The following is a 47,358-nucleotide window of genomic DNA, read 5'->3' as shown; positions in this document are numbered from 1 at the left end:
TGTTCTTGTTGGAGGACTTGGCTATAAAGTCCTCGACAGCCATGCGAGCGGCGACGGCCGAGCCCTCGCCGCCGATGTCCGAATAGGCGCCCGAACGGTCCGTCAGGACACCGAGCTTGATGGAAATCTGTGCCTGCGCTGCACCAGCAGCAAGACCAGCCAAGACAATGGACAATAGTGCTGACTTAAATTTCATCCAGTTCCTCCCGAATGCCCTTATTGTTCGGCTTTGCGCCAAGAATAGATTGCTGCTTTTCAAGATTCTGTTCAAGTCCGCAGACGGACGCCGTTTCAGGTCGGCGGTAGTCAGTTCCGTCACACAGCCGGCAACCGGGTACTTGCCCGAAACAGCACCGGACCCGGACGAGAACAAGTTGCTTTCGAAAAGCGATCCGGTAAATTTCCTTCAGTGAGCCGGGCAGGCTTCGGAGGGGAGAGGCCCGCGACATCCATCGCCGCTTCATTTTTCGAGATGCCTGTGCTGCACAACAATTCTGCAGCCTTGTCCTGACAGATCCGCAGGGATCGCTTTCGAGAGGCTTATCGCGCGGCCGGCGAATGGCGGGACCAGATCATCGCCGCCATAGCGCTCCCGCAGCTTCCGGAGAATGCCGATCAGATCGCAATCTCAAACCCGGCGCAGGGACATCCCCGGGGTTCCTGCGCTCGATCTCGTCCTCAATCCGTTTGAGAATTCTTTGCGCTCCTCGCGCCATCCCCTGAAGAGCATTTGGCATTCACGAAAGTGCATCGGGATGAGTCCAGAAGTCCCGCTCGGGACTGGAGATAAGGCAGCTCGCATTCGGAAATCGCTCGGTACCGTCGAAGTCGTCGGTTACGCCCCATAGACGATCCGCGTGAGCGTGGGTAAACACCACCCTGGTAATCGCTTCGCGATCAATCCCCGCCTCTTCCATGTGATCCGCAAGCCTGCCTGCGGTTGCCTGAAACGTCGTGCCTGAACCGGCCTCGATGAGCATGGGCTCGCTTCGGGCCTTTACTAAGGAGACGTTCGTTGGCGGTGTCAGCTGGCGGGGCGGTTCCATGCCGCCTGCCCTGAACAGTTCGTCGATCTCCTCGTCCGGTGTTCGAGGGAGCTGGAAGGCGACAGGCATCTCGTGGTCCCCGCCGCCGATCACAGTGACGGCGATATCTCCAATCCGGAGCGGGTGAGGGGCTGTTGTGGCTCGTGCGGTGGGGGCCAATGTGAGAGCCGCCGCAGCAAGGCTGCCCGAGAGACCGGCGAGAACTGCGCGCAGGATCGACGCTACCGGTGAGGCGTCCTCCATCTGTGTGAACTTCCTTTTTCCATCATGCATGATTCTACTCGGCCTTGGGGCCCTTGCCGTCCGGGAAGTCACGTCGAGGGCACGGGCACGTCCAACCACCTTGGCTGGCTCGCTTGCACAGTTGGACATGCAAGGCTCCTGGTTCCAGAAGGCCTGTCCGCTTGTCTCGCGATCGCCGTCGAAGAAGTTTGGCTCGTTCGGCTGCTTCAGAGAGGGGTAGTTCTTCTCGTTCAGCTCGAAATCCTCTTCCGCGATGCTGTTATTGAGGTGGAGGACTTCGCGGCGCCAAGCCTCGTCTCCACGTGACCGGATGGAGAGATCCTTCCTTGAACCCGCCCCATGCCGTCCCCACCTTTCAGGTACCGGGGTCCGGGCCCCTCTGGCAGTTCCCCCAGGCTGCGATGTCGGACTCTCCCACCTGAGGAGCGCTTCGAGCGCTCTGCAACGTTGGCGTCGACTTCGCGATGAGTCCGAGCTCTCGATCGCGTGCACCCGCGAGAAGGATCGAAGGCATCGTGCACCGGCGGAGCAGATGACAACCCTGCGTGAAACGACAGTTGGGGCAAGGGACCTCTGAAGGACGATGCATTCGATTGTGACCCTTTTCGAGACGGCAAACATGCTGGTCACCTTACCGGCGGCCTTGTCTTTAGCCGCTGCCGCAATCTATCCGTAGGAGGCTGACACGGCTTCCCCCTGCAACCTGATCGACTGCGGCCTGATCCGGTCGGTCCCCTGGATCGAAGCGATGTCCCGCCCATGCCCCGGAATCGATGGAGATCCCGCCCCGGCGGCCGGGGCGCTCGCCCCTCCCGTCCTTATGACAGCGGACGGCCGCCCGCGTCGCGTTGGAGTCGAGATCGAATTCCTGGGTCTGAGTGCCCGCGCCGCCGCAGAGGCGCTTGCGCATGATCTTGGGGGATCGAGCCTGTCCGAAGATCCGCACGCGTTCAGGGTCCACGGCACACGGCTCGGCGATCTCCTGGTCGAGACCGATCTGCGCTACGTCCATCCCGCGCGTTACCCCAACCTCGGCCTGAAGCTGAACCCTCGGGTCGCCGCGTGGCTCGGAACCCTCGTTGAGCCCTTCATCCCGCGCGAGCTGATTACGGCACCGATGCCCATCACCCGGCTGAGGGAAACCGACGCGGTGCTCACGAGCCTGCGGGCGGCCGGGGCCCGCGGGCGCGGGGCGGTGCTGTGGGACTCGCTCGGATTGCATTTCAACATCGATCCGCCGTCCCTTGACGCGACGACGGTGACGGCCTTTCTGAAGGCCTTCCTTCTTCTCGACGACCGTCTCCGGCGCGACATAGCCTGCGGAAAGCCGCGGCTTGCCCGGGCCTTCCCCCCCGACTATCCGCAAGCCTACAAGCGACGCGTGCTCGATCCGGGCTACTGGCCCGACGTGACGGATCTAGCCGAGGATTACCTTGCGGCGAACCCCACCCGGAGGCGGGCCCTCGATCTGCTGCCTCTCCTTGCTCATTTCGACGGGGGGAGGGTGCTCTCGATGCTGCCCCACGAGAAGATCGGTCCCCGGCCGGTGTTCCACTACCGTCTGCCGCAGGCCCATCTGAGCGATCCCGCCTGGAGCATCCTGCCGGACTGGAACCGCTGGCTGACCGTGGAGCGCCTCGCGGCAGACCCGCAGAGGCTGGTCGCCATGGGGCGCGACGCCCTGAGCCGTTGAGCGGGGCGATCTCCCCGCCGCCACGTGGTCAGTGATTGACGCTGCAGCCCGTCCTCCCCGTCCGCTCCGGGCGAATATCTTCAAGACTACGACAGCGAGTGCGCCGTCTCCGGTCAGCGCAAGCCGAACGCTTCCATGACTTCGTTCGCCGAAAGCATGCCACGGGCCGTGTGACCCACGTCGGTCGCAATGACCATGCGCCAGCCGAAGCTCCAGCCTTTTGCCCGTGCGAGCGAGCTTGCGGAGTCAAATACATATCGGCCACGCTCCAGCCGGTTCTCTCCCTGGCGCATCGCGGCGGAGGACCGAGAAAGGTTCTTCTCGCCCGTATCGTCCCCGCCAAGATAAATCGTGATCGGAAGCCCCAGATAGGTACTCAGTTGTCGCTCACCCTCCCCATGTCCGAAAACTTTGCCCAGTCCGAAGGGAGCCGGCTCCGCCGTTGACGGGAGGACATAGGTGGACGGATTCGCGATCACGATTCGAGCGGCATCGCGCGGAGGAGCGAAGGCCGCAACGCGGGATAGAAATTGCCCGCCCGCTGAATGGCCGAACAGGTAGTAGGGTGCGCGCGGCATCCCCTTCTCCAGCTTTGCCCAGGCGACGAGCTCAGCCACGATCGAGACTGTCCATTGCTCCCGGCGAATCAACCTCTGATCCTGAACGATTCCGCCCCTCTGGTATCGCCAGGCTGGAAACCGCTTTCGGTCGAGAAGCGGAGCAAACACAATCATACATCGTCGATTCGCCAGCTTCTGCGCAGAGTCACGGTACGAGGACGCATTCCGCCCAAGGCCGTGGAACACAAACAGCAAAGCGGCGCCTTCGCACCCCATGGGATGGTAGGTGTAGACAGTGATCGGACCTTCACGAAGACGGACTGTGACCTTGGACTTGCCAGGTTCACGGGCGAAGCCATCGGCCGCTCCGAAAAGGAAGGTGAGCGAGAACAGCGCCGCCGTGCAGGCCAGACCCATGCGGCGACGGATGATCCCGATCGCTTTCATGAGCAGAGCCCTGGTCAGCACCAGGCGCGCTCTACGCCGTCCGCAGGTCCGCTTTCATTGTCCCTCCGAAGCAGGCACGGTCATCTTTGCTTCGACGCGAGGGCCGGAGGTCGCAGCGACGTGTGCCACGCTCCCCTTTTTGGATCTGCACGGAACACCTGTCTTTGCTGCATTCTTGCGCATTTCGCCTGAGATCTTTCTGTACAGTTATCCTTTGCGGTAGCCAGAGACGCTGCCAGCGGGCCTTATCGGCATTGTCTCCACTCTGACGAACGGGTCCATTTCGGCATAATCGTCGCCGTATCCAGCGATAACGCCATACTCTTCCCTGATCGTCCGCCTCTGACGGTCCGCACCCGATGGCGCCCGGTGGAACGGGTAGACGGTGCTGATATGGCTCAGGTCCAGGCGCATATTCAGCGCCTCCTGCTTCACCTCGGAACTCCAATTGGCGATCGCTTCCGATGAGGCTCGCAGCGTGCCTATACGTTCGAGCAGCTTTTCAAGATCGCGAGGCGTGGCATCCGACGCTGCGGCCCTGGCAACCAGAAGTGCCAGTTCTTGAGCCGGAATCTTGTCCTGGCGCAGGAAGAGCGGATGATAGCCACCTTTACGAACCTTCGGCACTTTCAGTTCAATCCGGCCCAAACCTGTTTCCCAATTCTGCAGCCGGTATCCGCTGCGACGGTTGGTCCGAGTCGAGCAACGCTTCCTCAGCCCGGCGCCGCAAACCTGTGATACCTCTGCAGCCATCACTTTGTCGGCTAGAATTTTCAGAAGTTCACGTATGCCGCCGTCAGAGCCGGATGCTATGGCGGTCAGAGCAGGGACCTGCCCGCCAGCGAGTATATTCATTTCGTTCGTATTCGAGATCGACGTACCGTGATCTGCCGTGATCTCGACGCGGCACTGATAGCCGTTGAGCCTATTGCCGGCATTCGCCGAGCTCATGATGAGGGGTGTGAGAGCGCCGTCCTGTATCTCCCAGGGAGTGTACACTGGCAATCCTGTCGATCGTGCAGTTTCCCTTATCATCAAGGGTGATTGGGTCAGGCGCCCACTGATCGCAAGCACGTTGTGCCCGGCGGCTCTCAAAGTATCGACGCCGCACTTCGCGCCCATCGAGTCGTACGCGGCGAATACGACGCCGACACAATCCTCCCACAGATCCTTCGCCTGAATGACATCCGCTGTTTCCAAATGCTGCAATCCATCGGCCACTTCAACGACCGCGACATCGCAGCCCGCCTTCGCGGCGCTGCGGATCAACCGCCTCGTCGCTGCAACGATCTCCTCGAGCGGAATCAGGTAAGTGCTCGCAAGCCCTCCATCCGTGAAATCGAGAACGACATCAGCCCCCGCGTCCCGCACGATCCAGAGGTCGTTTCCGGCGCCTGTTCCCGTGGCCTTGATCGCAGCGACTCGATGGCCCGCTGCTTTCAAGCCTCTCACCAGCGATGTCGACGTGAAGGTCTTGCCGGCATTCATCGACGTTCCAAGGGAGAGGACAATCGGTATGGGTGGAACGGGGCCGGATGCATCGACGGCAAAGTCTCTGAGATTCAGGCGTCGACCCTGCGCATCACCAACGAGACCGAGAGGAGTGATCCGGGTCGAGGGTATCATGCGCTCGTTTCGCGTGATCTCGCATGACGCAATCCCGCCAGCCGCAACGAGGTCGCAACTGCTCAGATCCTCTCCGATCACTCCCTCGAACTGGTCGGGCGCGTAACGGTTGCCGAAGCAGACGATCGCTTCATCACCCGGAAACAAATGCGCCCGGCGGCCATCGGTCAGTTCGATCCGTCGCTGCTTGCCGATTTCATCGACCTTGACCAAGACCAGATCGCCGGATGCAGGAGCAATTGCAGGTCCGGTGATGAGGCTCGCCATCGCGTCTGGGTTGACACGCCGGGTTGTGTACGCGCGCTTCGCACATGCCACACGTTTCGCGTCCAGTTTTTCTAGAGCCATTTCCTCATCCCCAGAGATCAAGCCAGCACAGCTTACCTTCTGACATTTGCGGATATGGAGCGTGTTCTTCAGGCCGATCTCTGTCAACGCAAATTGAGCATGTGACAGCACTCATCTCAAAGTACTCACTTTGGAAACGATCGCTTGGCTTAATCACAACGTAGTATACGGGTGCAATTCCGGCATGACCTCGGCATGCGGGATTGAGAATGCAACGAAAATCGTAGTATATCTGCTTGCGCTGGCACCGCATCAACTGAACCGAGCCATCCAGGAGATACGCTGGTACGAACGCCAAGAATGAAGGAGCGACCATGACCTACCGGATCGCATGGCAGCTGACGAGTTACAGCGGGCGACTGCTGGATAGCGGCGATATCGGTGAGGTTTATTCCGACTACAGACTTGCCGCAGCGGCCTTGAGAGAACTGCTGCGTCCCTACCCAGAGGTAGTACAGGGTGAACATGCCATGAGCTGGAAAGCTCGCAGATCCCGCGATGCGGATCTGGAACTATGGGTCCGGATCATCGACTTGGGTGCTGAGGATCATACCGGTGCAGAGAGCATGCTCATCGTCCGGCAGGCACAAACAAGTCCCGGAATCGAACGTGGAGGGCTGTAGACGCTAGGGCTAATGGACGAGCTGCTTTCGGTGGCGGTACGGCCCTCCGAGAAGCCAGGGATGCAGGTACGAACGTGGTGCGCACGTATCTCATGAAGGCGGGTTTCGCGGGCACTTCCGACTTCCCTTTGATCGAGATCGCTTCAGAGCTCCTGCCCATAGACCGCGATGTGCGGCTCGGCAGCGGAATTCTCCGTTCTCTCGCCGGCCGCGCAAAGAGACAGAAGAGGATCGAGGCAGGATGATACGTCCCAACCAGCGCGGGCTTCGAACATCTGCTCGCAGGGATATGCTCCGGAGGATTGCCCCATTGGTTGGAGACCGTCATCAGATTGAATGCTCTCTGGCTGATCAGAACAATCCGGCGATAATCCACTTGTCAGAGCTCAGCTGGTCATGCGCCCGGGACGCGGATCCCGCGTAAACCTTTCGGCCAACCAAACGTCATGAAGAATGCGGCATCGGTCGCCGTATACGGAGATGCAGGGCTCGAATGTCCAGATTCAGAAAGAAAGTTTCAGTCGAGAAGAACGACATCGTGCGTCAGGCTTGGCGCGCATCCTCCTGGGGAATTATCGCAATTATCGTGTTCAGTATATTCCTGAACCTGCTGAGATTCGTCACGCCGTTATACATCATCCACGTATTCGATCGAGTGCCGGCCAGCCGGAGCGTCGAGACGCTCATCCTTCTCACGATCATGGCTCTTCTCGCGATTGTTGCGGGCGTAGCCCTGGACGGGGTTCGGAAACGTATGTTCGGACAGTGGGGCAAGTGGATCGAGGAACAGTTTGGCCAATTCTTCGTCTATCGTGGTCTGAGCGAGAGATCGATCGGTCAGTCGCAATCGGTACAGGAATCGCTCGACGAGCTATCCAGGTTGCGCAACTTCGTCGCGAGATCCGCTGTGCGCTGGATCGATGTCGTCTGGGCCCCTCTCTTTCTCTGGGGAGTCTATTTGATCGATCCTTTGCTCGGAATGATAACGCTCGCTGCGATGTTCCTTGTGGTCGCTTTGGGATTACTCCAGGAATCCGCCACGAGGGAGCCTCGGCGCGCTTCCCGTAAAGCTGCGGCAGAGGCTGGTGAGATCGTGCTGAACGCGGAGAGGAAATACGAAACCGTCGGCGCATTCAGTATGGCATCCAACTTATCCGCTCGGTGGCGCCAAACAACAGCGGCTCACCTGGATGAGCGCGAGCGGGCGGATGCCCGCTACACCTTCTACAGGTTGGCCATAAGGGGCCTTGGCGAATGCTTGCGCATTGGGTTGATCGGCGTCGGCGTATGGCTTTTTCTCCAGGGCTCTCTCACGCTCGGCGCGGTCTTTGCCGCAAGAATATTGGGCGGCTACGGATACAGGTATGTCGAAAGAGCGGTGGGGAGCTGGCGGAGCTTAAGAGACGGTATGGCCGCATACCGGAGCCTCAAAGCTCAATTGAGAATGGACAACGACAACAACGTATCCATCCATAGCGCAACCCCCAGTTCCGCGCTCGTGATCGATCAATTGAGCTTTCGCTACCCGGGTCAGACAAACTATGTCTTGAGGAGGCTGAGTTTGACGCTCGAACCTGGTGAGCTGCTGGTTGTCACCGGCGGCGCCGGAAGTGGAAAGACGACGCTGTCACGTCTAACCGTAGGTCTCCTCGAGCCGCGCTACGGGCAAGTTCGCCTTGGCGATGTCGAAGTGAAGCGTCTCCCACCCGATGTGCAGATGCAATTGATCGGCTACTTGCCACAGCATACCGAGCTTTTTCGAGGAACCGTCCGAGAGAATATCGCATGCATGGGCGACGCGGATTTCGATGATATCGTCCGCGCGGCGAAACTGGCCTCTATTCACGAAGTTCTGGTGAGCCTTCCGCAGGGCTACGACACCCCCATCGGCGAAGAGATGGTTACCCTTTCGGGAAGCGAGCAAAAGCGCATCGCCTTGGCCCGGGCGATCTACAGGAGACCGCGCCTGCTCGTTCTGGACGAGCCCGCTGCGAACCTGGACAGGCGATCGCGAAACGCCATGGAGGCAGCGGTGTCGGAGTTGAAAGCGGCAGGATCTTCCATCATCGTGACGCAAGCCACGAAGTCGTCGCGGTGGAACGCGATAGCGGACAAGTTCCTGATTCTAGGCGGCAGGACGGCTGAACTCTCGGTTGCTCCCTCCAAAATCGACCCAAAGGTTTCTGAACTGAGGAGGGTCAAATGAGCGTGGATGTACCCGCTCGGGAAGGGCACAAACTCCCGATGCCTCTCCCCCTGAGTGGCGCCAAGGGTGCCGTATGGTCCTCCCCGCCGTTCAGCGCGAGGCTTATCCTACTGGGGCTGGGCGTTATTGCGGCGTTTGTCGGGATTCTCTCGACATGGGCCACCCTCGCTCCTCTGGAAAGCGCCGTCAGGGCATCGGGGGTCGTCGCCGTTGATACGAGCGTCAAAACCATTCAACATCTCGAAGGAGGAATTGTCGGAGAGATCCTGGTTCGCGAAGGGCAGCAGGTTAAAAGCGGGGACGTCCTCATCAGGCTGCAGCGACAGATTACGGCCGCTACGCTGAACCAGGTCGAGGCGGAGTACTATCTGGCGCGCGCCACGGAGGCTCGCCTGGTTGCGGAGCGCGACAACGCGCCGGCGATTCAGGTTCCGGAAGAGCTTGCCTCAAGGATGGAAAATGGCGTCATTCAGGATGCGGTCGCCGGACAGCGAAATATCTTCGAGAGCAGACGCAAGCTGAACGGCCAGCGCCGGACCATCATCGCGCAAACGATCGAAGCGCTTGAAATCGAGATAACCGGCTTGGAAGGCCAGGTCGCATCGTCAAAGAAGCAGCTCGAGCTCATCGACGAGGAGCTGCGTGACGCAAGTAAGCTTCTGGCCCAAGGATTGACAAACAAGCCGCGCGTGCTGGCCCTCTGGCGCACCAAGGCCGAGATCGAGGGTCAAATCGGCAGCTACATGGCCTCGATCGGCGTAGCACGGCAGCGTATGGGTGAAGCTCAGCTCAAGATCGCCGAGCTGGATGCATCCGTCTCCAAAGAGGTGGTCGAAAATCTCGAGCGCGTGAGATCGCAGGCCTACGAAGCCGCTCAGAAGCTCGCCGCAGCTAAGGACATCCTGCAACGCACCGAAATCCGTTCTCCGATCGATGGCGTCGTCGTCGGTCTGAAGGTTCATACAATCGGTGGTGTCATCACCGCGGGGCAGGCATTGCTTGATATCGTTCCCAGCAACGACAAGCTGGTGGTTTGGGCCTCCATAGATCCGGACGATATCGATCAAGTCAAATCTGGACTTCCCGCAACGATCTGGCTCTGGGCAATCAACCGCCGGCACCAAGCGCCGATCGATGGCCTGCTCCAGAACGTATCCGCTGATCGACTGGTCGATTCGAAGACCGGCCAGCCGTATTATCTGGCTCGCGTCGAGTTCGACAGCAATTCGGGGGATGCTCAACAGATTGTCATTCAACCGGGCATGAGCGCCGACGTCATGGTTCGAACCGGCGCGCGAACTTTCTGGCAGTACATCTCTGCCCCTATCACCCAAGCACTGCGAAATGCCTTTAGAGAAGGATAGAGGCTCTCAGAACCATCTCGCGCATGCTCCCACAGCGACCGGCGGGGCGGCAGACAGTTGGCGCTCCGATCAGGGCCGGCAGCTTCACGGAATGTGGGCATGCGAGTCTCGGTTGGATCATCCGTCCGCGACGCGTTTAAGGGTCTGACCGCGTGAGGTGCACGGCTCGAGGTTGCTCGTTGCAACCGTCGTCACAAGACTGGAATCGCAGCCCATGTTCGCCCTCCGCCGCCTGCGCCTGCCAACAATGCGTTCTTGCGCGTGATCGCCTGACGTCGGTTTCGGCGCGCGCGGCAGATCCGGCAGCCTGTTCTTCCGCAGGCAGAAACTGCGCACGACAACCGTTGATGCTCCTGCCGGTCCACGTTGTTCCAGCATCCTGACTGCAGAACGTCTCCTCAGGGCCTGGAGAGATGCCGTCTTCTCCTGCTGCCAGACACGGAGCCGAAGCAGTCGGCGATGCGGCGCATGTTGCTCGCTCATCCGGGGCACCTCATGGGCGTGCCATTTCCGGTCCGTCGCAGACGCGCAATTGCCCGTCTCCGGGCGTCAAACCATTCGAGAAACTTCGAGCTGGCCCTTGTCCGCTCCGGCATCAAAAAAATTCGTCGTCATGATTTCGCCTCATTGAGCTTGGAATAGCGTGGCTCAGATGTTGAGGCGTTGGCGTCGGCATCTGAAGTACTGCGAGCGGACCAGAATGGCCATCGGCAGTTATATTGCGCACCTTACGTAAAGTTATACTTGTTTTTATTGAGTTAAATTTCACCTATTAGCATTCTGTAGGACTATTTTGTAAACGTTGCGTAGCTTCGACTTGTAACAATTGCGTAAATTACACTCTTATTTCCACGTTTCAGCCAATCACTATTAAAGCTCACCTAAAAGCCTCGCATGAAGGGGCACGGTGACATTTGGGGCAAGACAATGGCAGTTTCCTATAAGCGCATCACCAGCAGCGGCGATGAGAACGTCGACGGGCTCTTTCACACGTACCAGTGGGATACCCAGAGCCTCACATTCAGCTTCCCGACCTCCCGCTCGCAGTTCGGCAGCAACTACAGCAACGCGAACGAACCCGCACACGGCTTCCAGGCTTTCAACTCAACGCAGCAGAACGCCATCCGCAAGATCGTCGCTCAGATCGAGAGCTTCACGAACATGGATTTCACGGAAGTCTCCGGCGGCGCCGGCGTGCTGCGCTGGGGCGAGACGACAACCGTCAAAGACTCGCAGACCACCTCCGCATGGGGCTACCGTCCGGGCACGAATCCCGGCGAAAACGGCGGCGATTCCTGGTACAATCTCTCCGGCAACGCCATGTATGACAGCCCGAAGCTGGGCAACCGCGCCTACGCGACCTTCATGCACGAACTCGGTCACCAGCTCGGCCTCAAGCATCCGCACCAGGACATGGCCGCGCACGCTCCGACGCCGGACGCCCAGGACAACCGCAACTACTCGGTGATGAGCTACGAGCGCGTCTCCGGCGGCGACGTGCAGTCCTACATGCAGCTCGACATCGCCGCCCTGCAGCACCTCTACGGCGCCGATTTCACCACCAACAGCGGCAACACGGTCTACCGCTGGAATCCCTCCACCGGCGAAATGTCCATCAACGGCGCCGGCCAGGGTGCACCCACCAGCAACAAGATCCTCTTGACCGTGTGGGACGGCGGCGGCGTCGACAGCTACGATCTGTCCAACTACACCACGGCCTTGAAGATCGACCTGAATCCCGGTGCGTTCTCGACATTCGGGACGCAGCAGATCACGGGCTCGAAAGGCAACCTCGCCAACGCGCTGCTCTATAAGGGCGATGTCCGCTCCCTGATTGAGAACGTCAAGGGAGGATCGGGTAACGACACCATCGTCGGCAACCAGGCCGCCAACCGCCTCGAGGGCGGCGCAGGAGCCGACACGCTCACCGGCGGGGCGGGCAACGACATCTTCGTGCTGCGCAAGGAAAGCACCCCCGACACCATCCGGGACGCGGCGTCGGGCGACAAGATCGACGTCACGGCCTGGGATGTGTCGGCCAGCCAGCTGAAGATCGTCCAGGACGGCAGCCGCTGGGTGGTCACGGGCGACAATGCCGATGAGAAGGCCTACTTCCTCACAAAGGTCGGCTCAAGCCAGTTCATCACCTCGGGCGGTTCAACGCCGACACCGACACCTGAACCGACTCCGACACCTGAACCGACTCCGACCCCCACCCCCACCCCCACCCCCACTCCAACCCCCGAGCCGGAGCCGACTGGCACGATCTACAAGTTCCAGTCGAGCCAGGCCGCCAACACTGCGTCCACGATCACGGACTACAACGACGGCAACAAGTTCGACCTTAGCGGCATCGATGCAGACGTTGTCGAGGCTGGTCACCAGGCGTTCACGTTCCTCGGCAAGGTTGGGTCGTCGGCCTTCAACAGCGACGGCGCGCAGATCCGCTACCGCCACGATCTGGATGCGGGTGAAACCCACATCTACGGGAATGTCGATCACGATCGCTATTACGAGTTCCGGATCGAGGTCAAAGGCCTGCACAACTTCACGGCCGACGATTTCATCTTCGGAGGCTCGACATCGGCACCGATGCCCGCGCCGACTCCCAAGCCGGAGCCGACCGTGAAGACCTACGACTTCCTGTCGAGCCAGGCCGCCCACACGGCGTCCACGATCACGGACTACAAGGACGGCGACAAGTTTGACTTCAGCGCCGTCGACGCAGACGTTGTCAGAACCGGCGACCAAGCGTTCACGTTCCTCGGCAAGGTTGGGTCGTCGGCCTTCAACAGCGACGGCGCGCAGATCCGCTACCGCCACGATCTGGATGCGGGTGAAACCCACATCTACGGGAATGTCGATCACGATCGCTATTACGAGTTCCGGGTCGAGGTCAAAGGCCTGCACAACTTCACGGCCAACGACTTCATTCTGTGACCCGGGCGAGCTTTCTCGCTGATGGCAAGGAGCCGCTCGAGGCGTTCGTTCGCACCGTGATGTAACCCGGCTCCTCCTGGAAGATGCGGCCTCGGTCTACCGACCGAGGCCGCATTTCGTTTGTTTGGCACTCAGTGGTTCGGCCAGCATGGGAAGGAGTGAACAGGTTTCATCTTCCTGGCCTGATGGGATGTGAACAGGGAGGCCACGAAACCGGCCGCAGGGGCATGATGGATCCACGGAATTTTCACGTGATCCGTCACAGCGCGCCGGGCATACGATTCGCAAAGCCGCGCATGCCGCCCCGCGAGCGGTTCCGCCTCGGTCGAGAATCGTGAAGTTTCGATTCGCAGGATGGCAAGGCCTCGGCAGTGACACCGGCCATGCAGGTGGCGCGCTCCAGCATCCCCAATGGGAATGTCGCGCATTGATATCGCAGCTTGGCTGAAAGCGCGCAGAAGGCATCTCTCGCAGCCGGTTGAGGTCGCGATCGTGTCACGTCCCCACAGGTCTCCATAGTCCATAAGGATTACACCACGGGTGCAATGGCAATCGCGGTCTCAGCCTAGGAAACTAACGTCCACATTGGCAGGCGAGGCGTTTGGCGACGCAGAGGTGATCCATGTCCGAATTGTTGCTCTGGACGCAAGGCGCTCTCAAGGGCGCCATGGAATTTATAGCTGCCATGCCCCTCTGGATGGCATTGATATTCGTTGCTTCCCCTTCGCTTGTTGCAGCGCTGACGCGAGATACCTTTATCATTGCATCAACTGCCGTCCTGAGCATCACGGCCATTCTCCTTGGGGCTCTGTACGGGACGGCGGCTGCACCGCCGCTGATCCTTGTGGCGCTTTGCGCGACCTTTCTCCTGGCCATTTTCGCTTTCCACCAGCAACGCCACGCAAGAACGCTCTCGGAGCTTCAGGCGCGGATGAGCCACATCGACGAGCAGATAGGCACTTTTCTCAACAATGCTCACGAGCGGTTCAGCATCCTGGATCAAGAATCGGAGGATGCGCGTGTCGCTTTCCGAGAGGCCCGATCCTCGTTCGAGCGAATGCGCAAAGCCTTCTCGCGCATGCACAGGTCCTTCAATGACAAGCAAGCCCCCGTGCCGCGCGCAAAGAACGTGATCTCTCCCTTTCCGTCCACTCCACCAGTCAGTGCGATCAGGGGCGATCGGGAAAGGACCGCTGAACCCGCTTCGGATCCGGCTTCTCCAAAACTGTCTCCGACGGTCAAGATATCGGCAGATTCAGAATAGCTGTCGCGCTTCAACGTCCTGGATTGTTGAAGATGTGATCGTCATGCGTTCGCACCTGGCCCGGCAGCCGATGTCGGGTCGTTGGATTGCCGAGGAATTCCGGGACGAAACGCCCGGCTCAGCCCGAGGGCAGACCCTGCAGCTGCGAGAACGCTCTCCTGTTCAGCGTAACCAGTCCAGGTTCGAATCGATTCGGTTTGCCTGGCCCCCTGCCGCGAAGCCGGCGATGCTGCGAAGCCTCCACGCACCACCAAGGGAGTAGACCCAATGCCATCTCACGGCGAAACGGAGACTCTTGTACATTGGACGTCGCGTTCGGCTACTGCAGCGAAGATCATCAATGGCTTCTAGAGCATTCTTCGGCGAAGTGGGTCCGGTTCGCCGACAGGAACTAGGGAACGCAGGGCATGCGGAGCATTCCAAGGGATCTATCCGACCTCAAAAAGATAGAGGTCAGCGATTACAAGAATTTCGCGGAAGCTGCCGCCCAACATCAAGCCCAATCCTGGCTATACTATTTCCCTTACTTGTACTTCGCCGGAGCGAGTACGAAAAGCCGTGCCTTGCTCTTTGAACAAATCGAGGGGTCGATTCTGCTCTACCTGCTGCAGGAGAGAGAGGAGCGCATTCGCCTGAGCCTCTTTCTGCCCCCATTTCCATTTGCTCCGGTTCCATTGCGGCGAGCCCTGGAACGCATTCGAGACTTCAACCAGGACCAGACAAGCCGGGTCATGCGCGTTCAGGAGGGCGATGCGCCGGTGCTCGCGCGGGAGGGGCTCCAAATCAAGCATCAATATGACGAGTATGTATACGATTGCGCGGCAGTCCTGGCGCTGAAGGGCAGTTCCTTCCAAACTCTCCGCAGAAAGATTTCACGCTACGCCAATGACGGGAATGTCGTCGTGCGGGAATTCCAGAAGGACGACCAGCAGACCTGCATGAATCTGCGCCAGAAGTGGTATGATGATCTGCTGAATTCCGGGGTGAAAATCGGACTTTACAACAAGTTCACCTCTGAGTGCCTGGCGCGGTCGGATATCTTCACGCGAGACATTCTCGCTGGCCAGGTCGTCGAGGTAGACGGAGCAATTCGCGCCTTCTCGTTCGGCGGGGCGATCAACCAGTCCTATGGCAGCATCTTCATCACCATTTCGGATCACGACTTTCCAGGGCTTGCGTATCTCCAGCGCTATCATCTGATGAAAGAGCATCCGCAGCTTGCCTACTTCAATGATTTTTCGGATAGCGGTCGATCCGGACTGGCTCAGATGAAGCGCACGTTCAGGCCGACGAAAATGCACAGCGTGTACTCGGCCAAGGCGTAGTAAAATCCGTGTTTGCACCGAGCGGTTCGCCGGTTCTGCCCTGTATCGCGTAGCGTTTCTGAGGCGCCTCCTTCCGCAGATCTCGTCCGCTTAAGAATGCCTCAGGACTCCAGGAGCAGAGAAACCGGCAAAGCCCGGGACGGGTTCTCGCCGGCCCAAGGGTCGATCGCCCGAGATCGCCGCAAGCATTGGGCCCCCCGGAATTTTGGATCAGACGCGTTGAAATCCGGCTGCATCATTGGCTCATCATGTCTTTCGACCCGCGTGACTGAGTACAGACGGGCATGGTCACCAAGCCGGCATCGATCACTCGGATTAGCCAACGGGATGAAGGCCTCTAACTCAGAATAGCTAGGGGGCAATCTGGCGTAAACAGCTCGCATCTGTATGCTTTCATCTGTATGCTAATTGCCAGAACGCAGGTGAATAAATGAAGCGCGCCCGTAATTCTCTGAATCCAGAAGCGGATGCAGAGAGCTTCATCCATGCTTGGTTTCCATCATACCGGCGAATTACCCAGAAAAAGGGGTTCAAACTCCTCAACTTTTTTCGTGATCACAACAAGTTTTACAATATCGGTCCAAAGTCGACGCGCCGCATCTTCCAGGACAAGTTCCTGCTCTCTGCCTACCTGGCCGGCATCGGCATCAGTACGCCTGTCACGCGGTGGATCGTCGTCCAGGACACGGCTTTCAGCCCCGAAGGCCGACGGATCCCCACCAGCGACCTCGTCCGTCTGCTGAGCAGTGGTCGCTGGTTCGTCAAGGCTCGTTCAGGGAGTGGTGGCGAGGGCGCCTTTCTGCTCGACCACGGCATGATCCGCAAAGCGGACGGCAGCGCGGAGGCCGTCGGCAAGACCAACCTTCTTAGGCTCCTCAAGGCCCACAAGAGCACCTTGGTGCAGGACGTGGTGGTTCAGTCCGAAGACTACGCTGTATTCTCGCCCTCCTCGCTCAATACGATCCGCTGCCTCACCTACCTCGGTCGAACCGGCAAGGTCGAGATAGTGGCCGCCACTCTGCGGATGGGTACCGGGAATTCCGTCGTCGACAATGTCTCGGTCGGCGGCCTCTACTGCGGCATTGATCTGGATAGCCACCGCCTGATCCATCCTGGGCTCATCGACGAGGGCAAGATTCTTGGCAGTAAAAGTTTCGAGAGGCACCCCACCAGCAATATCGTTCTCCCCGGCTACAAACTCGAGCGCCTCGAAGATATTTTCGCCATCTGCAAGTCGGCCCACGAGGCTCTAGGCGGGCCCATGACCGTGGGATGGGATGTCGCTATGACCGATGCAGGACCTTGCATCATTGAAGGCAATGCGGGCTGGACGGCGACATTGCATTCGCTGGCAGATCCCAAGGTGAAAAGTAGACTCTCGGCATTCTTTCTCCGCGACTACAAGATTTCAGGGGCTGGGTATCCCGCCGACCAACAGCCGATGGAGCGAAACAGCCTCGCAACCGTAGCCTTTCGGGTCAAAGGCAAGGTTCAGCGGGTAGGCTACAGAAAATGGGTCACCAAGCTCGCGACCGAAAAGGGTCTGCGCGGCCAGGCAACGAACCTCGACAGTGGAGATGTCGAGGTCAGCCTCACCGGCCCGTTACGGCTGCTCGAGTTCGCGGTCTTCGCCTGCATGAGCGGCCCACACAAGGCGAAGGTATCCGAGATCGAGATCCTCAGCCTCGCGCCATACAGGCAGGCGGATAGAAGCGCACGGGCGCCCGCCAGCAAGGCGAAGCCGGCACGCTCCGCGCCATCTGTGCCAATAAAGGTTCCATCGGCGCGGATCGACGACGGGGAGATCACGGCTTACATCCACGATACGCGGTACGAGGATATTCCAGCCGAGGTCATCCAGCGCGCCAAGGTTCTGTTGCTCGACAGCCTAGGCACGATCATCCTGGGCTCAGGTCATCCGGCTGCGGTTCCGATCACGAACATCGCTCGCGAAGTCGCTGGCGCGCAGGAGGCCGCTATATTCGGAACGGACTTGCGCCGTTCAAGCCAAATGGCTGCCTTCGCAAATGCCGCTTACGCGCAGATCCACGATTTCAACGATGGGCACAGGATCGCTGCCGCCACAGGAGCATCCGCGCATCCAGGGCGCATTGTCGTCCCGACGGCTCTCGCGGAGTGCGAGCGGCGGAAGGCCACCGGCAAGGAGCTCCTGACGGCCCTTGTCATAGGGTACGACGTGGCCTGCAAGATACGGGGCGGATCCGTCGGAACGAAAAGCTCCTTCTACGCCGCCGCCGCTGTTGCCGCGCGTCTGCGGGGCCAGTCCATCGCTCAAATATCGACTGCGATGGGGCTAGCAGGCTATGCCTCCCAATCTCGGTTCGGCAGCAGGATACCTGCCAATATGGATCCCTATTCAAGAGGTCTGTGCGCCCGCATCGGAATCGAAGCTGCCATCGCTGCCGGGGCTGGTCAGAAGGGGCCGAAACTGCGGGATGACCCTGCTGTTTCCTTGCGCTTCGCAGAGCGAGGTTTAGGCACCAGCTTCGAAATCATGAATGTCTATCTGAAGCCTTTTCCCACATGCCGAATGACTCATGGATCTCTTGAAGCGCTTCTGAAGATCAGGCGGGATATGAACTTCGGTCCGGACGATATCGACAAGATCCTGGTCCGGCAGTTGCCGAAGGGAATGTATGTCGCCCGCGCGCAGCCCGAAGCCGACATGTCTTACAAAAGAGCTCAGTTCAATCTGTATTATTGTCTTGCGCGTGCCGTTCTCGACGGAGAACTCACGGTGCGGCAGTTCGAGAGGGATTCCATTGATGACCCCCGCGTGAGGGACCTTGCAGCAAGGATCGAGATCGTTTCCGACAAGGCGCTGGGAAGATCCTATCCGGAGCAGACCCGTTCATCGAGCGTCACGGTGACTCTCAAGGACGGGAGAACCAATTCTCTGCAAGTGGATCTGCCGAAAGGCGATCCGACGAATTTCCTGACGACGGAAGAAGTCAAGTTGAAGTTCATGTCCAATGCTTCTCCCGTTCTCGGCCAAGCCGCGGCGGAGAAAATCGTCGAGCTCGTCCAGGAGATCGAGACTGCCGAAAGTCTTCAGGAACTCGTGAGCTGCCTTTGCATGAGCCCCGAGGCACCAGTGGACCTCCTTCGCAGAAACAGGCAAAGCTTCCTGAGCACCCTGGGAGAGTCACCCTCGCCCACGGCCATAAAAGATACGCGAAAGAGTTCCCAGCGGCGATTTTCCAAGGAGTTCCAGGACGAGGCGGTTCGGCTCGCCCTGACGAGCGGCCGCAACCACCACGAGATTGCTGCGGATCTCGGAGTCGGCCAATCGACCCTGCGGCATTGGATCCGCCGCCGCGGGCGTGAAATCGAGCATCCGCCCGAGGGACGGCAGGAGAAAGTCGCCGCCGAGCAGCACCTGATGCGCTAGAACCGGCAAATCCTGAACGAAGCCGCGACTGTCCGGCGTGGAGGGAGGTCGATGAAGTCCGATTCATGAATGTGGGAACAGGTCATCATACCGACGTTAAGGCACAGCTCACCAGAGGCAGCCTCAAGGCAGCCTCTGCCGTCAGAGCGATCTACCCATCGGGAGCGCTCACAGACGAAACCATCGTCCGACGCCAGAGGCGCCGCGGTGATGTCTTGCGCGAGCCCAGATCGGAAGTCATCCCGTACCATGCAGCATCGGTCATTACCGGAGCAGCGTCATGAACGGCCGCTCCGCCGTGGCTGATCGCGCAGCAGGATTCAATCCGGCGGCCGCTTCCGACTCGGAGAGGAGCGGTCACGCCATTTTCTGTCCAATTCAGCCTTACAGGCCAACGAGCCAGACCGGTTTAGCGCCGGCGAAGACAAGACCATGAGAGAGGGAACTATGAGCAAATTGGTCGCGGGCATCGTCAGGGGCGTGTGGTCACACAACGAGCGGCGGTATTACCAGGAAGCCTTGAATTACTATGACGAAGTGATCTACGTCGACCCCGCGCGCGTGACCTACCACCTGGATCGAAACTCACGCTCGATCCGCATCGAGCACAATGGCCACTCGCTCAATGAACTCTCGATGCTCTATACCTTTGGCTACGCCAGCGACACGCTGATGCTCGTGAGGTTCCTGCAGGCCGTCGGATGCCCCACTTCCGATCCTTACCATCTGATCAGCCGCAACGGGCTCGGCAAGGTGAACGATCTGACGGCTTTCCTGGGGGCGGGCGTAGGGACCACCGCCCACATCCTGACCTCGCAGGAAACTGCGACCGCATACTTGCAGCAGCTCGACGCCGAGTGCTTTCCGCTCATTCAAAAGCCTGTTGCGGGTAACAAGGGAAGAGGCATCAAGAGGCTTGGCAATCTCGAAGAGGCTCTGAAGTCATGTAAGACCCATTTCAGGCGAAGCAGCAATCCGCTCCTGCTCGAACAGTTCATGAGGTACACAAGAGAGTTCAGGGTCTATGTCATCGACGGCAGACCCGTCGAAGCGTATGAGAGGCAGAAGCGGGAGGGAAGCGTCGTCAGCAATCTGCACCAGGGCGGATCCGTTCTTACGGTGGAGGACGGGCTCAAGCAAGAGCTGTTCGGTCACGTCTCGGAAAGCCTGGCGGAGAGACTGAAGCACGGTATCTACGGCGTCGATCTTGCAATCACCGACCAAGGCGGCATTCACATCATCGAGGTCAACCGCACGCCAGGATTTGCCGGTCTCGACAAGCTTGGTTTGATGAACCTGCCACGCCTTGCACATGAAGTCATCGTAAAGCGAGCACGCAAGCCAGAGCCGGACCCGGATGCCAAGAAGGGACGCGAGTACGTCATCACCCTGCTCGGGGACACCAATCCCGGAGACAGTTACTGGAAGCGAGGAAAAGCTACGGAAACTCAGAATGAGCCGAAAGTCAGAAGTGCCGAAGCAAGCGCCCGCAAGCTTCGCGACATCCTGCAGTCGTCGGACTATACTGTCGCCAATCTCGAGGTCAGCCTCACGGGGAGGAGAAAATCGCAGCTGACGGGCATCAAGCCGTATCTCGACTATGCCTCGGCAAAAGGCACGACGCGGCTGCTCCGCAAGCTCGGAGTAAACGCCGTCTCGCTCGCAAACAACCACAGCATGGATTTCGGACCGGAGGGTCTCGCTGACACCATCCACGCTCTCACCTCCGAGGAACTGCTTTTCTTCGGCGCGGGTCGGACCGAGAAAGAGGCGGCCGAGGTCGTTCACCACTACGCCTTGGTTGACGGCCTGACAGCGCACTTCATCTTCGTGGGCGGGTTCGAGAACAGGCGAAACCACCAGCGGTGGGGCTATTATGCGGGGCCTGATTCTGCCGGCGTCAATATGTGGTCCAGACAGGCGGTACAGCAGCAATTGTCCGCTCTGCGGAAGAACTATCCGGATGCATATATCATCGCGTTCCCGCACTGGGGCAGCAACTATCAATACGCTTCAGCGCGTCAAAAGCGGTTAGGAAAGCTGCTGTTCGACGCAGGCGCCGATCTGGTGATCGGACACGGATCTCACATGATGCAGGAGTTCGCCCGCTACGGAAACAAGTGGGCGATATACGGCCTCGGAAATTTCATCTTCAACTCTCCCGGTCGGTTCGCAACCCACCGCGTATTGCCTTTCGGGCTCATCGCACGCCTGTGCTTGCGGCATGACGAAGGGCATTGGTCGGCCGATCTCAACCTGTACCCGATCCAAAGCGACAACACCGCCACGTCGTACCAGCCCGACTTCGTGACAGAGCAGGAATTCGATCGCATCGTGAGTTTCTTCATGCCGACGGGCAAAAGCAGTCAAGGGCTTGAGGCCATGATAAGGAGCGGAAAGGACCAGTGGGGCTATTACTTCTCCCTGGCGCTATCGCTGCCGAAGGGGCTTTGGCGATCGCAGCCGACTGAGATTCTGGACCACGAGCCTCCTCGAAGCGAGATCGGAAGGACGAGACAATGCGAAGAGGAATTATACTTGCGTCCGTAGCGATAGCTCTCACGCTGCTGCTTGGCGTTTTCTTCCGGATTTCGGAACCCCGCGCCCAGTTCGAAGCGTCAGGCCCAGGCTACCCGTTCGTCGACGTGGCTCATTTCAACCCGGACGTTGACTACCTGCCGGTCCCCCGCTGGGGACGTCTGCTGTCGCCTGACGCGGCCGGTTGGTCTCCGACGAAGCTCGACGCCGTGAAGGCTTATGCCGAGAGCGCCAGAACCGATGCGCTGCTCGTAATTCACAAGGGGCTCGTGATCCTCGATTACGGCCGGTATCAATCGAAATTCTCTCTGCACTCGGTGCGCAAGAGCCTCATGAGCCTGGCATACGGGACCTATTATGACGATGGCACGGTGGACCTCGCAAAGAGCCTGGAAGAGCTTGGAATAGACGATGTCGGCGGCCTGACGGAGCAGGAGAGGCAAGCGACGATTCAAGATCTCCTGACTTCGACTTCGGGCGTGTACCATCCGGCAGCATATGAAACGAAGGGAATGCGTGAGCGGCGCCCGGCTCGGGACAGCTACGAGCCGGGCAAGCACTGGTTCTATAACAACTGGGATTTCAATGCTCTCGTGACGATACTGAAGAGGCTCACGTCGGATGACTTCTTCGAGGGATTCGAGCAGCGTATCGCCAGACCCCTCGGGATGGAGCATTTCCATGTGGAGGACGGCCGCTATTACTATGAACGGGACAAGTCGGAGCATCCCGCTTACCTTTTCCGCATGAGCGCACTCGACTTGGCGCGAGTTGGCTTACTCTACTTGAGGAAGGGCGAGTTCGGCGGCAAGCGCATTGTTTCGAAGGAGTGGGTGGACCGCAGCACCTCGGTTCAATTTGCCTGGCGGCAGGAACAGTCGACGGCCGGTTACGGTTACATGTGGAAAGTGACCAAGGACGGGTTTTATGCCGCCGGCCGAGGCGGTCAGCGGCTCTACGTCGTACCCAAGCGCGACCTTGTCATTGTGCATCTTGTCGACACGACCGGCGGCAAGAGAGTAAAGAACAGCAGCGTCCGGAGGCTCTATCGGATGGTACTTGACGCCCAGCGGGCGCCAGCCATAGCGGAGTCAGACGAACAGGACGAGGACGATGAGGCCTCGGACTGAAGCGAAACGCAGACCACGGAGGCCGGTCGGGCAGGACCATGCCGAGCGGTGTTGTTGTGCCCGAAGGACCGGACAGGATCACCGTGGTTGACGCGATGCGGTGAATTCGCGTGGCGGACGATGACCGAGAGCCTCGTACGCACGAAGCTCGATCTGCCGATCTGCCATTTCTGGGCAAGAGGTTTTGGCGACGCCGCGGCGGCATGCGCTCGAGGCTGGGTGAAAACGCTTTGTAGTGGAGTGGGCTAAGGATTTCGTCATGGCGGCAGTCCTCCCGGCCCGGTAGACATAAGGCGCGCCATGGATCAACTTGCCGGGCGGCGCGCTCTCCAGCGGATGCGCAGGCTGCAGTACCTGATGAGAGCAGCAGCGTGTCCGTAGGGCTTTTCTCCGCCGCCGGTCACATCGTATTTGCGATGCCGCTGAATGGAAGAGCGGTAGATTAAGGAATTCCGGATCATGATGGCTCTTCTCGAAAGCCAAGAAGACTATCTGGCACCTGCGCCAGAATGGTCCCCGCAATCAACACGGTCGTTCACAAGAGGAAACTCGGTTCATGACGAAGTGATCAGATATGCTGCGTTCGTTCGGAATCTGAACGTGGAGAGCATCTCGGCTCGCGCATATCGCATCTCGGACGGATCCCGTGCCGTCAGCTTCTGGGGCCACATACCAGACACGACATCGCTCGTCGCGCGTCTAATTTCGAATTCCAAGGATATTACGAAAGGAATCCTTCGAGGTGCTGGGCTGAGCGTGCCGGACGGGTCTGTCTTCGAGCGGGATCAGGAAGACGAGGCGTGGGCCTTTGCAAGGACGATCGGACTCCCGGTCGTCGTAAAGCCTACTCATGGCTACGGCGGGCGTGGAGTGACGTCAAACATCGAGGAGCGGAGACACTTCGCGTTGGCGTGGAAGGTCGCACAGGATTTCGCGAGTACGCAGATCATCGTGGAGAGGCACATCCATGGTAGGGACTTTCGGCTGTTCGTCGTCGGAGATCAACTTCGGGCTGCGATCTGGCGTGTGCCCGCCTATATCGAAGGGGACGGTGAAACATCGATCGAAGGACTCATAGAAAGGAAGAACCAGTCGCGCAGGCCCAATCCCTATGTCGGTGCAAAGCCGATCAGGCTGACCCCGGTGATGTTGCGGCACCTCGAGGATCAGGGGCTGAGGCCGGATTCGATTCCGTCCTTGGGACGGCGGGTCAGTTTGCACCTGGTCGCAAATATCGGCGGCGGTGGCGAGAGCGTCGATGTCACGGAAGATGTCCATCCTGATTTCGCCGATATTGCGGTGCGTACTTGCAAGGCATTGCCGGGTGCCATTCATTGTGGGGTAGACCTGCTGGTCGAGGATATCGCGCATCCAGCAAGTCGGCAGACATGGGCGATTTGTGAGATCAACACAAACCCCGACATCGCTATGCATCACTTCCCGGTCGCCGGTAGGCCTCGGGATGCGGCTGGTGCGCTGATCGAGCATCTGTTTCCCGGGAGTCGACCGGTAGACATGCGTCTCTGGGAAAGGGTGCACATCGAGGTCGCCGGTCCCGTCGACGGCGTTGGGTTCGGGCGGTGGCTCCGTCGTGCAGCGCGCCTACGCGGGCTTACCGGATGGGTACGGAGCGGCGCGGAAGATCGGGTGGAGGCAGTGTTATGTGGTCCCTCACGAACGGTTGAGAACGTCGTCAGCCTGTGCCGCATCGGACCCGACCGTACCGAACCCAGGGAAGTCGCCGTCTCGGAATATCGCGGTAGAATCCCGCCGCGGTTCGCAATTCGGACTTGAGGCAGCGCCTTCCCACCGTCAAGCGCGATCCCGATCCCCGTCCTGCGCAGCTCGCTCGGGCTTATGAGGGGCCGGTCTCTCGAGCGATCCAGAGCGGCCGATTCCGTTACCTCCGGCTCGAATGGCTCGACGGATTCCGGCGCATTCCAGCGAGCCAGGTGGAATTCGGTCCCGTGAGAGAGAAGCCCGGATCGTAGCCGAAAGTGCCCATCCTGACCCTAAGCAATCTCAAGGTATTGACGCGACAAAGCGGATGCGAACTAGAATAGAACTACTTTAAACTGGAAGTTTTGCATTAAAATAATTCAAAACTATAGTATTTGACTCCCCGGCATCTGCTCTGTAGGCGGGACACCACTGCTAACAAAAGGTCAGTGCCGTGAAGATCCCGCTCCCGTTATTGGCGTCGTCCGCTCTTGTTTTCGTTTCAAGCCAAGCGCTCGCTCAGGCGACCGAGACGCGTCCCATCGAACTCGAAGAGATTACGGTGCAGGGGCGCGCCAACGACCAGAGCGGTCCGATCACGGCCAACGGCTATGTGGCAACGTCCTCCAGGAGCGCCACCAAGACCGACACGCCGATCCTCGAAACACCGCAATCGATTTCCACGGTGACCCAGAAGCAGATCGAGGATCGCAAGCCGCAAAGCCTGCTCGAGGCGGTGGCCTATACGCCGGGAACGCGGGTGGGAGGATACGGCTTCGACCCGCGCTACGACGCCTTCACGATCCGCGGCATCGACGTCACCTATACGGGCGTGTTCAGGGACGGGCTGCGCCAGGTCAACAGCCCGAACGGCCTGCTCAGGCTCGAACCCTACGGCCTGGAGGGCATTTCCATCCTGCGCGGCCCTGCGGCTTCGGTCTACGGCGCGAGCAGCACCGGCGGCATCGTCGATCTGATCTCCAAGCGACCGACCTTCCTCCCGTTCCGCGAGGTCGAGGTGCAGACCGGTTCCTACGGGCGCCTACAGGGGAGTTTCGATCTCTCTGGTCCGGTCACATCCGACAATACCCTGTTCTACCGGCTCACGGGTCTCGTTCGCGATGCCGGAACCGAAATCGACGCCGTCAAGGACGATCGCGTCTTCATGGCCCCGGCCTTCACCTGGAGGCCGACGGAGGCAACGTCCCTGACGATCCTCGGCGAGTATATGGATGCGACGACGGGCGGCACCGCCGCCTATCTCAACGACTACGCGACGGACGCCGCAGGCAATCCCACCAGCCTGTCGATCGGCGCGACCAGGATCTTCGCCGGGGATGCCCGCTACAACGATTTCCGTCAGCGGCAGGGCCGCATCGGCTACGAGTTTGAGCACCGCTTCAACGACATGTTAACCCTGCGCCAGCGCACCAGGTTTTCGGCGCTCGGCACCAACCAGGAATACTACTACGGCGGATCGGGACTCACGCGCGAGAGCAACTGGGGCATCGTCAGCGACACTCATCTCGAAAGCCGCGTGAATACCGGCCCAGTCGGGCACACGATTCTGAGCGGCCTCGACGTCAGCCGCCTCAGCTACGTCTCCAAGCAGGGCTTCGGCATCGTTCCGATCGGAACCGATCCCGCTCTCACCTATCGGGAGGAGCAGACCCAGACCCTGACCGGCCTCTATCTCCAGGATCAGATCAAGTGGCAGAACTGGCGCCTGACCCTGGGCGGCCGCCACGACTGGCTCTCGAGCGAGTACGACACCGCGGGCTTCGAGTTCGACCGGGACGACACCAAGTTCACCGGCCGCGCCGCCCTGGGCTACGTGACGGATCTCGGTCTTGCGCCCTATGTCAGCTACGGCACGTCGTTCACGCCGAATCCGGGCACGCTTCTCGACGGCAGCGTGGCCGAACCGACGACCGGCGAGCAGACGGAGATCGGCGTGAAGTACGATCTGCCCGGCGCGAACGCATCGCTCCGCGCGGCCGTCTTCGATCTCCGCCAGGACAACGCCACCGTCTATCAGGTGATCGACGCGACGAACCAGCAGGTTCAGCTCGACATCCGCTCCAGGGGATTCGAGATCGAAGGTGTCGCATCGCTCGCGGAAGGGCTCAACGTCCAGGCGTCATATTCATATACCGACGCCCGCATCCTTCGCCTCACGCCGGAGACGGAGGGCAACCGCCTGACCAGCGTGCCCTACCACATGGCGTCCCTCTGGCTCGACTACACGGTGCAGGAGGGGCCTGCGAAGGGCCTCGGGATCGCCGGCGGCGTGCGGTATGTCGGCTCGAGCCTCGGCGACAACCTCAACCGGCCGATCCTCGAGAACGAGCCGCGCACCTATCTCGACGCTGCGCTCCGGTACGATCTGGAGAACATCGATCCTAGTCTGAAGGGCATGCGCTTCCAGGTGAACGCCACCAATCTGCTCGATGAGAGGCCCCAGGTCTGCTCCTCCAACTACTGCTACTTCGACGAAGGCCGGAAGGTCATCGCCAGCCTGCGGTATCGCTGGTGAGAAACATGAGCGCCGTGCGGAACTTCGGTTCCCCCGCCGCCGTCGTCCTCGGCGTCGGCGGGCTCTATGTGGGACAGAGCATCATCTCGGGGATGACCTTCAGCGCCCTTCCAAGCGTGCTGCGCGACCGGGGCCTGCCGCTCGACAGGATCGGCCTCGTCTATCTCGCGGTCCTGCCCTGGGTGCTGAAGTTCCTCTGGGCTCCGGCGCTCGAACGGTATCGCCTGCCGGCAACGGGCCCGAGCCGCTCACGGTCGATCGTTCTCGCCGGAGGGATGATCTCGGCGGCGAGCCTCGTTCTCGTGGGGCTCATCGGCCCAAACAGCCTGGCGCCGCTCATGGCCGTGCTCGTCGTCATTGCCTTCGCGGCGTCGACGGTGGACATCGCCTGCGACGGGCATGCGGTCGAAAGCCTTTCCGAGCGCCACCACGGATGGGGCAACGCCGCCCAGGTCGGCGGAGCCTATATCGGCGCTGCGATCGGATCGGGACTTTTCCTCGTCCTCGTCGATCGCTTCGACTGGACAGGGGCGACGCTCGCCATGGCGGTGCTGATCGTGCTCCTCGGGCTACCGTTCCTGCTGTCGCCTGCGCGCGCTCCGGCCGCTCCGCGCACACATCAGCCGTCGCTGCGCGATGCGCTCAGACGCTCCGACATGCGCAAGGGCCTGGCGCTTGCCGCCGTCTACACCCTGACGCAGAAATGGGGATTGAGCATGATCGGTCCCTTTCTGGTCGACAGGGGCTTCGATCTGAGCTCCCTCGGCGTGATCAACGGAGTAGGCGGACTGGCGATCGGCTTCGCCTGCGCCCTTCTCGGAGGCGCAATGGTCCGAGCATGGGGAGCGCGCGCCGTCCTGGTCATCGCATTGGTGCTGCAGGCCGGCGCGTTGGTAGGTCTCGCCGTCGCCGCATGGTCGGACGGGATTCCCCGGGTTGTCCTGCTCGGGCTGGCGCTCGCCAGTTCCTCGGCCGTCATGGCTCTCGGATATGTCGCCCTCTATGCCCATTTCATGGCGCTCTCCGATCCACGCCAAGCCGGCATCGACTTCACGCTGCTGCAATGCATGGACGCCCTCGTCAGCATGGTGGGCGGCGTCGGCGCAGGCTGGATCGCCCAGCATTTCGGATATGGTGCGTTCTTCGGGATCGCCGGCGCTCTCGCCGCAGCGGCCGTGCCGGCGGGCGCGCTCCTGAGCCGCCGCTCGACCGACACCGGCGAGATGCGCGACGGCATGCTCCTTCGACAACGGGCGTCCTGACGGTCATGATCCATTCGCTCGCGCCATGCTTCACCGGCACCTTCGTCCGCTTCAAGGACGGGCTCGCGCTCCCGGGCGAGCATCCTTCATCGATCCCCTGCCGCGATCTGCTCGACGCAGGCGTCACCGAAGGCCTGATGGATCGCTTCGCCGAGGTGCATCCCGGCGGCGACCGGCGCGCGCTCGTGTCCATGTGGGCGCAGTGGCATTTCGGGGCTCTGATCATCCCGACGACCGCCGCCATCGTCTTTCTCGACCGTGACCTGCCGGTGGCGCTGGATCAGGTGAGCATCGCGCTGCACGAGGGCGGCCAGACGGCCGCCATCGTCCTGCCCGACGACGGAGCTTCGCAGCGTGCCGGGGGAACGAACAGGTTCGCGCGTCTGTTCTCGGGTCATGTGGAGCCGCTGATCCGCCATCTGGCCGACCGGTTCCGGGTGTCGCCCCGGATGCTGTGGAACAACGCCGCCGATATCTTCGAGTGGACGCTCCAGCAGGCGCGCGCGGACGACAGGGCCAACCCCGCGGCGCTCGACGAGGGGAGGGGGCTGCTGGAGAGCAGGGCATCCGCCGACGGGCAGGGCAGCCCCATGGGCGGCCTGATCAAATACCTGCCGCACGAAAACGAGCGCATCAGGCGGCGAAAGCTGTGCTGCCTGCGCTACCTTCTGCCGGGCGTGGAATGCTGCGGCGGCATCTGCCCGACGCCGCCGAAGGCGACCCGGTAACCAAGGCGGCGAAAGCTGCTGCTCCACGTTGTGAAAGCCCGTCCTTCGCGCAACCTTCGGATCGGCACGAAATTGTTCCTGGCCTTGCCGAGCATCGCGTGCGTGCCCTCCGAGCCGCCGTCGGATGTCACCTGCCGGCGGCGAGGCGCTTCTCGACGATGTCGGCGATGGCGTCGCCGATCTCGAGTCTCCCGAGATCCTTCGCGTCCACCTTGCCCTGCTTCTCCTGCACGTCGGCCACGGCATCCGCCAGGCGCCCGACGAAGCCGAGCTCATCGTAGGTCTTCGCCACTTCCCGCATTTCCGCCGCGCGGCGGATGCCGTGGCGGAGGGTGCGCTCGAACATGTATTCGACGTTCTTCGGCCAGCCAAGGCCGGGGAAGGTCTCCGCAAGCGAGCCCATCACGCGCTCGAGGCAACCCGAGGCGCGCGCCGCGAGCATGGTCTCCACTGTCAGGGCCTCAAGACCTTTCACGAAGAGGGAGCGGACCATCTTGATCGCCGTGGCGGCGCCCACGTCGTTGCCCACGGCTTCGAAGGAAAAACCATGTGCGGCGAGGGTGGGCGCGAGATCCGCGGCCGTCCTGCCCGCAATGAGCACGGGAGTGGCATGACCGCGCGGATGCACGGGAGCCATGACGGCCATGTCGAGGTAGGCCGCGCCGGTCGCCTCCACGAGTTCCGCCGTCTCTTTCTTGCGCCCAGGCGAGACGGAATTGATGTCGATGTAGAGCTGGCCCGGCTTCAGCGCCGAGAGCGCGGATTTAGCCGCCTCGAGAGACTGGTCCGCGGTTACGGCCGCAAAGACCCAATCCGCATCCTCGATGGCCGCTTTCACCGAGGCTTCGAACCGCAGGCCCCGCGACCGGGCTGCCTCGGCCATTGGCCCATCCTGCTTGATGTCATAAGCGGCGGTGAATTCAGCCTCGCCTCGGCCTTGGAGGGAGTCGGTGAAGGCCCGTGCGGCCTCGCCGAAGCCGATGAATGCGATTCTCATATGGGTTCTCCGGTTCTGGATGCAGGGCCGGTCTGCTTGAGGACCATCCTCGAGGCGCCACCCATCCGCAGGGCACGGGCCGCCCTCCTTCTATCGGGATTTGTGCATCCAAATCTGCGCGAAGGCTTCATCGAAAGTCGTCAATTCTTTATAAGAAAATGTGAAATAGCATTATCTTGGAGGAACAAACCCCTGAATTTCCTCGGAAAGAACCTCATAGAAATTCTCCAGGAAAAACAGCTGCGTCCTGCTGGGAAGCCAATCGCTCCTCATGGTGATGCCGATGGCACGTCCTGCAGGCACGTGAAAGCGCAAAGGCGTGAGGAGCCCCAGCCCGACCTCCAGTGCCACTTGCCGCACGGAAAGAACCGCCAAGGCGTCGCTGTCGAGAAGAATAGACCGCATCAGCAATGTCGACGGCGCCTCGATTCTCACGCGGGGTCCCTCGTCCCGTCCCTCGAAGAGGGCATTGAGCGCCTTGCGGACGGGAGTTCCATCCCGTTGAGCAACCCATTCGTACGCCGCCAGATCGTCGAGGGAGACGTCTTTTCCGTCGAGCGGATGTCCCTTGCGCGCAATGATCGAGTATGGATCGCCGAAAAGATAGGTCTCCGTCACGTCGTCGACGGGCGGCGGCTGGCGGATCGCTCCGATGAGCATGTCGGCTTCGCCTGAACGCAGGGCCTTCAGCATCGTGTCGTAAACCCCCTCCAGAACGACGAAATCCAGTCGCGGCGCTCGCGCCCGGGTACGATTGATGGCCTTGCCCAGGATCGAAGACCGGATCATGGGAAGCGAGGCGATGAGCACCCGCCCTTTCAGGGACCCGTCGGAGCCTTTCAGCTCCTCTTCCGCCGCCGCGATCTCGCGCAATGCGATCTGAAACTGTCGCGCAAGCTCCGCGCCGGCCCGGTTGACCGTGAGCCCTTGAGGCGTCTTGGCGTAGAGTTCGTATCCCAGATTGCGTTCGATGTCGCGCGCGGCCCGATGAAGGGCGGAGACCGAAAGTCCGTCCGCCTTCGCCGCCAGAAGCAGCGAGCCGTGTTGGCTCACGGAGATATGCGTGAAGATCTGCGCGGCCGTCAGGCGCGACAGGATGTTGCTGCTTTGCGTCAAGGTGGGCGCAGCCGCCCGTTCGGAAGCCAGCACGATTCCCCTCTGGAGGACGCGGAAGAAGCGCTCGCACCGTCGCCAGAGAATCCTGCCTTCCTCGGTAGGCTGGCTCCCGCCGCTTCGTCGCGTCAGAAGCGGCGCCGCGTAGACATCTTCCAGGCGGGAAATGGCCTGCGTGATGGCCGGCTGAGCGATGTTCAGGCCCCTCGCCGCCGCATTGAGCGATCCGAGCTCGCAGACGGACATGAACATCCTCAGGTGTCGCAGGTTGGGGAATTGTGCGAGCCGTTTCATTAAATCTTATATCATATTTCGTCGGTTCTATTATCCACGCGCGTCCATCCCGCAGCAAGATGGCGCAAGTTTTCCTCCTATGTGCCTGATTATCGGGCGAGCCGCGTCCGCGCCTGCGGTCGAGAGCCCATGATCCTAGAAATACAGATACGCATGGGAGGCGGCAGGGAGGGAGGAAATATTATGGGTGGGCTCCGGCCATTCGAAGGACCCGAGCAGATCGGTGTCCAGGACCATCGTTTCGCCGTCGAGCGACCTGCGGCCGGATCCGAGGCTTAAGCATGCAGGTCCTCGTTGATACTCTCGCCGTGCTGTTCTCGCTGTCCGGGCTTCTGTCGGTCATCGCCGGCGCGGCCATCGGCATCGTCGTGGGGGCTCTGCCCGGCCTGGGGCCGTCCATCGGCGTCAGCCTTCTGATCCCCTTCACGTATTCGATGTCGCCGGAAAACTCGATGCTGCTGCTGATCTCCCTCTACATGGCAGCGGAGTACGGCGGCTCGATCTCGGCCATCTTGCTCTCGACGCCGGGCACGGCTGCGGCGGCCGCCACGACGATCGACGGTTTCGCGATGACCCAGAAGGGTCTGGGCAACAAGGCGCTTGCCATCTCGCTTTCGGCATCGACCGTCGGCGGCCTCATCGGAGGCGTCGCCCTGCTCTTCCTGGCCATGCCGCTGTCCAAGCTCGCGTTGCAGTTCGGCCCGGCGAGCTACTTCGCGGTGGGCCTGTTCGGCCTGACCTCCGTTGCCGCATTGTCCGGCGGATCGCTCGTCAAAGGCCTCATCGGCGCCGCTTTGGGCCTGCTGCTCGCCTTCGTCGGCATCGACCCGATCGCGGGCATGCCGCGCTTCACCTTCGGCCGGATCGAGCTTTTCGAAGGCATTCCGATGCTGGCCGTTCTGATCGGCCTCTTCGCCGTCTCCGAGAGCTTCCTTCTGGCCGAGAGCGCGGGCAAGACGCGCGGCGGCGTCTCCAAGGGAGCCGTGCGCGCGGTCTATCTGACGCTTAAGGAATGGAAGGAACTCTTCCGCACGATGGTATCCGGTTCGGTCATCGGCACCTTCCTCGGGATTCTGCCGGGAGTGGGCGGCAACATCGCCTGCTGGGTCGCTCGCGACTATGCGATGCGGCGCAACCCCAAGCTCGCTTTCGGCGAAGGGGAGCCGCACGGCATCGCCGCCCCCGAGGCGTCGAACAACGCGACGGTGGGCGGCGCGATGGTTCCGCTGCTGGCGCTCGGAGTGCCCGGCTCGCCGACCACCGCCGTCATCGTCGGCGCGCTCGTCCTTCACGGCTTGCGCCCGGGCCCGCAGCTCTTCGCGGAGCAGCCCGTTCTCGTCTACACGATCCTTCTCGGCCTGCTGCTCGCCTGCGTGGTCATGTTTCTCATCGCGTCGGTCTCGCTGCCGTGGATGTCGCGCGTGATCAACCTGCCCGATTCCGTGCTCGCCGCCGGAATCCTGATCTTCGCGATCCTGGGTGCCTACTCCCTCCGCAACCTTGCATTCGACGTGTGGCTCACCGTCGGCTTCGGGGTCCTCGGGTACCTGATGAAGAAGCTCTCCTTCCCGGTCGCGCCGGTCGTGCTCGCGCTGGTGCTCGGCTATCTGGTGGAGACGAATTTCCGCACTGCTCTTGTGACCTCTCGCGGCTCCTACGGAATCTTCTTCACCGATCCTGTCTCGGCGGTCTTCCTGGCCCTCAGCCTGGCAAGCATCCTTTACCCCATGTGGCGGTCTCGGCGCGACAAGCGCATCAAAGCCGCCTGAGAAACAACAAGGAGGAAACCATCATGCCATTCAATCCGACCCGCCGCTCGCTGCTGACTGCTCTGGGCGCGGCCCCCCTGGTGCTCCGGATCAAAGGTGCTTTCGCAGCAGCGGGCTTTCCCGAGAAAACGGTCAATCTCGTCATCTGGTCCGGCGCGGGCGGAGCGCTCGACACCTATGGCCGGCAACTCGCGGAGCTGCTCACCAAGGAGGCCGGCTGGACCGTGGCGGTCCAGAACCGTCCCGGCGGATCGGGAGCCGTCGGCGTGTCGACGGTTCTGGCCCAGGCCCCGGACGGCTACAACCTTCTCGTGTGCACGGGGACGCTGACCTTCGGCATCGCGCAAGGTCTCATTCCCTTCAAGCTGGAAGATCTGCGTTACGTCCGCGCCATGCAGGCGGAGCCGTCGTCCGTGGCCGTCCGCGCCGACAGCCCGCTCAAAACCCTCGACGACTTCGTCACCTATATGCGCGACAATCCGAACAAGCTGCGGGTCGGCGGGCACGCCCCCGCAGGCTTCCATCAGTTCATCCTCTTTCAGCTCGGAAAGATGGGCAAGTTCGAGTCGGGCTGGATCCCGCACGACGCCTCCGGCAAGGTCCCGCTCTCCCTGCTCGGCGGCCACATGGATGTGGCCATCATGACGCCGTCGAGCGGCCTGTCCCAGGTGGAGAGCGGAGAAGTCCGCCTTCTCGGCATCACCACGGAGGAGCGCTCGCACTTCTTCCCGAAGGTGCCCACCTTCAAGGAGCAGGGATACGACATCGTCGATTCCATCTGGCGCGGCGTGGCCGTCCACGGCAAAACTCCCGACGACATCGTCGCCAGGATCCAGGAGGCCATCGACAAGGTCGAAGCCTCTCGCGATTGGCTCGACTTCCAGAATCGCGAGAAGCAGGAGAACATCAACCTCGGCGAGAAGGCCTTCACCCAGCTGGTCAACCGGCAGCTTGCCAACCAGACCGAGTTCCTGAAGTCGGTGGGGCTCGTCAAATGAGCTCGCTCGGGACGATTCGATCGGAGGGCGGTGGAAGCGCCGCCCTTCCGCTGGCGCAAAAGCTGATCGTCGTTGCAGCGGCTCTCGCCTTCTTTGCCGCGTTCTTCTGGATTGCGATGCAAATGCCGCCCGTGCGCGCGGCAGGCGATGTGGGCTCGGCCTTCCTGCCTCTCGCCGTCGCGGCGCTGGGTTTCGGCCTGAGCCTGATCTATCTGCTCCAGATCGTCGTGGGCCGCGACGGTACCAGGGGGCTCGCCCGTCCCGTGGCGCTGGCGCTCCTGGTGCTGACCCTCGTGGCCGTGGCTTCGTTTCACTGGATCGGGATGCCCGTCGCCCTCGGCTTGGGCGCGGGGCTGATGGTCATCGTTCTCGAGCGCGGGGACAAGCCCTTCTGGGCGATCGGGACGGGAATCGTATTCTGGGCGCTGACGCAGTTCGGCTTCGGCATGCTGCTGGGCGTGCCGCTGCTCTGAAATCCCGGAGCAGCTTTCGTGCAGCCGCGGACTCCTCGTCCCGTAAGCTCGCAAGACATTTGAGTGCACCTCGACGTCACATGAAACCGATCCGAAAGGCATTGCGATGATCATCGATTGTCACGGCCATTACACGACAGCTCCGAAAGCCCTGGAAGAATGGCGCAAGCGCCAGATCGCCGGCATTCATGACCCCTCGGCGAGGCCGTCGGCCTCCGACCTGAGGATCAGCGACGATGAACTGCGCGAGTCGATCGAGAGCAACCAGCTCCGGCTGATGCGGGAGCGTGGCTTGGATCTGACGGTCTTCAGTCCGCGTGCGAGCTTCATGGCTCACCATATCGGCAATTTCTCGGTTTCCTCGCAATGGGCGGCGATCTGCAACGAGCTCTGCTATCGGGTCACGCAGCTTTATCCCGACCACTTCGCCGGTGCGGCCATGCTGCCGCAGAGTCCGGGCGTCGATCCGGTGACCTGCATTCCCGAGATCGAGAAATGCGTGAAGGAGTTCGGTTTCGTCGGAATCAATCTGAACCCCGATCCGACCGGGGGCTTCTGGAGAAGTCCGCCTCTGACCGACCGGCACTGGTATCCGATCTATGAGAAGATGGTGGAATTCGACATTCCCGCCATGATCCACGTGTCCACGAGCTGCAATGCCTGCTTTCACACTACGGGAGCGCATTACATCAACGCCGACACCACCGCCGTGATGCAGCTCATCGAGGGCGACCTGTTCAGGGACTTCCCCACGCTGCGCTTCGTCATCCCGCATGGCGGCGGCGCGGCGCCCTATCACTGGGGCCGCTATCGCGGCCTCGCACAGGCCCTTCAGAAGCCCGAGCTGCGCGATCACCTTCTCAGGAACGTCTTCTTCGACACCTGCGTCTATCATCAGCCCGGGATCGATCTCCTGACGAGCGTCATTCCGGTCGAGAACATTCTGTTCGCCAGCGAGATGATCGGCGCGGTGCGCGGGGTCGATCCGGAGACCGGATACCCCTTCGACGACACGAAGCGCTACATCGAGGCGGCGAGGAATCTGAGCCCCGAAGACCGGTACAAGATCTACGAAGGCAACGCGCGCCGGGTTTACCCGCGCCTGGATGCGGCCCTGAAGGCACGCGGACGGTAAAGGATCATCTCATGACCGAACTTGGAATTGTCAGACGGAACATCGACCGCGCAGATCGCGCGGCGGTCGATCGGCTCGCTCAATACGGCGTCTCGACGGTGCACGAGGCCATGGGCCGTGTCGGCCTCATGAAGCCTTACATGCGCCCCATCTATCCCGGCGCCCAGGTGTCGGGGACGGCGGTCACGGTGCTGCTGCACCCGGGCGACAACTGGATGATGCATGTGGCGGCCGAGCAGATCCAGCCGGGCGACATCGTCGTGGCGGCGATCACGGCCGAATGCACCGACGGCTATTTCGGCGATCTCCTGGCGACGAGCTTCATGGCGCGCGGGGCGAGGGCGCTTGTCATCGACGCCGGCGTGCGCGACGTGAAGACGCTGGCCGGGATGGGCTTTCCGGTCTGGAGCAAGTGCATTTCGGCGAAGGGCACGGTCAAGGCGACCCTCGGCTCGGTGAACGTTCCGATCGTCTGCGCGGGCGCGGCGGTGCAGCCGGGCGATGCCATCGTGGCGGATGACGACGGCATCGTGGTCGTGCCCGCCGACCGGGTGCAGAAAACGGCGGAGGCGGCAGCTGCGCGCGAAGCGAACGAGGAGAGCAAGCGTGCCAAGCTGGCATCCGGCATTCTCGGGCTCGACCTGTACCAGATGCGTGAACCGCTGGCCAAGGCCGGGCTGACATACATCGATTGAGCCTGGCGCAGCGCGGCTTTCCGCGTTGGAGGGATGAATGACCGATCGGATCAATGGCGTTTCGTCCATGGCGACCCGGCAAATCCTCGCCGATCTCGCCGGGTCGTACGAGGAGCGGACCGGGATTCCGGTCGCGATCAGCTCCATGGGCGGCGTGGAAGCCGCCAGGCGCATCCGAGCAGGCGAGGTCACGGATGTCGTCGTCCTCGCATCGAACGTGATGGAGCAGCTGGAATCGGAGGGGCATGTGGTCCCCGGCTCCCGGGCGGCCTTCGCGCGCTCCGGCATCGCGGTCGCGGCTCCATCGGGTGCGCCACGAGCCGGGATCGACGACGAGGAGGCGGTCAGGAGCCTCATCCTGAGCGCGGGCAAGGTCTGCTACTCCACCGGTCCGAGCGGCGACCACCTCATGCGCTTGCTGAATCGCTGGGGTGTTGCAGGTTCCGTTTCGCAGCGCCTGCTCCAGGCCCCTCCGGGCGTGCCGGTCGGCATCATGATTGCACGAGGGGAGGCTGATCTGGGTTTGCAGCAGATGAGTGAACTGCTGCACATACCCGGCATCGAGATCCTCGGTCCGCTGCCTCCGGAGATCCAGGCCGTGACCGTGTTCGCCGCCGGCATCTCCGGCACGTCGTCCCGGCCGGAGGAGGCCTGGGCCCTGATCGATTTCTTGAACTCGGCCGAAGCGGAAGCGGCAAAATGCCGGCATGGAATGGAGCCTGCATGAGGCCCGGACGGAATGTGCGGAACGATCCTGCACGCTGATGGGCGGCCGAAGGATGACGCAGGCGCGGCCCTCCGGGTCCGCACGATGCCTCCAGCGTCGAGGATTGGCCGTGGAGAACGCCAACAGGGCCGGCGGCATGGATGCGCTCAGCCCGATGCGGTCAGGAGGGGCGTAAGTGCCGGGCAGGAGCTTCTCGAAATGGTAGCGGATCCTGCCGGAGCATTCGCATGCCGCCCGCTCGAGAGCCGGCAGGTCGTGACGACGATCCCGCCCCGCTGCCGGACGATGAGCCCCGAGGTCTGGAGGCTGCGCAGGACGGCGCTCAGGGTGGAGCGCTGGACGCCCAGCGTTTCGGACGGAAACTCGTGCGTGAGGGGCAGGGTATCCTGGTCCATCCGGTCACGGGTGCTGAGGAGCCAGCGGCAGCACCGGGCCTCGACCGGGTGAATGGCGTTGCAGGCCACGGTCTGAAAGGCCTGGACGAGCAGAGCGTCACTGTAGCTGAACACCTGCCGCCGCAGGGCTGGGCGCACCCGGATCGCCTCGTGCAGCCGCTCGATGTCGATCCGCGAGGCGGTGCCGGGAATCTGCACGACATAACGCCCGAAGGCCTCACGGTTGACGAGAGCCCCCAGATAGCCGCAGAACCCCTCGCGCCCGAACAGCGCCACCTCGACCATGCGGCCGTCCGCCATGGCTCCGACGAGAGACACGATGGCCTCATGGGGAAGTAGGCATTCCGGATGGCGTCGCCGGTGTCGTACACCACGCTGCCGCGTCGCAGGTCCACGATCTCGAGCTCCGGCTCGAGCCGGGCCAAGTCGTCAGGCTCCAGCGCAGCCAGGAACCGGTTGGCCCTATGGCCCCTCGGCGGCTCGGCCGGGATGGGGAGGCTGCGCCGTTCTCCGAGAAGCATGATCCTCTCGCGCTCGAGGGCAAGAGATAGGAGCCTCGATATACCGAACAGAGATAACGCGTCGAAAGCGAATTGGTTGTAGGAGCAGGTTCAACATGGCGACAGGTTCGCCTTTTTTCCCGCATGAGGCGAAGTGGCCATGGACGAACCCTTGTGTTCGCGCAGCCGCAGGCTAATTCAGGGGCACAAACCGATGCCCGCCTGCCCCCTCACCGGACCTCATGAGAATCCGCAAACCCCACAATGTCTCGCTTGCCTCGGAGTCCGAGGCGCCCGTCGGCGGCGAGGACGTGCGCGCCGCCCGCCGTCTCCTGGAGGGGCGTGAGCGGCGGATGTACCGGAAGCTGGCACCCGCTCGAGGGGCCGCCGATGCTCGATAAGCTGTCCGGCGGAGAGGCGCCCGCAAGACCCGATTTCCTCTCAGGCGGCGGAGAGATGGGCGCGCGGATGCGCGCGCACGACTGGTCCGCCTCGCCCCTGGGGGAGCCTGGGACCTGGCCGCGATCCCTGCGCACCCTCGTGCGCCTGATGCTCAACGCAAAGCAGGCCATGTTCATCGCTTGGGGGCCCGAGCTCGCCTTCCTCTACAACGACGACTACATCCCGATCTTCGGCGCCAAGCACCCCCATGCGCTGGGGTTGCCCTTCGCGGAGGTGTGGTCCGACATCTGGGAACAGATCGCCCCTCTGGTGGACAGCACCCTGTCCGGCAACGGGGTCTGGCAGGAGGACCTGCTCATTCCGATGGAGCGGAACGGCTATCCCGAGGACACCTGGTTCAGCTTCTCCTACAACCCCGTTTGGGATGACAGAGGCGCCATCGCCGGCGTGTTCTGCGCCTGCACGGAGACGACGGACAAGGTGCTCGCGGAGCGGCGGGTCGCCGGCGAGCGCGAGCGTCTGCGCGAGCTGTTCCGCCAGGCGCCAGGCTTCATGGCCATGCTCACCGGTCCCGAGCACACCTTCGAGATGGTGAATGCCTCCTATTACCAGCTCGTGGGCCATCGCGACATTCTCGGCAAGCCGGCGCTCGAGGCCCTGCCCGAGGTGGCCGAACAAGGCTTCAGGGAAATCCTCGACGCCGTTTACACATCGGGCGAGGCGTTCGTCGGCAACGGAATCCCGCTCACGCTCCAGCGGGAGCCGCACGGAAAGCCGGAGAGGCGCTTCGTCAACTTCGTCTACCAGCCGATCCGGGACACCCATGGGCGCATCTTCGGCATCTTCGCCGAAGGCAGCGACGTGACCGAAGCCAAGCTATCCGAGGAGAGGCTCAGGGCAAGCGAAGCCCGGATCAGGGGCATCCTGGAGGGAATGACAGAGGGCTTCCTCCTCCTCGACCCGGGCTTCCGGATTATCCAGATCAACAGCGAGGGGCTGAGGATCGACGGTCGCCCCGAGAGCGAGATCGTCGGCCGCTCCCATTGGGAGGTCTGGCCTGGCTTGCTCGGAACTCCCGCCGAGGAAGCCTATCGCAAGGCCATGACGGAGCGGGTGCCGGTTACCCTCGAGCACTGTTATGTCTTCGACGGGCGCAGCGTCTGGCTCGAGCTGCGCATCTTTCCGGTCGAGGGAAGCGGCGTCGCCGTATTCTTCCGCGACGTCACCGAACGCCGGCAGGCGGCCGAAGCCTTGAGCGCCAGCGAAGCCCGACTGAAGGCCGTGCTGGAGAACGTGCCGGTCGGAATCATCATCACCGAGGCCCCCTCGGGTCGCGTGGTGACGGGAAACCCGCATGCGGAGCGGATCTTCCGCCATCCGATTCACCCAACCCCCGACTTCGATGCCTACCCGCAATGGGGGCTCCATCATCCTGACGGAAGGCCAGTCCAGCCGCACGAGTATCCCGTCGCCCGGGCGCTCCTGACCGGCGAGATCACGGAGCCCGAAGAGTACCTGTACCGGCGCGGTGACGGAACGATGGCCTGGATGAGGCTTGCGGCGGCTCCCATCCGCAACGACGAGGGCAAGGTTGTCGCCAGCGTCGTGGCGGTGCTGGACATCGACATGGAGAAGAAGGGTGCGGCACACCAGAGGCTCCTGATCAACGAGCTGAACCATCGGGTGAAGAATACGTTGGCCACCGTCCAGTCGATCGCGTCCCAGACACTGCGCAACGCGGACACGACGGAGGATGCCCGGTCTGCTCTGGAGGCCCGTCTCTTCGCCCTGTCACGGGCTCATGACGTGCTGACCCAGGAGAACTGGGAGAGCGCCAATCTCCGGGATGTGGTTCGCGAAGCCATGGCCCCCTTCCGTCAGGAGCGTGGGAGGCGGCTGCATATGGAGGGGCCGGATGTCAGGGTCGCTCCCCGCATGGCCCTCGCCATCGCCATGGCCCTGCAGGAGCTGGCGACGAATGCAGTCAAGTACGGCGCTCTCTCCAACACCAGCGGAGAGGTGAACGTCCAATGGAGGCTCACCGGGAAGGAAGCCCCGCGCCTGCACCTGGTCTGGGCCGAGACGGGCGGGCCGCCCGTCGAGCAGCCGCGCCGGCGGGGGTTCGGCACCCGCCTCATCGAGCGCAGCCTGGCTCACGATCTGAATGGCCGCGCCGAGATCAGCTTCGCTCCGACCGGGGTGGTCTGCACAGTCGACGCTCCTCTCGCCGAAGTTTCGGCAGGGTAGGTGTCCGGTCCGGCCTGAGGGCGGCGGGACGACCCGCGGCCAAGGCTCGCCTCGGGGCTCCCAGTTAACGAAATAACGACAATTCCCAGCCAATGGTGCCGGAGATTGTCCGAAAAAGCCGAGCCGAACTCCATTGTGTCAGCCTATTTGATCTTTTCCCTCAGCATCGTTGCCGCGGCTGCCGCCGTTTTCGGCGCAGCCATCCTGTTCGCGCGCGGGTATGGCGGCGATCTCGCGAGAGCGGAGGGCGATCTGACCGGCCTCGCGCGTGCTCTTCAGGAGCAGACGGATGAGGCCCTTCAATCCGTCGAGACCGTTCTGCGCGACGTCGTCGGCAGGATTCCGCAAGCATGCCTCCAGGCGAGCGAGTTCGACGCCTTCGCCGCGTCTCAGACCACGAAGGCCACATTGGTCGGCGCGGCCCATTCCCTGTCCCAGATCATCCGCATTGATCTCGTCAACGCCCGGGGGCGGATCGTCGGCACATCGAATCCAAACCCCAAAGCCGAGCCCATCTATCTGAAGGACACATCCTATTATGGGGCTCTCTCGACGGATGAATCGCTGATCATGTCCCTCGGCGAACCCAGAAGGGTCCAGGGGACGGGCAGAACGATTTTCCCCCTCGCGCGGAAGATCAAGGACGCCGAGGGAAACTTCCTCGGCATCATCGTAGCCACCATCGACATCGGCCATTTCGAGCGGATCTATGGCGAGCACCTGAGGACGCGCTCGCTGGCGATCACGCTCTACAGGCGCGACGGCATCATTCTGGTCCGTCATCCGAATGCCGAGGGAGCGATCGGACGCAGAATCTGGAGACCCAACACCCCTCTGCAACGGATGATCGCCAGGAACAGCCAGACGCTGATCCGCGATGTCAGCTGGATCGACGGGAAAGAACGATTGATCGCCCTTCATCCTCTCGCCCATTACCCAGCCGGCGTCGCAGTCAGCAGGACCGTGGCGGAACTCATGGCAGGGCGGCGCCTCGAAGCCCGCCTGATCCGGTTCATGGCCTATTTCATGGATGTCGCGATCGAAACGACGAGCCTCCTGGGCTTGAGGCACGTCAAGACCGGCATTCTCCGCGCTGCCAGCGAGCGCTACCTGTCGCGCCACGACATTCTGACCAAGCTTCCCAACAGGCTGTACTTTACCGAGGAGCTGAAACGAACGTTCCTGACATCTCAGAGGTCCGGCACGGATTTTGCGCTGCACCTTCTCGACCTCGACCGGTTCAAGGACATCAACGACAATCACGGATACGCGGCGGGAGACGAGGTCATCCAAACCGTGGCGAGGCGTCTGCGGGAACGTCTCAGAAAGAGCGATTTCATCGCCCGCATCGGCGGCGACGAGTTTGCCATCATTCAGCGGCCGGTCGCCGGAGGCAGGCAGCAGATCATAGATCTCGTCGTGGCCCTTCAGGCCGCCATGAAGGTTCCATGCACGGTCAACAACAGGGAAGTGGAGGCTGGCCTTTCAATCGGTGTCGCGACAGCATCCTCCGACGGCAAGACCTCGACCGAGCTCATGAGGTCGGCCGATACCGCCCTGTATGCGGCAAAGTCCGATCCCGACAGCGGCTACCGCCTGTACGATCCGACCATCAAGGATGCTCGGGCAGAAAGCCGCGCACTCGAGGGAGCCTTGAGGAGCGCCCATGACAACAACGAATTCGAGTTGTTCTATCAGCCGATCCTCGATCTGGCGACAAACCGGATATGGGGCTGCGAGGCCCTGGTGCGATGGAAGCACCCGACGAAAGGAATGATCCCGCCACTTGAGTTCATTCCGACCGCGGAAGAATCCGGCCTGATCGGTCCGATCGGCGACTGGATCCTCAAGGAGGCCTGCTCGACGGCGATGACCTGGAGTTTCCCGTTGAAGGTTGCGGTCAATCTCTCTCCGATGCAGTTCAAGCGTCGGGACATTTTCACGAGCGTCAAGCAGGCCTTGGCGGCCTCCGGCCTGCCGGCTAGCCGTCTGGTGCTGGAAATCACGGAGACGGTCAAGCTCACGGAGGAGTCGACCGCGACGCTCAAACGGCTCAAAGCCCTTGGCGTCTCGATCGCACTCGACGACTTCGGTACCGGCTACGCATCCATGAGCTATCTGAGGAGCTTCCCCTTCGATAAGATCAAGATCGATCAGTCCTTCGTGCGTGGCATGACGGGGTCGCCGGACAGCCGCGCCATCGTCAAGGCGACGATCAGCCTCGCGAACGATCTCAGGATGAGCACGACGGCGGAAGGCGTGGAAACGGAAGAACAGCTCGACGCCCTTCGTCTGGCCGGCGCCTCCCAGGCCCAGGGCTACTTCATCGCGAAGCCGATGTCCCGCGAGGCCATCGCGGCTTTCATCGCGGACGATCGAAGAGCCCGGCAGAGCGAGCAGGACGACATGCCCCGGATGCGAGCCAGAGGCTAGCGCCTCATGCGGGAACGAAAACCCGGTTTTTCACTGACGCGGCCCTTCGGGGCGTGCCGAACGATGCGCTCCTCAAGAGCGGAGGATCGGAGTGGATCCCAAAAGCGGGTCCGCTCTTCACGTCCGATGCTCAAGCGCATTCTGCGCCTGTCTGTGGGTACAGCCCTCTTTCTGGTTTGCCGCACCGTCTGAGCGGCGAGCCGGATCCGCCTCGCCGAAGCATCCTCTCGGCAGGGCATGGGCGGCCGCGCCTCTGAATGTGCCGAGTGACCGTGACGGCTTCATGCGGCACGATGAACCCCCATGGCCCGGCCGAGAACGGAGATGATGCGCGGATCGCCCGACTGCGCCACGTTGAAGCGGAGAAAGGACCCGGCCGTCTGCGAGACGCTGAACACGTTGCCGGGGGCGAGGACTACGTTCTCCTCCACGGCCGCGCGGGCAAGCGCGGCGGAGTCCCGGCCCTCCGGCAGGCGGCACCACAGATAGAAGCCGCCGCGCGGCATGTGCCAGGGCTGGATGCCGAGGGGCTCCAGTCGGATCGCCACTTCATGTCTGGCCCGCGCGAGGCGCTGGCGCAGTTCCTCCATGTGCTTGCGGTAGCCGCCTCCGGCGAGAACGCCGGCGATCAGCTGGGTCGCGACGGGACTCGGTCCGCCGAAGCTCGTGGCCACCTGGAGATCGACGAGGCACTCGATCCAATCCGCCCGCGCGGCGATGTAGCCGCAGCGGATCGAGGCGGACAGGGTCTTCGAGAAGCTCCCGATCCGGATGACACGGTCGAGCCCGTCGAGCACGGCCAATCGCGGCGAGGGTTCCGGCTCGAAATCGGCGAAGATGTCGTCCTCGACGATCGTCAGGTCATGGGCCGAGGCTGCATTCAGGACCCTGTAGGCCGCCTGCGGCGACAGGGTGGCGCCGGTCGGGTTGTGGAGCGCGGAATTGGTGATGTAGAGACGCGGCCGCTCCTCGCTCAGGATCGTCTCGAAGGCGGCGACGTCCGGGCCGGACGGTGTGTACGGCACGCCGACGATCCTGACCTGGTGCGCCCGCAGCAGCGCCCGGAAGTTGAAATAGCACGGGTCGTCCACCAGCACCGTATCGCCGGGCCTCAGCAGGAAGCGGCAGATCAGGTCGATCGCCTGTGTCCCCGAGCCCGTGAGCATGATCCGGTCGGGGGCAATCTCAAGGCCCTCCGCGGCGAACCGGCCGAGCAGCAGCCGGCGCAGGGCGGGCGAGCCGCGCGTGCCGCCGTAATCGGCGAGCAGCGAATCCTCCGCCCGCGCCAGAATCCGCAAAGCCCGTCGAAGCGCGCCGTGCGGCATCCAATCCGCCGGGAGCCAGCCGCAGCCGGGCTTCGCCGCCGCGGGATCGGCATCGAGCGACTGCCGCGACACCCAGAAGGGATCGACGGCCCGGTCGCGCCGCGGCTCCGCCTCCGACAGCGCCAGCGGCGGCAATCCATGGCCGGCAACGTAGAAGCCGGAACCGCGCCGGGCGCGGATCAGCCCCTCGGCGGCGAGACGGTCGTAGGCCTCGACGATTGTGGACGGGGATACGCCCATGGTCGCGGCGAAACTCCGGATCGAGGGCAGCCTGTCGCCCGCGACGAGGGCGCGGGTCGACACCTTCGACCGGATCGCCGCCATGACCTCGCCGGTCCGTGTCCCGTGTCCGTCCTTCATGGGTGCTCCGCCGATTGTGTGGGTGATCATATCAATACAGTTTTGACGGATTGTATCGCATTGTCTCTGGCGGAACAGCCTCGTCATTCTAGGATCAGCCTCTGAAAGAGAGGGGCGTCATGGATCGAACCACCGACGGATGGGGCAGCGGCCTCCTGGGCGTCATCATCTTCAGCGGGTCGCTCCCGGCCACGCGGGTCGCCGTCGGCGACTTCTCGCCCCTGTTTCTGACCTCCGCGCGGGCGGCGATCGCCGCGCTTCTGGGAGCGGCCCTCCTCGTCGTGCTCCGGCAGGCGAGGCCCCGGCGCGGCGATCTCGGACCGCTCGCCGTCGTCGCGCTCGGCGTCGTCGTAGGCTTTCCGCTGCTGACGGCGCTCGCGCTCCAGCACATCACCTCGGCCCGCTCCATCGTCTTCATCGGGCTCCTGCCGCTCGCGACCGCTCTCTTCGGCGTCCTGCGGGGTGGAGAGCGGCCGAGGCCCGCCTTCTGGCTGTTCTCGTGCCTCGGCGCCGCGACGATGGCGGGCTTTGCCCTTGCCAACGGAGGCGCAGGCTCGCTCGCGGGCGACCTGCCGATGGTGGGCGCGATCCTGCTCTGCGGCCTCGGCTATGCCGAGGGAGCCACGCTCTCGCGAAAGCTGGGCGGCTGGCAGGTCATCTCATGGGCTCTGCTCCTGGCGCTGCCGGCGATGGCGGCGATCGCGCTGATCACGATGCCGGAATCCTGGAGCGGGATCGGCGGGCCGGCCTGGGTCGGGCTCGCCTATGTTTCGATCTTCAGCATGCTGATCGGCTTCGTCTTCTGGTACCGCGGCCTCGCGCTCGGGGGCATCGCGGCCGTCGGGCAGCTGCAACTGCTCCAGCCGTTCTTCGGCCTGGCCCTGGCGGGCCTGCTGCTTCGCGAGCCGGTCGCCTGGACGATGATTGCGGCGACGGCCCTCGTCGTCGCCTGCGTCGCCGGCGCCAAGCGTTTCGCCTAAGGCCGGGAGCGTTGCGACGGGGCAGAGCCTCGGCTGAAACCGTCGGTTAACCCTGAAAGGGTATTCTCTCATCCTGTGAATCAGGGACTGGGCGGGCCCCCTAACAGGAGACGATTGCCCATGACGGAGAAGACCCCCAACGAAGCCATCCAGGAGAAGCTGAACCTCATCGCTCCGATCCTGAAGGCGATTCAGGCCGGGGGAGAGGAGGCCTATCTCAGCGACCTCCAGACGCTCCTGCGAAAGAACCTGGCAAGTCTTCTTTCCCTGTTCGAACGCGATCCCGGTCTCGATGCCGCGACGGCCGATCTCTACGCCGCCGCTGCCGCCATCGTGCGAGACGTCACGGCAGCCTCCCAGCCCTATGCCCGCAAGCGCCGCCTGCTCAAGGAGGCGCATATACGCTTCGAGGAGCGGATCGCGCTGGCAAAGCCCAGGGAGCGCAGGTCGTCCACCTCTTGGCGCCAGCACGAACTCTTCCTTGCAGGCTGATGTCTGCTCGGATCGGGGCCGCTCTCGCGATCCGAGACGGCGGCAGGCCGGGAAAACAGGACCGGCGGCGCCTCGAAGCGCCGCCCGAGAACGCATCGGCGATCATGCTGCCCAGCCGCACGCCGCCTGAGCGGGGAGCCATGCAGCCCCTACAAGGGCCATGTAAATCCAACGGCCATGTAAATCGGTCCTTTACCTCGCCAGGGCGGACAGGCCCGTGCCGGGGGCGAGCATCACGAAGGCCCACACGAAGGCGGAGGCGACATTGGCCGTCTGGAAGAGCAGGACCGGCATCGCGAAGATCCCGGCGACCAGGGGCACCACGGCCCGCATCGGTCCGATGAAGCGTCCGAGGAAGACGCCCCAGGCACCCCACCGGGCGAAGAACCGCTCGCAGCGATCAGCCAGATGCGGATGGCGGGACAACGGCCAGACCCGCAGCGCGGCGTGCTTGAACCTGTATCCGATGGCATAGGAGACCCAGTCCCCGAGGATGGCTCCGACGGCTGCCCCCAACCAGATGGGCCAGAATTCCAGGCCGCTCGCCCCGATCAGGGCGCCAATGCCCAGGAGCAGAACGGTGGACGGGACCAGGATCGACAGGAATGCCAGGGATTCCGCGAAGGCCAGCGCGCCGACGATGAAGGGGGCCCAGGCGCGGTGCGCCCGGATGACGTCGAGGAGGGTTGCCGCAAGGGCATCGAGGTCGATCATAGTGTTCAGCCGGGCCTTGATCGGACGGGACGGTTCATGCGCCCGCAAGGGGCGCCTCAAGGATACGGAGCAGACCGGCCCTTTAATCCGCCCTGTGGCTCGTTGAGGATGCGCGGTTGCTCGGGAAACGGAAGCACACGCGGCCGGACCGCGTGTGCTTCGAGCAGACAGAGTTACGCCTGGGGCTGGGGCTCCATGCCGCCGTCGTTTTCGCGGGGGCGGCCGGGACGGGTGGTGGGCACCGCCGAGCCGCGCGCCGGGGTCACCGGATCTCCGCCCGCATCGCGCACCGGCGGCTG

34 protein-coding genes and 1 pseudogene are annotated in these 47,358 nt (G+C 62.3%); 26 read left to right on the top strand and 9 right to left on the bottom strand.

The window, feature by feature from the left end; all coding sequences use genetic code 11:
* Window positions 1–196, bottom strand: a pseudogene (locus tag GR328_RS22940) (ABC transporter substrate-binding protein); the annotation flags it as partial.
* A gap of 541 nt (window positions 197–737) precedes the next feature.
* Window positions 738–1,910 carry an MBL fold metallo-hydrolase gene (locus GR328_RS22935; protein WP_160887994.1) on the bottom strand — a complete coding sequence of 391 codons (1,173 nt, stop codon included), beginning with the start codon at window positions 1,908–1,910 and terminating at the stop codon, window positions 738–740.
* Window positions 1,911–2,037: 127 nt separating this feature from the next.
* On the opposite strand from GR328_RS22935, the gene GR328_RS22930 reads away from it, so the two are divergent.
* Window positions 2,038–2,982, top strand: a complete 945-nt coding sequence (locus GR328_RS22930) for an amidoligase family protein (protein ID WP_246216047.1) — start codon at window positions 2,038–2,040, stop codon at window positions 2,980–2,982.
* A gap of 113 nt (window positions 2,983–3,095) precedes the next feature.
* Here GR328_RS22930 and GR328_RS22925 read toward each other — a convergent pair whose 3' ends face one another.
* Both GR328_RS22925 and GR328_RS22920 read right to left on the bottom strand, forming a co-directional pair.
* Complete coding sequence (locus tag GR328_RS22925; protein ID WP_160887993.1) at window positions 3,096–3,989, bottom strand: alpha/beta hydrolase family protein; 894 nt, start codon at window positions 3,987–3,989, stop codon at window positions 3,096–3,098.
* Between the two features lie 207 nt (window positions 3,990–4,196).
* Window positions 4,197–5,963: a transposase gene (locus tag GR328_RS22920; protein ID WP_160887992.1), complete on the bottom strand. Its 1,767-nt coding sequence runs from the start codon at window positions 5,961–5,963 to the stop codon at window positions 4,197–4,199.
* Window positions 5,964–6,277: 314 nt separating this feature from the next.
* Between GR328_RS22920 and GR328_RS22915 the strand changes: the two genes are divergently transcribed.
* The 13 genes from GR328_RS22915 to fhuF all read left to right on the top strand — a co-directional run bounded on the left by GR328_RS22915 (window position 6,278) and on the right by fhuF (window position 29,010).
* Window positions 6,278–6,586, top strand: a complete 309-nt coding sequence (locus GR328_RS22915; RefSeq protein ID WP_160887991.1) for a hypothetical protein — start codon at window positions 6,278–6,280, stop codon at window positions 6,584–6,586.
* Window positions 6,587–7,079: 493 nt separating this feature from the next.
* Window positions 7,080–8,792, top strand: a complete 1,713-nt coding sequence (locus GR328_RS22910) for a type I secretion system permease/ATPase (RefSeq protein ID WP_160887990.1) — start codon at window positions 7,080–7,082, stop codon at window positions 8,790–8,792.
* Entirely contained in the window at window positions 8,789–10,156 is a 1,368-nt protein-coding gene (locus GR328_RS22905; protein ID WP_160887989.1) for an HlyD family type I secretion periplasmic adaptor subunit, read from the top strand. Before GR328_RS22910 ends, GR328_RS22905 begins: the two co-directional genes overlap by 4 nt.
* Before the next feature lie 927 nt (window positions 10,157–11,083).
* Complete coding sequence (locus GR328_RS22900; protein ID WP_160887988.1) at window positions 11,084–13,096, top strand: M10 family metallopeptidase; 2,013 nt, start codon at window positions 11,084–11,086, stop codon at window positions 13,094–13,096.
* Window positions 13,097–13,718: 622 nt separating this feature from the next.
* Entirely contained in the window at window positions 13,719–14,360 is a 642-nt protein-coding gene (locus tag GR328_RS22895) for a hypothetical protein (protein WP_160887987.1), read from the top strand.
* Window positions 14,361–14,767: 407 nt separating this feature from the next.
* Window positions 14,768–15,685 (top strand): phosphatidylglycerol lysyltransferase domain-containing protein, encoded by a 918-nt coding sequence (locus GR328_RS22890; RefSeq protein WP_160887986.1) that lies wholly within the window; start codon window positions 14,768–14,770, stop codon window positions 15,683–15,685.
* Between the two features lie 430 nt (window positions 15,686–16,115).
* Entirely contained in the window at window positions 16,116–19,097 is a 2,982-nt protein-coding gene (locus GR328_RS22885; RefSeq protein ID WP_160887985.1) for an MmgE/PrpD family protein, read from the top strand.
* A gap of 456 nt (window positions 19,098–19,553) precedes the next feature.
* Entirely contained in the window at window positions 19,554–21,647 is a 2,094-nt protein-coding gene (locus tag GR328_RS22880; RefSeq protein ID WP_160887984.1) for a CapA family protein, read from the top strand.
* Window positions 21,617–22,765 (top strand): serine hydrolase domain-containing protein, encoded by a 1,149-nt coding sequence (locus GR328_RS22875; protein ID WP_160887983.1) that lies wholly within the window; start codon window positions 21,617–21,619, stop codon window positions 22,763–22,765. The genes GR328_RS22880 and GR328_RS22875 overlap by 31 nt, the downstream gene beginning before the upstream one ends.
* A 459-nt stretch (window positions 22,766–23,224) precedes the next feature.
* A complete protein-coding gene (locus GR328_RS22870; protein WP_160887982.1) occupies window positions 23,225–24,559 on the top strand; it encodes an acylphosphatase in 1,335 nt (444 codons plus the stop codon).
* Between the two features lie 379 nt (window positions 24,560–24,938).
* A complete protein-coding gene (locus GR328_RS22865; protein ID WP_160887981.1) occupies window positions 24,939–27,020 on the top strand; it encodes a TonB-dependent siderophore receptor in 2,082 nt (693 codons plus the stop codon).
* Window positions 27,021–27,025: 5 nt separating this feature from the next.
* Window positions 27,026–28,282 carry an MFS transporter gene (locus GR328_RS22860; protein ID WP_160887980.1) on the top strand — a complete coding sequence of 419 codons (1,257 nt, stop codon included), beginning with the start codon at window positions 27,026–27,028 and terminating at the stop codon, window positions 28,280–28,282.
* A gap of 5 nt (window positions 28,283–28,287) precedes the next feature.
* Window positions 28,288–29,010 (top strand): siderophore-iron reductase FhuF, encoded by a 723-nt coding sequence (gene fhuF / locus GR328_RS22855; RefSeq protein WP_160887979.1) that lies wholly within the window; start codon window positions 28,288–28,290, stop codon window positions 29,008–29,010.
* Window positions 29,011–29,137: 127 nt separating this feature from the next.
* Here the strand turns inward: fhuF and GR328_RS22850 are convergent, their stop codons facing one another.
* Both GR328_RS22850 and GR328_RS22845 read right to left on the bottom strand, forming a co-directional pair.
* Entirely contained in the window at window positions 29,138–30,007 is an 870-nt protein-coding gene (locus GR328_RS22850; RefSeq protein ID WP_160887977.1) for an NAD(P)-dependent oxidoreductase, read from the bottom strand.
* A gap of 171 nt (window positions 30,008–30,178) precedes the next feature.
* Window positions 30,179–31,414: a LysR family transcriptional regulator gene (locus tag GR328_RS22845; protein ID WP_281352074.1), complete on the bottom strand. Its 1,236-nt coding sequence runs from the start codon at window positions 31,412–31,414 to the stop codon at window positions 30,179–30,181.
* A 281-nt stretch (window positions 31,415–31,695) separates the two neighbouring features.
* Between GR328_RS22845 and GR328_RS22840 the strand changes: the two genes are divergently transcribed.
* From GR328_RS22840 to GR328_RS22815, 6 genes are all read left to right on the top strand, one after another.
* The gene (locus GR328_RS22840; protein WP_160887973.1) at window positions 31,696–33,183 is read left to right on the top strand and encodes a tripartite tricarboxylate transporter permease; all 1,488 of its coding nucleotides are present in this window, start codon (window positions 31,696–31,698) and stop codon (window positions 33,181–33,183) included.
* A 23-nt stretch (window positions 33,184–33,206) separates the two neighbouring features.
* Window positions 33,207–34,181 carry a Bug family tripartite tricarboxylate transporter substrate binding protein gene (locus tag GR328_RS22835; protein WP_160887971.1) on the top strand — a complete coding sequence of 325 codons (975 nt, stop codon included), beginning with the start codon at window positions 33,207–33,209 and terminating at the stop codon, window positions 34,179–34,181.
* Window positions 34,178–34,654, top strand: coding sequence for a tripartite tricarboxylate transporter TctB family protein (locus GR328_RS22830; RefSeq protein ID WP_160887969.1), 477 nt, complete (start codon window positions 34,178–34,180; stop codon window positions 34,652–34,654). The genes GR328_RS22835 and GR328_RS22830 overlap by 4 nt, the downstream gene beginning before the upstream one ends.
* A 106-nt stretch (window positions 34,655–34,760) precedes the next feature.
* Window positions 34,761–35,789 carry an amidohydrolase family protein gene (locus tag GR328_RS22825; protein ID WP_160887967.1) on the top strand — a complete coding sequence of 343 codons (1,029 nt, stop codon included), beginning with the start codon at window positions 34,761–34,763 and terminating at the stop codon, window positions 35,787–35,789.
* Between the two features lie 11 nt (window positions 35,790–35,800).
* On the top strand, window positions 35,801–36,484 hold the full coding sequence (ligK, locus tag GR328_RS22820) for a 4-carboxy-4-hydroxy-2-oxoadipate aldolase/oxaloacetate decarboxylase (RefSeq protein ID WP_160887965.1): 684 nt from the start codon (window positions 35,801–35,803) through the stop codon (window positions 36,482–36,484).
* A 37-nt stretch (window positions 36,485–36,521) separates the two neighbouring features.
* Window positions 36,522–37,211, top strand: coding sequence for a substrate-binding domain-containing protein (locus GR328_RS22815; RefSeq protein ID WP_160887963.1), 690 nt, complete (start codon window positions 36,522–36,524; stop codon window positions 37,209–37,211).
* 146 nt (window positions 37,212–37,357) lie between these two features.
* Here the strand turns inward: GR328_RS22815 and GR328_RS28385 are convergent, their stop codons facing one another.
* Entirely contained in the window at window positions 37,358–37,924 is a 567-nt protein-coding gene (locus tag GR328_RS28385; protein ID WP_343039458.1) for a Crp/Fnr family transcriptional regulator, read from the bottom strand.
* Between the two features lie 424 nt (window positions 37,925–38,348).
* Between GR328_RS28385 and GR328_RS26955 the strand changes: the two genes are divergently transcribed.
* From GR328_RS26955 to GR328_RS22800, 3 genes are all read left to right on the top strand, one after another.
* On the top strand, window positions 38,349–38,507 hold the full coding sequence (locus GR328_RS26955; RefSeq protein ID WP_205790234.1) for a hypothetical protein: 159 nt from the start codon (window positions 38,349–38,351) through the stop codon (window positions 38,505–38,507).
* The gene (locus GR328_RS22805) at window positions 38,497–40,755 is read left to right on the top strand and encodes a PAS domain-containing sensor histidine kinase (protein ID WP_160887962.1); all 2,259 of its coding nucleotides are present in this window, start codon (window positions 38,497–38,499) and stop codon (window positions 40,753–40,755) included. The genes GR328_RS26955 and GR328_RS22805 overlap by 11 nt, the downstream gene beginning before the upstream one ends.
* A gap of 105 nt (window positions 40,756–40,860) precedes the next feature.
* Window positions 40,861–43,188 (top strand): bifunctional diguanylate cyclase/phosphodiesterase, encoded by a 2,328-nt coding sequence (locus GR328_RS22800; protein WP_160887960.1) that lies wholly within the window; start codon window positions 40,861–40,863, stop codon window positions 43,186–43,188.
* A gap of 281 nt (window positions 43,189–43,469) precedes the next feature.
* Here GR328_RS22800 and GR328_RS22795 read toward each other — a convergent pair whose 3' ends face one another.
* Window positions 43,470–44,873, bottom strand: a complete 1,404-nt coding sequence (locus GR328_RS22795) for an aminotransferase-like domain-containing protein (protein ID WP_246216046.1) — start codon at window positions 44,871–44,873, stop codon at window positions 43,470–43,472.
* A gap of 119 nt (window positions 44,874–44,992) precedes the next feature.
* Here GR328_RS22795 and GR328_RS22790 point away from each other — a divergent pair, with 119 nt between their 5' ends.
* Window positions 44,993–45,853, top strand: coding sequence for a DMT family transporter (locus GR328_RS22790; protein WP_160887958.1), 861 nt, complete (start codon window positions 44,993–44,995; stop codon window positions 45,851–45,853).
* 120 nt (window positions 45,854–45,973) lie between these two features.
* On the top strand, window positions 45,974–46,345 hold the full coding sequence (locus GR328_RS22785; protein ID WP_160887956.1) for a hypothetical protein: 372 nt from the start codon (window positions 45,974–45,976) through the stop codon (window positions 46,343–46,345).
* A 192-nt stretch (window positions 46,346–46,537) separates the two neighbouring features.
* Here GR328_RS22785 and GR328_RS22780 read toward each other — a convergent pair whose 3' ends face one another.
* Window positions 46,538–47,056, bottom strand: a complete 519-nt coding sequence (locus GR328_RS22780) for a VTT domain-containing protein (RefSeq protein ID WP_160887995.1) — start codon at window positions 47,054–47,056, stop codon at window positions 46,538–46,540.
* Window positions 47,057–47,175: 119 nt separating this feature from the next.
* Here GR328_RS22780 and GR328_RS26950 point away from each other — a divergent pair.
* A partial coding sequence (locus GR328_RS26950; protein WP_205790232.1) for a hypothetical protein occupies window positions 47,176–47,358 on the top strand: 183 nt, incomplete at its 3' end.

The organism is Microvirga makkahensis, from assembly GCF_009830105.1.
In the GTDB taxonomy this organism is placed as follows: Bacteria; Pseudomonadota; Alphaproteobacteria; order Rhizobiales; family Beijerinckiaceae; genus Microvirga; species Microvirga makkahensis.
The sequence above is the reverse complement of the archived record's forward strand: the minus strand, read 5'-3'. Positions and strand labels throughout refer to the sequence as shown.

Excerpts from the sequence above, each read along its gene's own strand:
- GR328_RS22920 (WP_160887992.1), bottom strand. The coding sequence starts at position 5,963 with ATGGCTCTAGAAAAACTGGACGCGAAACGTGTGGCATGTGCGAAGCGC.
- GR328_RS22825 (WP_160887967.1), top strand. The coding sequence starts at position 34,761 with ATGATCATCGATTGTCACGGCCATTACACGACAGCTCCGAAAGCCCTG.
- GR328_RS22925 (WP_160887993.1), bottom strand. The coding sequence starts at position 3,989 with ATGAAAGCGATCGGGATCATCCGTCGCCGCATGGGTCTGGCCTGCACG.
- GR328_RS26955 (WP_205790234.1), top strand. The coding sequence starts at position 38,349 with ATGAGAATCCGCAAACCCCACAATGTCTCGCTTGCCTCGGAGTCCGAG.
- fhuF (WP_160887979.1), top strand. The coding sequence starts at position 28,288 with ATGATCCATTCGCTCGCGCCATGCTTCACCGGCACCTTCGTCCGCTTC.
- GR328_RS22905 (WP_160887989.1), top strand. The coding sequence starts at position 8,789 with ATGAGCGTGGATGTACCCGCTCGGGAAGGGCACAAACTCCCGATGCCT.
- GR328_RS22910 (WP_160887990.1), top strand. The coding sequence starts at position 7,080 with ATGTCCAGATTCAGAAAGAAAGTTTCAGTCGAGAAGAACGACATCGTG.
- GR328_RS22795 (WP_246216046.1), bottom strand. The coding sequence starts at position 44,873 with ATGAAGGACGGACACGGGACACGGACCGGCGAGGTCATGGCGGCGATC.
- GR328_RS22875 (WP_160887983.1), top strand. The coding sequence starts at position 21,617 with ATGCGAAGAGGAATTATACTTGCGTCCGTAGCGATAGCTCTCACGCTG.
- GR328_RS22805 (WP_160887962.1), top strand. The coding sequence starts at position 38,497 with ATGCTCGATAAGCTGTCCGGCGGAGAGGCGCCCGCAAGACCCGATTTC.
- GR328_RS22885 (WP_160887985.1), top strand. The coding sequence starts at position 16,116 with ATGAAGCGCGCCCGTAATTCTCTGAATCCAGAAGCGGATGCAGAGAGC.
- GR328_RS22835 (WP_160887971.1), top strand. The coding sequence starts at position 33,207 with ATGCCATTCAATCCGACCCGCCGCTCGCTGCTGACTGCTCTGGGCGCG.
- GR328_RS22915 (WP_160887991.1), top strand. The coding sequence starts at position 6,278 with ATGACCTACCGGATCGCATGGCAGCTGACGAGTTACAGCGGGCGACTG.
- GR328_RS22890 (WP_160887986.1), top strand. The coding sequence starts at position 14,768 with ATGCGGAGCATTCCAAGGGATCTATCCGACCTCAAAAAGATAGAGGTC.
- GR328_RS22845 (WP_281352074.1), bottom strand. The coding sequence starts at position 31,414 with ATGAAACGGCTCGCACAATTCCCCAACCTGCGACACCTGAGGATGTTC.
- GR328_RS22830 (WP_160887969.1), top strand. The coding sequence starts at position 34,178 with ATGAGCTCGCTCGGGACGATTCGATCGGAGGGCGGTGGAAGCGCCGCC.
- GR328_RS22895 (WP_160887987.1), top strand. The coding sequence starts at position 13,719 with ATGTCCGAATTGTTGCTCTGGACGCAAGGCGCTCTCAAGGGCGCCATG.
- ligK (WP_160887965.1), top strand. The coding sequence starts at position 35,801 with ATGACCGAACTTGGAATTGTCAGACGGAACATCGACCGCGCAGATCGC.
- GR328_RS22930 (WP_246216047.1), top strand. The coding sequence starts at position 2,038 with ATGTCCCGCCCATGCCCCGGAATCGATGGAGATCCCGCCCCGGCGGCC.
- GR328_RS22850 (WP_160887977.1), bottom strand. The coding sequence starts at position 30,007 with ATGAGAATCGCATTCATCGGCTTCGGCGAGGCCGCACGGGCCTTCACC.
- GR328_RS22840 (WP_160887973.1), top strand. The coding sequence starts at position 31,696 with ATGCAGGTCCTCGTTGATACTCTCGCCGTGCTGTTCTCGCTGTCCGGG.
- GR328_RS22815 (WP_160887963.1), top strand. The coding sequence starts at position 36,522 with ATGACCGATCGGATCAATGGCGTTTCGTCCATGGCGACCCGGCAAATC.
- GR328_RS22935 (WP_160887994.1), bottom strand. The coding sequence starts at position 1,910 with ATGTTTGCCGTCTCGAAAAGGGTCACAATCGAATGCATCGTCCTTCAG.
- GR328_RS22870 (WP_160887982.1), top strand. The coding sequence starts at position 23,225 with ATGATGGCTCTTCTCGAAAGCCAAGAAGACTATCTGGCACCTGCGCCA.
- GR328_RS22790 (WP_160887958.1), top strand. The coding sequence starts at position 44,993 with ATGGATCGAACCACCGACGGATGGGGCAGCGGCCTCCTGGGCGTCATC.
- GR328_RS22900 (WP_160887988.1), top strand. The coding sequence starts at position 11,084 with ATGGCAGTTTCCTATAAGCGCATCACCAGCAGCGGCGATGAGAACGTC.
- GR328_RS22785 (WP_160887956.1), top strand. The coding sequence starts at position 45,974 with ATGACGGAGAAGACCCCCAACGAAGCCATCCAGGAGAAGCTGAACCTC.
- GR328_RS22860 (WP_160887980.1), top strand. The coding sequence starts at position 27,026 with ATGAGCGCCGTGCGGAACTTCGGTTCCCCCGCCGCCGTCGTCCTCGGC.